Origin of the sequence: Bacillus pinisoli, from assembly GCF_023036475.1 — a bacterium.
Lineage (GTDB): Bacteria > Bacillota > Bacilli > Bacillales > SA4 > Bacillus_BS > Bacillus_BS pinisoli.
Window position 1 is genome coordinate 115,344 of record NZ_JAJQKI010000004.1, and the last position, 57,671, is coordinate 173,014.

63 protein-coding genes and 1 pseudogene (2 of these 64 cut by a window edge) are annotated in these 57,671 nt (G+C 36.7%); 16 read left to right on the forward strand and 48 right to left on the reverse strand.

Translation table 11 applies throughout. The features are described 5' to 3' along the window. From LT143_RS07360 to LT143_RS07400, 9 genes are all read right to left on the reverse strand, one after another. Positions 1-220 carry the 5' portion of a hypothetical protein gene (locus LT143_RS07360; RefSeq protein ID WP_246941825.1) on the reverse strand. 29 nt of this gene lie to the left of the window's left edge, so the window shows 220 of its 249 coding nt (coding positions 1-220); its start codon is at positions 218-220; its stop codon lies beyond the left edge, outside the window. 84 nt (positions 221-304) lie between these two features. Next, the gene (locus LT143_RS07365; protein WP_418909810.1) at positions 305-1,579 is read right to left on the reverse strand and encodes a peptidase; all 1,275 of its coding nucleotides are present in this window, start codon (positions 1,577-1,579) and stop codon (positions 305-307) included. A 13-nt stretch (positions 1,580-1,592) separates the two neighbouring features. Then, positions 1,593-2,252, reverse strand: a complete 660-nt coding sequence (locus LT143_RS07370) for a 3-oxoacid CoA-transferase subunit B (RefSeq protein WP_246941830.1) — start codon at positions 2,250-2,252, stop codon at positions 1,593-1,595. Then, positions 2,237-2,917, reverse strand: coding sequence for a 3-oxoacid CoA-transferase subunit A (locus tag LT143_RS07375; RefSeq protein ID WP_246941832.1), 681 nt, complete (start codon positions 2,915-2,917; stop codon positions 2,237-2,239). Before LT143_RS07375 ends, LT143_RS07370 begins: the two co-directional genes overlap by 16 nt. 11 nt (positions 2,918-2,928) lie before the next feature. Next, positions 2,929-4,278, reverse strand: a complete 1,350-nt coding sequence (locus tag LT143_RS07380) for an aspartate aminotransferase family protein (protein ID WP_246941834.1) — start codon at positions 4,276-4,278, stop codon at positions 2,929-2,931. Between the two features lie 290 nt (positions 4,279-4,568). Then, entirely contained in the window at positions 4,569-5,474 is a 906-nt protein-coding gene (locus tag LT143_RS07385) for an NAD(P)/FAD-dependent oxidoreductase (protein WP_246941837.1), read from the reverse strand. A gap of 84 nt (positions 5,475-5,558) precedes the next feature. Continuing rightward, a complete protein-coding gene (locus tag LT143_RS07390; RefSeq protein WP_246941839.1) occupies positions 5,559-6,563 on the reverse strand; it encodes an SDR family oxidoreductase in 1,005 nt (334 codons plus the stop codon). A gap of 271 nt (positions 6,564-6,834) precedes the next feature. Further along, positions 6,835-6,963 (reverse strand): YjcZ family sporulation protein, encoded by a 129-nt coding sequence (locus LT143_RS07395; RefSeq protein WP_246941841.1) that lies wholly within the window; start codon positions 6,961-6,963, stop codon positions 6,835-6,837. A gap of 127 nt (positions 6,964-7,090) precedes the next feature. Next, positions 7,091-7,870, reverse strand: a complete 780-nt coding sequence (locus LT143_RS07400; RefSeq protein ID WP_246941843.1) for an undecaprenyl-diphosphate phosphatase — start codon at positions 7,868-7,870, stop codon at positions 7,091-7,093. A 198-nt stretch (positions 7,871-8,068) separates the two neighbouring features. Here LT143_RS07400 and LT143_RS07405 point away from each other — a divergent pair, with 198 nt between their 5' ends. From LT143_RS07405 to LT143_RS20720, 6 genes and pseudogenes are all read left to right on the forward strand, one after another. Next, a complete protein-coding gene (locus LT143_RS07405; protein WP_246941844.1) occupies positions 8,069-9,106 on the forward strand; it encodes a DmpA family aminopeptidase in 1,038 nt (345 codons plus the stop codon). Positions 9,107-9,134: 28 nt separating this feature from the next. Next, entirely contained in the window at positions 9,135-9,962 is an 828-nt protein-coding gene (dat, locus tag LT143_RS07410) for a D-amino-acid transaminase (protein WP_246941846.1), read from the forward strand. A gap of 438 nt (positions 9,963-10,400) precedes the next feature. Continuing rightward, positions 10,401-11,521 (forward strand): annotated as a pseudogene (locus tag LT143_RS07415) (IS110 family RNA-guided transposase); the annotation flags it as partial. A 471-nt stretch (positions 11,522-11,992) separates the two neighbouring features. Continuing rightward, positions 11,993-12,781, forward strand: coding sequence for a hypothetical protein (locus tag LT143_RS07420; RefSeq protein ID WP_246941848.1), 789 nt, complete (start codon positions 11,993-11,995; stop codon positions 12,779-12,781). A gap of 68 nt (positions 12,782-12,849) precedes the next feature. Continuing rightward, positions 12,850-13,173, forward strand: coding sequence for a hypothetical protein (locus LT143_RS07425; protein ID WP_246941850.1), 324 nt, complete (start codon positions 12,850-12,852; stop codon positions 13,171-13,173). Between the two features lie 138 nt (positions 13,174-13,311). Beyond that, positions 13,312-13,479: a hypothetical protein gene (locus LT143_RS20720; protein WP_418909811.1), complete on the forward strand. Its 168-nt coding sequence runs from the start codon at positions 13,312-13,314 to the stop codon at positions 13,477-13,479. A 218-nt stretch (positions 13,480-13,697) separates the two neighbouring features. On the opposite strand, the gene LT143_RS07435 is transcribed toward LT143_RS20720, so the two are convergent. From LT143_RS07435 to LT143_RS07455, 5 genes are all read right to left on the reverse strand, one after another. Beyond that, entirely contained in the window at positions 13,698-14,279 is a 582-nt protein-coding gene (locus tag LT143_RS07435) for a helix-turn-helix domain-containing protein (protein ID WP_246941853.1), read from the reverse strand. Positions 14,280-14,433: 154 nt separating this feature from the next. Continuing rightward, positions 14,434-16,179, reverse strand: coding sequence for an EAL domain-containing protein (locus tag LT143_RS07440; protein WP_246941855.1), 1,746 nt, complete (start codon positions 16,177-16,179; stop codon positions 14,434-14,436). Positions 16,180-16,296: 117 nt separating this feature from the next. Beyond that, a complete protein-coding gene (locus LT143_RS07445; RefSeq protein WP_246941857.1) occupies positions 16,297-17,133 on the reverse strand; it encodes a GDSL-type esterase/lipase family protein in 837 nt (278 codons plus the stop codon). Between the two features lie 163 nt (positions 17,134-17,296). Continuing rightward, entirely contained in the window at positions 17,297-17,875 is a 579-nt protein-coding gene (locus LT143_RS07450; protein ID WP_418909812.1) for an SCO family protein, read from the reverse strand. A 147-nt stretch (positions 17,876-18,022) separates the two neighbouring features. Then, on the reverse strand, positions 18,023-18,274 hold the full coding sequence (locus LT143_RS07455; RefSeq protein WP_246942475.1) for a DUF2535 family protein: 252 nt from the start codon (positions 18,272-18,274) through the stop codon (positions 18,023-18,025). 222 nt (positions 18,275-18,496) lie between these two features. Here LT143_RS07455 and LT143_RS20390 point away from each other — a divergent pair, with 222 nt between their 5' ends. Further along, positions 18,497-18,628 carry a hypothetical protein gene (locus tag LT143_RS20390; protein ID WP_272495722.1) on the forward strand — a complete coding sequence of 44 codons (132 nt, stop codon included), beginning with the start codon at positions 18,497-18,499 and terminating at the stop codon, positions 18,626-18,628. A gap of 68 nt (positions 18,629-18,696) precedes the next feature. Beyond that, positions 18,697-19,341 (forward strand): PAQR family membrane homeostasis protein TrhA, encoded by a 645-nt coding sequence (trhA, locus tag LT143_RS07460; RefSeq protein WP_246941859.1) that lies wholly within the window; start codon positions 18,697-18,699, stop codon positions 19,339-19,341. A gap of 26 nt (positions 19,342-19,367) precedes the next feature. On the opposite strand, the gene LT143_RS07465 is transcribed toward trhA, so the two are convergent. The 9 genes from LT143_RS07465 to LT143_RS07505 all read right to left on the reverse strand — a co-directional run bounded on the left by LT143_RS07465 (position 19,368) and on the right by LT143_RS07505 (position 25,795). Next, positions 19,368-19,856 carry a dihydrofolate reductase gene (locus tag LT143_RS07465; RefSeq protein WP_246941861.1) on the reverse strand — a complete coding sequence of 163 codons (489 nt, stop codon included), beginning with the start codon at positions 19,854-19,856 and terminating at the stop codon, positions 19,368-19,370. A gap of 34 nt (positions 19,857-19,890) precedes the next feature. Next, positions 19,891-20,151, reverse strand: coding sequence for a phosphorylase family protein (locus LT143_RS07470; RefSeq protein WP_246941863.1), 261 nt, complete (start codon positions 20,149-20,151; stop codon positions 19,891-19,893). Between the two features lie 56 nt (positions 20,152-20,207). Continuing rightward, the gene (thyA, locus tag LT143_RS07475; protein ID WP_246941866.1) at positions 20,208-21,002 is read right to left on the reverse strand and encodes a thymidylate synthase; all 795 of its coding nucleotides are present in this window, start codon (positions 21,000-21,002) and stop codon (positions 20,208-20,210) included. Positions 21,003-21,360: 358 nt separating this feature from the next. Beyond that, on the reverse strand, positions 21,361-22,104 hold the full coding sequence (locus tag LT143_RS07480) for an anthrax toxin lethal factor-related metalloendopeptidase (RefSeq protein ID WP_246941868.1): 744 nt from the start codon (positions 22,102-22,104) through the stop codon (positions 21,361-21,363). Positions 22,105-22,237: 133 nt separating this feature from the next. Continuing rightward, positions 22,238-22,831 (reverse strand): YpjP family protein, encoded by a 594-nt coding sequence (locus LT143_RS07485; protein WP_246941870.1) that lies wholly within the window; start codon positions 22,829-22,831, stop codon positions 22,238-22,240. Between the two features lie 327 nt (positions 22,832-23,158). After that, a complete protein-coding gene (locus LT143_RS07490; protein WP_246941873.1) occupies positions 23,159-23,290 on the reverse strand; it encodes a YuzL family protein in 132 nt (43 codons plus the stop codon). Between the two features lie 58 nt (positions 23,291-23,348). Further along, positions 23,349-24,125 carry a class I SAM-dependent methyltransferase gene (locus LT143_RS07495; RefSeq protein ID WP_246941875.1) on the reverse strand — a complete coding sequence of 259 codons (777 nt, stop codon included), beginning with the start codon at positions 24,123-24,125 and terminating at the stop codon, positions 23,349-23,351. Positions 24,126-24,170: 45 nt separating this feature from the next. Then, the gene (locus LT143_RS07500) at positions 24,171-24,608 is read right to left on the reverse strand and encodes a BrxA/BrxB family bacilliredoxin (RefSeq protein ID WP_246941876.1); all 438 of its coding nucleotides are present in this window, start codon (positions 24,606-24,608) and stop codon (positions 24,171-24,173) included. Between the two features lie 65 nt (positions 24,609-24,673). After that, a complete protein-coding gene (locus LT143_RS07505) occupies positions 24,674-25,795 on the reverse strand; it encodes a conserved virulence factor C family protein (protein WP_246941878.1) in 1,122 nt (373 codons plus the stop codon). A gap of 201 nt (positions 25,796-25,996) precedes the next feature. Here LT143_RS07505 and LT143_RS07510 point away from each other — a divergent pair, with 201 nt between their 5' ends. Then, complete coding sequence (locus LT143_RS07510) at positions 25,997-27,031, forward strand: C40 family peptidase (RefSeq protein ID WP_246941880.1); 1,035 nt, start codon at positions 25,997-25,999, stop codon at positions 27,029-27,031. A 138-nt stretch (positions 27,032-27,169) separates the two neighbouring features. Here the strand turns inward: LT143_RS07510 and mobA are convergent, their stop codons facing one another. From mobA to LT143_RS07525, 3 genes are all read right to left on the reverse strand, one after another. Continuing rightward, entirely contained in the window at positions 27,170-27,775 is a 606-nt protein-coding gene (gene mobA / locus LT143_RS07515) for a molybdenum cofactor guanylyltransferase (RefSeq protein ID WP_246941882.1), read from the reverse strand. A gap of 101 nt (positions 27,776-27,876) precedes the next feature. After that, positions 27,877-29,775 (reverse strand): ABC-F family ATP-binding cassette domain-containing protein, encoded by a 1,899-nt coding sequence (locus LT143_RS07520; protein ID WP_246941885.1) that lies wholly within the window; start codon positions 29,773-29,775, stop codon positions 27,877-27,879. Continuing rightward, the gene (locus tag LT143_RS07525) at positions 29,772-30,413 is read right to left on the reverse strand and encodes an HD domain-containing protein (RefSeq protein ID WP_246941887.1); all 642 of its coding nucleotides are present in this window, start codon (positions 30,411-30,413) and stop codon (positions 29,772-29,774) included. The genes LT143_RS07520 and LT143_RS07525 overlap by 4 nt, the downstream gene beginning before the upstream one ends. A 135-nt stretch (positions 30,414-30,548) precedes the next feature. On the opposite strand from LT143_RS07525, the gene LT143_RS07530 reads away from it, so the two are divergent. Next, complete coding sequence (locus LT143_RS07530; RefSeq protein ID WP_246941889.1) at positions 30,549-30,782, forward strand: hypothetical protein; 234 nt, start codon at positions 30,549-30,551, stop codon at positions 30,780-30,782. Between the two features lie 7 nt (positions 30,783-30,789). On the opposite strand, the gene LT143_RS07535 is transcribed toward LT143_RS07530, so the two are convergent. The 6 genes from LT143_RS07535 to LT143_RS07560 all read right to left on the reverse strand — a co-directional run bounded on the left by LT143_RS07535 (position 30,790) and on the right by LT143_RS07560 (position 39,696). Further along, positions 30,790-31,629, reverse strand: coding sequence for a DegV family protein (locus LT143_RS07535; protein WP_246941891.1), 840 nt, complete (start codon positions 31,627-31,629; stop codon positions 30,790-30,792). A 104-nt stretch (positions 31,630-31,733) separates the two neighbouring features. Further along, positions 31,734-32,066: a hypothetical protein gene (locus tag LT143_RS07540; protein ID WP_246941893.1), complete on the reverse strand. Its 333-nt coding sequence runs from the start codon at positions 32,064-32,066 to the stop codon at positions 31,734-31,736. Between the two features lie 12 nt (positions 32,067-32,078). Next, on the reverse strand, positions 32,079-33,344 hold the full coding sequence (locus tag LT143_RS07545; RefSeq protein ID WP_246941895.1) for a helix-turn-helix domain-containing protein: 1,266 nt from the start codon (positions 33,342-33,344) through the stop codon (positions 32,079-32,081). A 191-nt stretch (positions 33,345-33,535) separates the two neighbouring features. Continuing rightward, entirely contained in the window at positions 33,536-35,446 is a 1,911-nt protein-coding gene (locus tag LT143_RS07550) for a S8 family serine peptidase (protein ID WP_246941897.1), read from the reverse strand. Positions 35,447-35,759: 313 nt separating this feature from the next. Then, complete coding sequence (locus tag LT143_RS07555; RefSeq protein ID WP_246941899.1) at positions 35,760-36,614, reverse strand: amidohydrolase family protein; 855 nt, start codon at positions 36,612-36,614, stop codon at positions 35,760-35,762. Between the two features lies 1 nt (position 36,615). Further along, complete coding sequence (locus tag LT143_RS07560; RefSeq protein WP_246941901.1) at positions 36,616-39,696, reverse strand: GNAT family N-acetyltransferase; 3,081 nt, start codon at positions 39,694-39,696, stop codon at positions 36,616-36,618. Positions 39,697-39,951: 255 nt separating this feature from the next. On the opposite strand from LT143_RS07560, the gene LT143_RS07565 reads away from it, so the two are divergent. Further along, positions 39,952-40,500, forward strand: a complete 549-nt coding sequence (locus tag LT143_RS07565) for a GNAT family N-acetyltransferase (RefSeq protein WP_272495724.1) — start codon at positions 39,952-39,954, stop codon at positions 40,498-40,500. Between the two features lie 471 nt (positions 40,501-40,971). Here LT143_RS07565 and LT143_RS07570 read toward each other — a convergent pair whose 3' ends face one another. The 7 genes from LT143_RS07570 to LT143_RS07600 all read right to left on the reverse strand — a co-directional run bounded on the left by LT143_RS07570 (position 40,972) and on the right by LT143_RS07600 (position 48,463). Continuing rightward, complete coding sequence (locus LT143_RS07570) at positions 40,972-41,304, reverse strand: late competence development ComFB family protein (RefSeq protein ID WP_246941903.1); 333 nt, start codon at positions 41,302-41,304, stop codon at positions 40,972-40,974. A 124-nt stretch (positions 41,305-41,428) separates the two neighbouring features. After that, positions 41,429-43,102 carry a hypothetical protein gene (locus tag LT143_RS07575; protein WP_246941905.1) on the reverse strand — a complete coding sequence of 558 codons (1,674 nt, stop codon included), beginning with the start codon at positions 43,100-43,102 and terminating at the stop codon, positions 41,429-41,431. Positions 43,103-43,322: 220 nt separating this feature from the next. Beyond that, complete coding sequence (locus tag LT143_RS07580; RefSeq protein WP_246941907.1) at positions 43,323-44,531, reverse strand: DEAD/DEAH box helicase; 1,209 nt, start codon at positions 44,529-44,531, stop codon at positions 43,323-43,325. Positions 44,532-44,550: 19 nt separating this feature from the next. Then, complete coding sequence (locus LT143_RS07585; protein ID WP_246941909.1) at positions 44,551-45,063, reverse strand: hypothetical protein; 513 nt, start codon at positions 45,061-45,063, stop codon at positions 44,551-44,553. 61 nt (positions 45,064-45,124) lie between these two features. After that, the gene (locus tag LT143_RS07590) at positions 45,125-46,807 is read right to left on the reverse strand and encodes a formate--tetrahydrofolate ligase (RefSeq protein WP_246941911.1); all 1,683 of its coding nucleotides are present in this window, start codon (positions 46,805-46,807) and stop codon (positions 45,125-45,127) included. 469 nt (positions 46,808-47,276) lie between these two features. After that, entirely contained in the window at positions 47,277-47,957 is a 681-nt protein-coding gene (locus LT143_RS07595) for a class I SAM-dependent methyltransferase (protein ID WP_246941913.1), read from the reverse strand. Continuing rightward, positions 47,957-48,463, reverse strand: a complete 507-nt coding sequence (locus LT143_RS07600; protein ID WP_246941915.1) for a GNAT family N-acetyltransferase — start codon at positions 48,461-48,463, stop codon at positions 47,957-47,959. Before LT143_RS07600 ends, LT143_RS07595 begins: the two co-directional genes overlap by 1 nt. Before the next feature lie 275 nt (positions 48,464-48,738). Between LT143_RS07600 and LT143_RS07605 the strand changes: the two genes are divergently transcribed. Next, positions 48,739-48,909: a hypothetical protein gene (locus tag LT143_RS07605; protein ID WP_246941917.1), complete on the forward strand. Its 171-nt coding sequence runs from the start codon at positions 48,739-48,741 to the stop codon at positions 48,907-48,909. Positions 48,910-49,443: 534 nt separating this feature from the next. Here the strand turns inward: LT143_RS07605 and LT143_RS07610 are convergent. The 4 genes from LT143_RS07610 to LT143_RS07625 all read right to left on the reverse strand — a co-directional run bounded on the left by LT143_RS07610 (position 49,444) and on the right by LT143_RS07625 (position 52,537). Then, entirely contained in the window at positions 49,444-49,638 is a 195-nt protein-coding gene (locus tag LT143_RS07610; RefSeq protein ID WP_246941919.1) for a hypothetical protein, read from the reverse strand. A gap of 140 nt (positions 49,639-49,778) precedes the next feature. Continuing rightward, positions 49,779-49,952, reverse strand: coding sequence for a hypothetical protein (locus tag LT143_RS07615; protein ID WP_246941921.1), 174 nt, complete (start codon positions 49,950-49,952; stop codon positions 49,779-49,781). Positions 49,953-51,025: 1,073 nt separating this feature from the next. After that, a complete protein-coding gene (locus LT143_RS07620; protein ID WP_246941923.1) occupies positions 51,026-51,883 on the reverse strand; it encodes a metallophosphoesterase in 858 nt (285 codons plus the stop codon). 81 nt (positions 51,884-51,964) lie between these two features. Continuing rightward, the gene (locus LT143_RS07625; protein WP_246941925.1) at positions 51,965-52,537 is read right to left on the reverse strand and encodes a YkoP family protein; all 573 of its coding nucleotides are present in this window, start codon (positions 52,535-52,537) and stop codon (positions 51,965-51,967) included. A 146-nt stretch (positions 52,538-52,683) separates the two neighbouring features. Between LT143_RS07625 and LT143_RS07630 the strand changes: the two genes are divergently transcribed. Continuing rightward, positions 52,684-53,787, forward strand: coding sequence for an MGDG synthase family glycosyltransferase (locus LT143_RS07630; protein ID WP_246941927.1), 1,104 nt, complete (start codon positions 52,684-52,686; stop codon positions 53,785-53,787). On the opposite strand, the gene LT143_RS07635 is transcribed toward LT143_RS07630, so the two are convergent. Beyond that, a complete protein-coding gene (locus tag LT143_RS07635; RefSeq protein WP_246941929.1) occupies positions 53,779-54,033 on the reverse strand; it encodes a hypothetical protein in 255 nt (84 codons plus the stop codon). The two genes, LT143_RS07630 and LT143_RS07635, sit on opposite strands and share 9 nt — an antisense overlap. A 133-nt stretch (positions 54,034-54,166) precedes the next feature. Between LT143_RS07635 and LT143_RS07640 the strand changes: the two genes are divergently transcribed. Continuing rightward, complete coding sequence (locus LT143_RS07640) at positions 54,167-54,415, forward strand: DUF2564 family protein (RefSeq protein ID WP_246941931.1); 249 nt, start codon at positions 54,167-54,169, stop codon at positions 54,413-54,415. Between the two features lie 67 nt (positions 54,416-54,482). Here the strand turns inward: LT143_RS07640 and LT143_RS07645 are convergent, their stop codons facing one another. Next, a complete protein-coding gene (locus LT143_RS07645) occupies positions 54,483-54,659 on the reverse strand; it encodes a zinc-finger domain-containing protein (RefSeq protein WP_246941933.1) in 177 nt (58 codons plus the stop codon). A 16-nt stretch (positions 54,660-54,675) separates the two neighbouring features. Then, positions 54,676-55,335 carry a ribonuclease H family protein gene (locus LT143_RS07650; protein ID WP_246941935.1) on the reverse strand — a complete coding sequence of 220 codons (660 nt, stop codon included), beginning with the start codon at positions 55,333-55,335 and terminating at the stop codon, positions 54,676-54,678. 153 nt (positions 55,336-55,488) lie between these two features. Between LT143_RS07650 and LT143_RS07655 the strand changes: the two genes are divergently transcribed. Further along, on the forward strand, positions 55,489-55,878 hold the full coding sequence (locus LT143_RS07655; RefSeq protein ID WP_246941937.1) for a reverse transcriptase-like protein: 390 nt from the start codon (positions 55,489-55,491) through the stop codon (positions 55,876-55,878). 25 nt (positions 55,879-55,903) lie between these two features. After that, positions 55,904-56,821, forward strand: a complete 918-nt coding sequence (locus tag LT143_RS07660) for a DMT family transporter (protein ID WP_246941939.1) — start codon at positions 55,904-55,906, stop codon at positions 56,819-56,821. Positions 56,822-56,988: 167 nt separating this feature from the next. Here the strand turns inward: LT143_RS07660 and LT143_RS07665 are convergent, their stop codons facing one another. Further along, positions 56,989-57,138 (reverse strand): hypothetical protein, encoded by a 150-nt coding sequence (locus LT143_RS07665; protein ID WP_246941941.1) that lies wholly within the window; start codon positions 57,136-57,138, stop codon positions 56,989-56,991. Positions 57,139-57,261: 123 nt separating this feature from the next. Further along, a protein-coding gene (locus LT143_RS07670; protein ID WP_246941943.1) for a DUF4275 family protein crosses the window boundary here: on the reverse strand, positions 57,262-57,671 show its 3' portion. The gene runs 112 nt beyond the window's last position; only the last 410 of its 522 coding nucleotides appear in the window; the start codon falls outside the window, past its right edge — the gene reads right to left on this strand; the stop codon is at positions 57,262-57,264.

Genomic DNA, 57,671 nt, shown 5'->3' on the forward strand with positions numbered 1-57,671 from the left:
AGGATGACTGTTTATATTTATGGTGTCGATAATCAACGATTCCAGCATATATGAAACCCGCTATTAATGCGCACATAGCGATACTTTCTCTTGTTGCACTTTCAGGAAAAATGATATATAGAAAAGCTTCTTGTAGAGGTTCTTGATAATAAATAGAATCAATAGAAGAAAGTAAAAAAACAGATAAACCGAAAAAAATAACCATAGAAATGGTAACCATAACCCCTCCAACATTTATACTGGCTTTCCTTTACTATTTTCACCAAACACTAGGTTTTTATGTAAGAAATGGAAAAGGCAAAAGCTATACGCTTTTGCCTTCTGTATTGCACCAATCCACCATCATGTTTGCCAGTATTTCAGCAGCCTCCATCATATGGTCCAAAATAATATATTCGTTTGGATAATGAGCAACCTCGGTTGTACCAGGTCCAAAAATAATGGTTGGTATTCCTCCTACTTTTGTAAACAATCCACCGTCTGTCCCCCATGGAGAGGCTTCAATCACTGGACTTTGCTTTCTAATCTTTGAGTAGTGAGTTTCAAGTAATTTCATCGCTTCATGTTCAAGATCAATAGTTCCAGGTACCCATCTTGCCCCAAACCAGGTTACTTGAACTGGATGTGTTGTAAACCACTGATCATCTTGTTCTAATTTCTTCATATATTCAATAAACTCCTGTTTCACATCCTCCATTTCTTCATCAGGTGCTACCCCAATTCTTCCTTCAAGTACGACCTGATCTGGAACAGAAGACGGCCAGTTGCCTCCACTTACTTTTCCTATGTTAATAGGGACGGGTATGGGAACTGTTTGATAGAGAGGATCATTGATTTTATCATTTCTTTTTTTCTCTAGCTCTTGTATCTTTGTCATGACAAGCATACTTTTTTCAAGAGCACTTACTCCTTCATATCTTGTTCCACCATGTGCAGATTTACCATTGACGGTTAAACGAAACCACATAGATCCTTGTTGTTTAGGAAATATTTTCATACTTGTCGGCTCAGGAATGATAGCCACATCAGCTTTGTAGCCTCTTTCAATCGCAGCTAACGTACCTGCTCCACCACTTTCTTCTTCTATTACACTTTGAAAAATAATATCTCCCTTTATAGGAAGTTCTAGCTCGTGAATGGCTTCAATAGCTAGTAACAACGAAACTGTACCACCCTTCATATCTGTGGTACCTCTACCATACATTTTCCCGTTAATCGTTTCACCGCTATATGGGTCAAATTCCCACTGATTCATATCCCCTTCAGGAACGACATCAATATGACCATTTAAGATGATTGACTTCCCACCGCCACTGCCTTTTTTTACGCCTACAACATTGGAGCTACCAGTGAATTGACTGCGTGGTGAGACAAAATAAGGATGATGTTGAAGTTTTGAAAAGTTCGGCTCCCAGATATCAATCTCCAAACCTAGTTCTCTTAGTTTTTCAATAATAATAGCTTGGGCAGAACTTTCATGACCTGAAATACTTCTTTCTTGAACAAGTCTTTTAAGAAGTTTTATTCCTTTTTCTTTATTGTTGGTCAACCACTCATGAATCTTCCCCTGAACATCCACTAGTCTCTCTCCTTTATTCAATATATTTAAGTTCTTTTATTTGAAATTCAGCTTCCGTATAGGCTTTAACATCCGCTAAAGTGTATGGCTTCATTATTTCAATTAACCATAAGCCATTCTCCCTTATTTCAAAGACAGCCATATCCGTAATGATCATATTTACACATTCATTAGCAGTGAGAGGAAGCGTACATTCTTTTAATATTTTGGGGCTACCATCTCTATTAATATGATTCATGACCACAATGACCCTTTTTGCCTTTTGTGCGAGATCAATCGCTCCTCCCATTCCAGGAACTCGCTTCCCTGGCACAATCCAGTTTGCCAAATCCCCCTTTTCGCTAACCTGCAAGGCACCTAGAATCGTAAGATCAATTAAACCACGTCGAATAACTGCAAAAGCAATAGAGCTATCAAAGTAGGAACCACCTGGTAAAAGCGTGACTGGAAAACCGCCAGCATTGCAAAGATTTTCATCCTCCAAACCTTGTTCTGGACTTGGTCCCATCCCTAAAATTCCATTTTCAGCATGAAACATAACATTTATATCATTTGATAGGTGATTGGGTACAAGCGAAGGGATTCCTATTCCCAAATTAACAACACTATTAGGATGAACTTCTTGAGCAGCTCTTTTGGCGATATTATTTCTGATATCTATTCCCATGCCCATTTCCAGTTCACCCCTTCACTCTTGATTATTCCATGAATAAAACAGCCTGGAGTAATAATTTCTTCTGGAGATAAGCTTCCAACCGGAACAAGCTCTTCTACTTCTGCAAAAGTAACGGCACCAGCCATCGCGACAAGTGGGTTCGTATTCCGCGCACTCTTGTCGTACAATAAATTTCCATAATAATCACCCTTTTTTGCAAAAACGATAGATATATCGGCTCTTAATGCTGATTCAATAAGATACTTGTTACCATCAAGTTCAATTATTTGTTTGTTGTTCTCGACGATGGTGCCGACCCCTACATCTACTAGAATCCCACCTAGTCCAACCCCACCTGCTCTCATACGTTCTACAAGAGTGCCTTGTGGACAAAACTCTACCTCTAGTTCCCCTTCTGTCATCAATTTTCCGGCGACTGGATTTGAACCGATATGAGACGTTATGATCTTTTTTACTTGTTTATTGACAATTAATGGCCCTATTCCTATTGTGGGAAAACCAGTATCGTTCCCAATCAAAGTAAGGTCCTTTACACCTTTTTCAACCATTTTAGAAACAATAGTCGGTGGCGTACCAATTCCACCAAATCCTCCGAACATGATGGTACTGCCATCTACAATGTGGTCTAGCACTTCATCTAATGTAAGTTGTTTATTCGTCATAGCCTCTCTCCTTACGCTATGATATCTGGCTGTGTGTTTTCTAAATGAATGTCATTGAAGGTACAATCTAAAAGCTTTATTAACTTATCAATCTCCTGAACTGTAATCGTCAGTGGTGGTGCAATGAGTATTCCATCACCATGGACTCCTTCTTCTCCTGATGCAGCAGGGTACACCAATAAACCATGGTGCTTTGCTTTTGAGATTATTTTAGTGGTTAGATCAGGTGTAGAGACAAAACGAGCTTTACTCGAATCCTGGACGAATTCCATCCCTATAAGGAGACCCTTCCCTCGTACATCTCCAATCCATGAATATTTGAATTGAAGACCTTTTAATTGTTGCAGTAAATAAAGACCATTGACCTCTACATTTCGAAGTACATCATGCTTTTCAATATAATCTAACACCGCTAGACCAACAGCAGCTGATTGTGGATTGCCACTAAAGGTATGGCCACTCATGATGAGCCTCGAACCTTTTCGAATAGGTTCCATAATCTTACTTTCAACAAGTGTGGCCGCAATTGGCGTGTATCCAGCACTTAAACCTTTACCAAGAGTGACAATATCTGCAATTGTATTCCAATGCTCTAAGGCAAGCATCTTTCCCGTTCTACCAATCCCCGTCATCACTTCGTCTGCGATGAGTAAAATATTGTATTGATTACATATTTCTCGGATTTTCTCGTAATATCCCGGAGGAGGGGTCATCGCTGCACCAGCAGCTCCCACAATAGGTTCTATAATAAATGCAGCAATATGTTCTTCGCCTATTCTGACAATCTCTCGTTCTAGCTCTGTAGCACATTTTAAGTTACAAGTTGGGTACGTATCATGATATGGACATCGATAGCAATAAGGTGGGGACACTGTCGGATAATCTTCTAAGAGTGGGGTAAAACGTGAACGTCTTGCGCGGTAGCCAGACATGGATAATGCACCCAAGGTGATTCCATGGTAACTCATCCAGCGGGAAATTATACGATACTTTGCTGGATACCCCTTTTCTTGCCAATACTGTATGGCAATTTTAAGCGCTGTCTCTGTCGCTTCAGATCCACTATTTACTAAGAAGCTCCAATAATCAGCACCAGGCATTATAGAAGATAGCTTATCAGCTAGCTGTTCAGCAGGGACGCTTGTAAACTGAGAGCGGTAAACAAAGGAAACTTCAGATGCCTGTTTATGCATCGCATCAATTATTTCTTGAACCCCATGACCAATCCCTGCCGTAATAGCACCAGATGAGCCATCGAGGTATTCCTTCCCATCGGCATCGTATAAATAAATTCCCTTTCCATGACTTATAACTGGATAAACTTCATCTAGAATTGGCTTAATTAGGCGAGAATGCACCATTTTTTATTCCCCCTATTACCACAAATGTTTAGCTTGGCTGGATCAATAATTTATTTACTTTATTGGTTGACGATACTAACTTGGGTGATCTTGTATTCTTCACTATTGTATAAACCTTCTCTAGAAGTTTATTCCCCGCCATTACCTTTCATGAAATAAATAGGCTCTAAAAATCCCATAAGCCAAATTTCAACATGCAACCACAATTAATTTCACTTCTGATATATGAAGGTAACAAGCAACTAAGTCTTAAAAAAGAGCCCATAAAAAAAGACGGACATGTTGTTCCGTCATTGACCTAGTATTCGTTTGTGCATCCAAATTGCTGCTTGCGCTCCTTCTCCCATAGCAATCGTTAATTGTTCTGAGTGAGCGACAATATCACCTGCTACCCATACATTTCTAATATTGGTTTCTTTTGAACGAGGGTCAGCAGCGATATGGTGATTTTCTAATCGTTCAACACCTAGTTGCTTCAAAAGGTCTGTTTGTATAATACTTCCTCCAAATGCAATAAACCCTCTTTCTCCGTGAAGTACTCTTCCTGAACTTAGTGTAACTCCTGAGAAGGCGGAAGTGGCATTTAGGTTCACTTTCTCTACCGATTCGTTTATAATCTCGATTCCTTTATCTTTAAGTTCTTGTTGTTTGGCTTCTACAATCTCAGCCTTCTCATGATTAACAAACGTTACTTCTTTTGTAAAATAGGTTAAAGTGAGTGCCATATTTGCACCTGATTCACCAGAACCTATGACGATCGTCTTTTTATTTTTCACTTCATATCCATCACAATCAGGACAAATGTAAATGGAAATGCCGAGACACTCTTTCAAGTTAGGGATGGATAAAGGAAGACGGTCTTTAATCCCAGTTGCCACTAATAAGTACTGACATTTAAACCTATCGTTTGTTATTGTTTGTAAATCAAACCCACGTTTTGTTTTTTGTGCATGTGTAACTTCAGCTTTAATGAAATGAACCCCATACTTCTCAGCATGTTCTTTTCCCAGTCTTCTTAAATGCTCCCCTTCAATACCATCCGGATAGCCCAGTACATTATGATAACATTTGCATAGCGTGGAACGTCCTTCACCTTTATCAAAAACAGCGACTTGATGACCATATCTCCCAAGCATTATGGCTGCTTGTAGTCCTGCAATTCCACCCCCAACAATAATACATGTAAAGGATTTCATCCTATCTCCTCCTGGTCTATATTTGGACAGAACAAAGCTCCTACTTTTATAAGATAGGAGCTAGTTTTTCCTTAGAAAGGAACTCTATTCATTATTAGTTTCAGTTTGCCATGTAGTGAGCAGCTCGTTTTCTTTTGTCCGGGATATGCCTGCCTGCATTACATAATCTCGTTCACGTGTTTTTGCCCATTCATATGTGTCGTGAATGGTCTCTGAAAAAGGTCGGATTGACAAGCCTGCCACTCTAGATTTCTCAAGATTTACAGTGGAAAACCCATCCATTCCAAGTCCTAAAGGAATATATAAAGGCATATCTGTCCATATCTTAACGTCATGCTCATCCAAAAAGCTTTTACTTACCCATATAAGTTCAGCTTGAGGGTTGAGTACTTTCTGACATTCTTGTAAGAATTCCCCCATTGTCAATGGCTGCATGGGTCCGGTAACGTGATAAGTTCCAATTGATTTATTTTCTAATTGTTGAATAATGAAGGATGCTAAGTCTCGTACGTCAATAAACTGAACAGGGGTGTTTGGTTCCCCCGGCGCTAACACAGAACCACCTTCTCCTATTCTTGATGGCCAATACGTAAACCGATCAGTCGGGTCATGAGGCCCTACTATTAAACCTGGACGAATAATCAAATGTCGATCCGGAAACACCTTCTTCACTTCTTCCTCACATAATGCTTTTAAAGCACCATACGTGGCTCCTGTTACTTCTTCTACTAATTCATCTTCAAGCTTTAACAGATCAGCTTCCTCTGTTACCCCAGGATTGGAAACATCCTCATACACTGAAATGGAAGAGACAAAGGTATAAACATTACATGCAGATGCTAAAATGTCCGCTGATTGTCTAACAATTCTTGGCACATATCCACTTGTATCAATTACAGCATCCCACTTTCTCCCAATCAAAGCAGATACATCTCCATCTCGATCACCAGTAAGCTTCTCAACCTCTGGGAAAAGATCATGGTTTGTCTTTCCTCTAGTGAATATGGTGACTTCATGACCTCGACTTAGTGATTCTTGAACCAGATGTCTTCCTAAAAACTTTGTTCCGCCCAGTATAAGGATGTTCATACCATTCTCTCCTTTTTAACTCTCTTATATCAGATTTTGTCCCGACAAAACTAGTAATGTATATTCCTAGTTTGTCCCTAACATGTATGAAAGAAAGACTTGTAAACATTATGTAAAAAATGAGCTATGTAAAGAATATAATGGATTTTTAACTTAAGTTCTATAAAAACATTGGAAGAGCTTGTCTAATTCATACCTAAACACACTAAAAACCACGCCAAAAGACGTGGTTTTTAGTAAGTGCTAGGTGCTTTCTATCTCTAACACCTTTTTATTTTACATAAGATGCGCCAATGATAATTAACAAGATAAATAATACAACAATTAGCGCAAAATTATTTCTGTAAGGTACTCCATAACCATATCCGTGAAAGCAATCATGACCGTAACCGTAATGCATAGTGTTTCACTCCTTTAATTATTAAGCTTACACTGATAACATATGTTGGGTGGGTCAATGACGTATGTGCGAATGCCTATTTTTGGGTAAATACCTTATATGAATTTATGTTTTGCATTTTACAATTTTAAAAAACTCCTGTCCATTGAAGGCAGATAACTAGTACACCTAACCCCCAAACATAAACAGCAAATACCTTTAATGAATGCTTTTTCAAGTAAGCAATCATCCATTTTACAGCTATATAGCCAAATACGGCTGATGAAGCTAATGCTACACCTAAAGCAGATAAACTAACATTTTCAACTGAACCGTTAAATAAATCTACAGACTGAAGTAATAGTGCACCTGCAATGGCCGGTGTCGAAAGTAAGAATGAAAAATAAGCTGCCGTTTCACGATCGAGTTTCCTGATTAGAGCAGCAACAATGGTTAATCCTGATCTGGATATGGCCGGAAGGATGGCAGCTGCTTGAAAGGTTCCAATAAAAAACGCATCTGTGTATGTAATATCATCCATTTTTTTATAGCCATTTTTAATGTTATCAGCAAACCATAAAAACATCCCTGTCACCAAGAACTCCCAACCAATCGTCACACCTGTATCAGATATCTCTTCAAAAAAATCTTTAAAAGCTAACCCAATGACAACAGCAGGAATCGTTCCTACAATTAATAAAAAGGTACGCTTACTTATAGGATTTTTAAGGATATAGATAAACTCATGCTTATACACAACTAAAATAGCTAAAAGTGTTCCCACATGTAGCATTGTATCTAAGAACAATCCAGCTTCATTTAATCCAAATAAATTTCTCCCTAAAAATAAATGACCTGTACTACTAATCGGTAAAAATTCCGTAAAACCTTGGATAATCCCTAGAATAAATGCTTCAATTTTTGTCATTCTACATTACCCCTTCAATGTTGTGATAGTTTATCCTATTCTTGAAGTAGGACAAACAACACTATAAATTTAGAAGTATTGATAGGCTATTATGTATGAAAGGAACTTGCTTATGAGAGTTACTCTTTACTGAGTGGGAAAAGCAAGTTATAGAATGTGACTATAGACATAAGCAATATAATAAGGAGGAATGCTTCTGTGAAAGCAATTGATCTAACAATTGGCTCTCTGAAGAAAGGAAAAACGAACACCATTACAGATGTAGAAGGTGTTAAAGTGGGACATACGACTATCCGTCAAAATGAAGTGCAAACAGGGGTGACGGCTGTCCTTCCTCATTCACAGAATCTTTTTCAAAATAAGGTTGCCGGTGCCATTTATACAATCAATGGTTTTGGCAAGACAGCAGGATCTATTCAGCTTGAGGAATTGGGGACGATTGAAACCCCCATCGTACTTACCAACACTCTTGCTGTAGGTGCCGGTTTACAAGGAATTATAGAATACACTTTATCTCAAAATCCAGATATTGGACGAACAACTGGAACGGTCAATGCGATAGTGGGTGAATGTAATGATATGCTGATTAATGATATCCGTTCAATATCTGTAACAAAGGAACACGTCATAAATGCCATTGAATCTGCCAGTTATCAATTTGAACAAGGTGCGGTTGGAGCCGGGACCGGTATGGTTTGTTTCGGTTTAAAAGGTGGAATTGGCTCCTCCTCCCGTATCATCACACTAGGGAATAGAAACTTTACAATTGGTACACTAGTTCTAACTAATTTCGGTAGGTTGGAACATTTAACCATTGCCGGAAAAAATGTCGGCTATCAATTAAAGGAAAAGCTGCAAAATCCACCGGTGCATGAGGATGATAAAGGCTCAATCATAATCATTGTTGCAACAGACCTTCCTCTTAATGAGCGACAACTTAAACGGGTGTTGAAAAGGACTAGTGTTGGTTTAGCGAAGACGGGTTCTTATATTGGCCATGGAAGTGGCGATATTGCGCTCGGGTTTACAACTGCTCATAAGATTGCTCATGAAGATCCAGCGATTTTCTCCTCACAGGAGACACTACAAGACCATGCTTTAGATCTTGTATTTGAGGCAACCGCTGATGCAACGGAAGAAGCAATTCTTCAATCAATGCTAGCAGCAGACACAACGAACAGTCGAAACAACCAAAAAATATATTCTTTACGAAGCTTCATACATGATATATTGTAGGAATAAATAGGACAGGAGGATTTTTTACATGGAGATTGCTTATTACAAAGATCAATTTCTTACAGATGTTAATGAAGGAGTCGTTCCCATTCAAGAGCGTGGGCATCAGTTTGGTGACGGTATATATGAAGTAGTCAGAGTCTACAACAAAAAGCCGTTTATGTTAGAAGAGCATTTAGATAGATTTGAACAGAGTGCAGAGGCAATTGCGCTAAAGCTACCTTATTCACGTGATGAGCTAAAAGAAATTATTATGGAAGGGATTGAGCGGTCAGAGGAACAAAACGTAGACGTCTATTTTCAATTAACTCGCGGCATTGCGCCAAGACTTCACTTTTATCCTGATACTCAAGCCGTTTTATCGTTAGTTGTAAAGCCTTCCAAACCTTTAGCTGAGGATAAGAAACGAGACGGAGTAGCAGTTCATGTAATGGATGACGAACGGTGGTCAAACTGCTATATTAAATCTCTTAATCTACTTCCTAATGTAATGGCAAAACAGGCTGCTTTTGAAAAAGGGTGCGACGAAGCCATTCTCATTCGCGATGAATTCGTTACAGAAGGTTCTAGTAGCAACCTATTTGTTGTCAAAGACGGGACATTGTATACGACTCCCGCTACTAGACATATCTTACACGGAATTACAAGAAAAGCAGTCTTTATTTTAGCTGAAAGGCTTCAGATCCCAATGAAGGAAGAGCATTTTACCCTTGAATTCTTAAAAGATGCCGATGAGGCGTTTATTACAAGTACTACATCAGAAGTCTTACCAATTAAAAAAGTAGATGACGTGAATCTTCCTACACATTTGACCATTACCCATCGCCTGCAGAAGGAATTTAAGACATTATATTAGGATTTGCAAACACCGCTTAAACTAAAAAACGTCGGTTTTCACCTAAACCGTTCCACTTCTGGGTGCATATCATATAATTGACAATGAAAATGGCGCGCAAACTGACAACAGTTTTGACACGCCATTTTCTAATTTATGGATTTTTAGTCCTGGAAATATAAAGGAGCTTATGGTGCTAAAGCACCCGTTCGTAATATAAGGTTAGCCAGAATTTTCTGGTTGACCTATTTTTATATGGTCTTATGATAACGGTAGTCGGGGTTGAACGTCGCACCCGTGGGAATCAATCCCGTTAGCTAAACTTTTCACCCCCTACTTGTATAAACATGTTTCAGGCTGGTTGGGACATTGTGATCCCGTTTAACAAGCGAACCAATGACATTACAAGAAGCTTTAGGGGTTACCGAAAAATGAAGTATTTCTAGGAGGAGATATTGTATGAATCCAGTCATTGGTCTGGATGTATCAAAAGGAGAAAGTCGGGTTCAAGCATTTTTAGATAAAGGCCAACCTTATCGTAAGAGCTTTAGTATTAAACACATTACTGAAGGATTAGGTAGTTTATTAGAGTTCCTTAAAGAGGTTGAAAATTCAGCTGGTGGTAATCAACTGGGCACTACCATATTCCTGTTATTCAGTTTCTAGAGGAGCAAAATTATGTTTAATTGTCGTCAATCCTCTTATCTCACATAGAGCAAAGAGTTCAAGTCTACGCAAGGTAAAGACAGATGCAGTAGATGCCTATCACCTTTGTGGATTGTATTATAAAGAAGAGTTAGAGCTTTATAAAAAGCGAGGTATTCAACTCCTAAACCTTCGTAATCTTACTAGACAGCAAGAGAGTATCGCTGAAGTATCAACAAAAACTAAATTACAACTTCATTCATTATTAGATCAGGTCTTCCCTGAGTATAGAGGTGTTTTTGGTAGTTTATACTCAAAGGTTTCGTTGCTTACATTACTAGCCTTCCCAACCTCTAAAGCTGTATTAAGTGTAAGTGAAAGAGAGCTGACCGAAAAGATTGGTTCATTATGTATAAGTCGCTCTGATGCCTGGGCAAAAGAAAGGGCAGAGAAATTAAGAAATGCAGCCCTTCGTAACCCATTTCAGAACAACCTATACCAGAGTCATATCTTTAATCTTGAGCTATTAGTTAGTATGGTTCTTCAATATCAAGAGCATCTATCTAAGATTGCGACTGAAATAGATACCCTCGCTAAAGAAATTGAAGAGTATCATATACTTCAGTCTATCCCTGGAATCGAAGAGAAAATTGCCGCCACGATTTTATCCGAAAGTTGGAGAAATAGATCGGTTGAGTGATGCCAAAAAGCTCGTTGCATTCGCTGGAGTAGATCCTAGTGTTTACTCTTCAGGTAAGTTTACTGCATCAGTCAATCGAATTACCCAAAGCGGTTCTTATAGGCTTCGTCATGCCTTGTATATGGCTGTTCAAAATGGTATTCGTGATTCACGCAAGAAGCAAACGACTGATGAGATAATAGCACGTAATAAAAGATTAAGAGAGTTTTACGATAAGAAACGTGAAGAAGGAAAGCCCAAGGCGTAAATCCAATTCCAATGTAAGAGTTTGTTTACACAGGCTATAACTGCTACTCTGCGATAATCTTCGTCTTTTGCATACTCCTTTGTGTAATAACCATGTATTCCGTGAATATCCTTTCTTGTTCAGACAAAGTTTGCCCTAGCACTTCCCCGATGCTTCCTTACTTATTAGCTTTCATAGGGCATTGAACTTTTACCTATCGTTACCCGGATCGAGGTCATTATACGCGATATCCATTTTAAAGATAAACGTAACGCCCATATGATTCCTCCATTCTTACCCAAAACATAGAAATGTATATGAATCTTTAATTCGATTAGGATAGTATTTCTTCCTTCTAACAGAAATAAGCATATTAAAATATACATAATTCACCTTTAATTACAATTAAATACAATTTATTATTTACATATAACTAAAATATATGGAATAAATAATAATAGCTTAATAGGAGGAAATTCTATGAAAAATGGTATTGCATTAGTATTATCATTAACAATGACTTTATCACTCTTAGCTCCGGGGGCTTACATCGCTAAGGCCGAAGAACCAACCACAACAGTCACAAATCCAGTCACCGGAGAGCAAATGGATGTGTTGGTGAACACTGACAATCTGGTTACTTATCAACAAGAGGAAGAAGGTAAACTATACGAATACCAAGAGAAGTCTATTGTAAACGGAGAAACCACCGAAATTACAATTACAAAATACTTAATCGAAAACGGAACAAAAACTCAAGTCGACCAATACACTCAAACAGTGGTCGACAATTCTGATGATACCCTAGTTGTGACTAATGAAGAAACCGGAGTAGAAACAGTAATTGAGATTCCACAAGAAACTACAGTGGAACCAGAAAAGATGGATGATACTATTCCTTCTCAATTGCCAACTATGAAAAATACACAGTACACATATTCATCATATTCATCAGGAGGCTCTTACATAGCTGCAGTTCGTTATATCACATATTCCGATGGCGATGCTACAGCCATTTATGGAAGCTCCTATAAATATACTAGGTCCACAGATGGGGATTTTAAGGTATTTAAGGTATATGCTAACGATTTACGTCAAAAAGAGGCTGAGATGACTTATATCGGAGGTGCAATCGCAATAGCCGATGCTGTTGTTGAAGCTGTTAGAGGCGGACAGCTATTGTCATTTACTTTAATTAAAACTGTTGCCAAGAAACTTGGAAAGCTGTACCTGTATTTGGAACAGTCTACGCAATTTACAGTTATGTAAAAACTTTCTTAGATGCACGGGCCGCTTTTCGCAGGATATAATGTATAATACGGAAGGAGGGGATTTATATGGATGCAGCAATACAAATTTCTTTACTGGTGTTTTTCCTGTTGTATGTGTTTTTTTGGACAAAAATTGTTCCATCACTGCTTTTTAATTACAAAGGGATCCCGGTTGAGTTTGGATTCCTTCCTTCCACCATATTCGTCGGAATCCCATCTTATTTAATCTACAAATATGGGGAACCATATGGTGCTTTGGTGGCCATGGGCTTTGGAGGAGCAATATTTAGCGTTATATTGATGCTACTGTTCCCCATTTTTCTTTATCTACGTAAAAACAAACAAGTTAAATACGAGGATTTCGTCGATAAATATTTAAATAAGCTTTAATTAAAAAGAGATGTACCATTGGTATAATACACGGTTCCAAAGAGACCTTTACGATAAGATAAGTAGTGAAGGTAAGCTTTTTAAAGTAGCTGTAATTGATGTGCAAATAAACTTTTACATTGGATAATCTATCGATTAATGGGGATCGCAAATTTACGCTCGGTTATTCGATTAAAGAAGAAACAATCATACAAACGCTCTTCCCCTCAACATGTGGCAGAAAATGTCCTAAATTGCGAGTTTTCATCGGAAAAACCTAATGAAAAATGGGGAACGGATGTCACTGAACTTAAATATGAGACATAGAAGGCTTATTTAGCGCCATTCGCAATCTAAACGATGGATTGATTATTAGCTATGTACTTGGGCATTCCAATAATAATAACCTTGTATTCAATACGCTTGACCAAGAAACAGCGCTTTTGAATGGAGATCGCCCCCTTATTCATAGTGACCGTAGATTTCAATACACCTCTAGGGGATTCAATCGAAAAATTGATGCAGCAAAAATGAAGCAAAGTATGTCACGAGTTGGTAGATGTATAGATAACAGACCAATGGAATCTTTTTGGGGAACCCTCAAATGTGAGAATTATTATAGGCGTAAATATAAGAACCCATTGATATACCTGCTGGTACGAGACATTATAGACTTCAGCTGCCCTCTGATAATCTTTTTGATTTTTAATACAATAATTCGCTATTTCAATTCTCTCTTCTACAGTTGTTTTTCTACCTTTGGTCATAGACTGGTTTCTCCCCTTCGAAGTTCCCTTTAACTCTCTATGACCATTATAAAGCTTAATCCAACCTTGCTGTAAAGAGTGACTTGATATTTCGTACTTATGAGTTAACTCAATAAGAGAATACTCTCCAGACAAAGCATCTCTTACAGCAGCTAGCTTTAATTCTTCTGAATTATGCTTCCACCCATTAGATCGATCAAGCCCAGCCAAACCATATTGCTTGTACTTCTCTCTCCAAGTATAAAGAGTTCTCTCAGAAATTTGATGTCTTTGGAGAAACTCCCTTAAAGTTAATTCTCCCTTTTCATAAGCTTTTAAAATTTCATACTTTTCTTCTATAGAAAATTTACTTTTAGCCATACAAAAATACTCCCCCAAAGATATACAGATTTTTTTATTTCTTCTGTCTACCTATAGGGGAGCATATCAGATTCCTGTGCCAATTAGTTTGTCATTTAATTAAGATGCACCTCAAAACGGAACGGTTTAGTTTTTACCGACGTTTATTAGTTCTTTAGTTTGCTTCCTTTAACAATTGATCAAACCGGAGTGGCACTTCTTGTGCAGGGAATGGCTTGCTATATAAGTAGCCTTGTGCTTGGTGACAACCTAATTCTGATAAAAGCAACACTTGTTCTTTCAATTCGACACCCTCAGAAATAACATCAACCTGTATATTTTGAGCTAATCCGATAATTGTTCTTACAATGGCCCTCTTTTTATCTGATTCAAGAAGATCCATGATGAAGAAACGGTCAATTTTTATTCGGTCAATGGAGAAATCGGCAATATACTTTAATGAGCTATACCCCATACCAAAGTCGTCAACAGCTAATTGAACACCGATTTCTTTCAATTGACTAAGTTTGTTCATCGTTTCCACTGGATTTTGCATGACCATGGTTTCTGTAATCTCTATTTCAATTAGAGATGGTGGAATTTTGGTCTCTTTTATAATCTCTGAAACATGCTCAACCAAATGATCTTGAAAATGCTGAGCCGATATATTTATGGCGACACGAAATGGTTCATTTCCAGCGTCCAACCAATCTCTTAATTGCAAACAGGCTTGTCTAATGACCCATTTTTCAATCGAAATAATGAGTCCGATCTCCTCAGCAAGTGGAATAAATGATGCTGGAGATACAATTCCTAACATTGGATGGTTCCAGCGTATAAGAGCCTCCACGCCAAGTATTCTGCCTTGTCTAACGTCGACTTGTGGTTGGTAATATAATTCAAATTCTTGAAACAACAACGCTTTTCTTAAGTATTTCTCAAGCTCCAATAAATGACTAGAATCATTCATGGTAGACTCATAAACACTTATATTCTTTTTTTCTTTCTTTGCATGATACATCGCAATATCGGCAGCTTTCATTAATAAATTAGAAGATGTACCCCCATCAGGATAATCTACAATTCCTATGCTACAGTCTAACATAAGTTCCTTGTCTAATAGAAACAAAGGTGACTGTACTTCCTCTAATAGCTCCTGAGCAAAAATGTTTACATATTCGAGGGATTGATCTTCAATTAATAGAAAAAATTCATCCCCTCCCATCCTAGCTAGGAGGTGACCTTTTGCCTTTTTCTTCAATCGATTCCCTAACTCTCTAATAACCATGTCTCCATTAGAATGGCCAAGAGAGTCATTAATCATTTTAAAATGATTGAGGTCAATTGAAAGTAACGCTAGTTTTTTCTTTTGCTCTTTAGCGCGTTTAATGGCTTTAGACAGGTAATTTTCAAATGATTGTCTATTTGGCAAACCCGTTAGAACATCATGATAGGCCATCTGGTGAATAAGTTCATGAGCTTTACTTTGTTCTGTCATATCCTTAACAATAAATATGATATCTTGTAGTTTCTGATTTATTACCGTTGGAATTCCTGTAACCTCAATATCTAGATCTCTACCGTCTTTAAGTGAGAGACGTTTTGAAAATTGAACGGTATTTCCTTCTAATAGTTTTTCTTTCAATTCAAAGTACTCTTCTTTATTTAGAAAATCCCGAACGGTTACTGTTGATTCTTCCGAAACTTCATCAAGTAGTTGTACAGCCAAGTCATTAGAAGCTACTATCTGTCCGTTTCTGTCCAACTCAAAAATGGCATCAGGATGATTCGTGAATAACACTTCAAACTTTCTGCGATGCTCCATTGCTTTCTTTAAACGACTTCTGTTTTGAAATAATATCACGAACATACTTATGATGATGAGAATAATGATGAAGTGCAGGAGGTATTCCGTGTTCATGCTAGCCGCTCCTATACTGTAAAACTTTGATAAAGTCTCACAGTTAAATGTTTATCTATATTCATCATAATCATCCTTCGACATTTATTGCAATAACTTTTTGTTTTTTCTCACCTATTAATAGTCTTTTTCGTCCAATTCGGCTACTACATAGGTGGTGGATGGATCATAATGAGAGACATAAGTTAATATACGGTTAGCCATGTGCTTATAGCCCAATTCATTTGGGTGGATAAAATCTACATACAAAAATTCTTCCTCTTTTCCCTTAAAAACGTCCGCAATCGGAATAAAATACGTATTTTCATAGCTTGATAACACCAGTTCTGTCGTTTGATTCCAACCATCTATCACTTGTTCAATTTCAGGCACACCAGCAAATAAGGCCGCAAATGGATTATAAATTCCTACAAAAAATAGCTTGGCATTCGGATTACTTTCCTGAATTTTCGTGATGATTAAATTTAGATTGTAGAGGTACTCCTGATTCCCCTTTTCAAAAGGGGCACTTGTTAAATCTAGAATATGCTCTTGAGCAACCTTCATGACGTCATTGCCACCAATAGTAACAATGACGTAATCTGCTTTTTGAATAGAGTATTTTATGGTGGATCTATTTAGTTCCTCAAGCAATTGTTCAGAGCGAAGTCCACCAATTCCAAAGTTTTTAACACTAGCTTGGTTAACTCCTCTTTGATTTTGTAACATACTTTCTAAGATGGTACTATATCCAGTTCTCCCTGATTGATCTCCAAAGCCAGACGTTAAAGAATCACCTAAAGCAACTATATTGAGATCTCGAGGAAAGAAGGAGTCGTCTACGGATTTAAATGCAAGATTCTCTCTTTCTATTAAACTATGCGTTGTTCCAGCTTGTTTTGGCTTATGATAGGTTGAGTTAAACACAACCAAGAGCATGACAGTAACAAAAAGTAAGATAACTAGTCTAAACAATGTTGTCCCTCCTTGACGTGTCCCATATTATATTGTATCGCTCACATCCCTATTCCATTACTTAAACCTGTCTAATAAGAAAAGCTCTTTTCTAAAACTTAATAATGAACTCAATAACTGTCTATAGAAATAAAAAACCCCCTTGTGGAGGGAGTTCAACCGATTACTGAAGCTTTTCAATGTCTGAGAGCATTTCTTCATAAGAAGGATTTTCCAATCCATTATAGCTACTAATGACTATGCCATCCTTATTTACAATATAGAATCTCAAACCGTGTATAACTTGATCTGTAGAGTCTGGCTTTTGAACATGTGCTCCAAAACTTTTTGGTGCAAAACTTTCAATTTCATCCTGTGTATAACCCGTTAAGAAATGCCAAGATTCAAAGTCTGCCCCAAACTGCTCTCCATAAGCAAGCATTCCTTCTGGAGTATCATTTTCTGGGTCTACACTAAATGATACAAACTCAACATCAAGACCTTTATCTTTAGCCATTTGTTGGAGCTTGGACATATTTGCTGTAAGAGGTGGACAAACCGTTTCACAATTTGTAAAGATAAAATCAGCTACCCATACCTTATCTTTCAATTGTCCTAATCCAAATGCTTCACCGTTTTGTTTTGTATACGTAAAATCTTGGACCGTTGTTGCATCAGAAGGTATATCTCCCCCATTCCCACTGCAGCCCGTCACAATCAAGAAAATTGCTATTGTAAGTATAGTTATTATTTTTCGTTTCACCGTTCTCACCTGATCTTCCTATATGAATTACATTGTTTTAATCATAGCAAAAAAACTTCAATAATAAAATTATCTATAGGTAAGGTCACAAATTTGTTAGAATCATTGCGTTGCGTAAAAAAATAAAGACCTTATTAGAAAGGTCTCTTAAGCATTGTTCTGTAAGATATCGATTTTGTAGATTTCTGTATACTCATGCCATTTTAATGTTTTCTTTAGGTGTTCCCTAAATGAGTATACTTTTCTTGGATTTGAGTCTGTACTGATCTTCGTTATGAATGTCTGAAGTCTAAACTTAATCTTTAGTGTAAAAAGATTATCTTCCTCCCATACTGGAATTTCTGTGACTTTGACCTTCTGACCACTTTGATGAGTAAATTCAAGACTCTTAAGTAGCAAAATACCAACCTTCTTTTTAACCGTTTCTTTTATTATACTGTAAAAACGCCACGAAGTCTGTCTTTTCATGTAAATAATATATATTTTTTTCTTATTATATCAACAATGAAAGCGAATTCATAAAATTGTTGTATACTTATAAAGTAGGCGTAAGAAATGGTATTTTTAGATAGTGAGATATAGCAAAAAATCTCGTTAATCAGCAATTTGGGAGTCTATATCATGAAAGATTCCAATATATCAGGAATTACAGCCCATATATCAGGAAAAATCCAACTATATCATGAATTCCACCTTGTAAATCAGGAATTAGCTATTTTGACAGCTGCTACAGATCAAGTCACAGATAAATAAATTGTATTCTCATCCTAAATCTATTAGTATTGTAAAATAAGAATAGCAAAGCGAAAGGACTGAACGAAATGGCGACAACGCATACTTTCTCAAAGGGAGAAGAAATAGCGAACTCCATCACTCACGGTATTGGTGGCTTATTAAGTATTGCTGCCTTGGTGATCTTGATTGTCTTTTCTTCACTATATGGAACGGCATGGCACGTAGTCAGTTTTACCCTTTTCGGTACGACGATGGTTCTCTTATATACCGCTTCCACTCTGGTACACAGTTTTCCTAAAGGAAAAGTTAAAGATTTTTTTGAGATACTGGATCATTCATCCATTTACTTTTTCATTGCAGGCACGTACACGCCGTTTTTGTTTATCGCAGTAAAGGGCTGGTTAGGCTGGACATTATTTGGAATCGTCTGGGGATTAGCTATCGCAGGAACGGTCTTTAAATCATTCTTTGTAAAAAAATATTTACACACTTCCACAGCATTATACGTCGTTTTAGGATGGTTAATTGTATTTGCATGGGATTCCCTTGTTGAAAACCTCCCTGCTAACGGTCTTACCTTATTAGTTGTGGGTGGCGTTCTATATACGGTCGGAGCCATCTTCTATGTATGGCGTGGTTTTAAGTACCACCATGCAATCTGGCACCTATTTGTCATTGCAGGTACTGCTACTCATTTCTTTGCGGTATTACTATACTTGTTACCCGCTTAAAAAATAACCTCTCCAGCGCGGAGAGGTTATTTTTTTCTTTCATATACAACAAATTCGTAGTCATAAGGATTCTTTTCATCCTTGATGCCTGTCTCCTTGTCAACGACCTTCCACTCGTTCCAGTCAATTGTTGGAAAATAGGTATCTCCTTCAAAAGAATGATGAATATGTGTTATATAGAGACGGTCAGTCATAGGAAGTAATTCTTTAAATAGCTCTGCTCCCCCAATGACAAAAAGCTCCTCATTTGCCTCTTCTGCCAATGATTTTAGATCATCAAGCTGATGGACAACTTTACATCCTTCTGAGTGATAATTGGCATTGCGCGTAACAATAATATTTTCTCGACCAGGAAGAGCTCGTCCAATTGACTCATGCGTCTTTCTCCCCATGATTATTGGCTTTCCCATCGTTACTTTCTTGAAATAAGCAAGATCAGCAGGCAAATGCCAAGGTAATTCATTATTTTTACCGATTACTTGGTTGTCATCCATTGCAACAATATAAGAGATCATATTTAAAGCCCCCTTTGGTAGAGTATAGGTTGTACTATGTAGCAATTTTCATCATTTCAATAATAATGGAAGATGAAAGTTCCCCAGCCTTATCTTCAAAGTCATCATAGGTATGGGTAGAATTCTCATCTGCATGATCGGATATACACCTGATGACGACAAAAGGTGTTTTGTTTATGAAGGCTACATGCCCTACTGAAGAGCCTTCCATTTCAACAGAAGTGATAACATTATACTTGAAAGCAACAATATATGCGAAAAGAGCCTCAAAATACGCTTGGTATATATAGCACACCAAGCGTAGTTACTAAGATGTAAAATTTAGGAAACAAATCCAAGCTAATACCGTTGTTAAATAGCAACCTCTGCTTTAATATGTGGATGTGGATTATAGTTTACAATTTCGAAATCTTCATACTTATAGTCAAAGATACTTTCCGGTTTTCTCTTAATCATCAGTTGAGGAAGTTCTCTCCACTCACGAGTTAACTGAAGTTTCGCCTGTTCAATATGATTTAGGTATAAATGAACGTCTCCCCCTGTGAAAATTAACTCACCGACTTCAAGGTCACATTGCTCAGCAACCATGTGAAGTAAAAAGGCATAACTTGCAATGTTAAATGGTAATCCAAGGAACGTATCAACCGATCGTTGCTGCCACATTAATGACAATTTCCCTTCTGCTACATAAAACTGAAAGGCATAATGACATGGTGGTAGTTTCATGTTCGCTAATTCTCCTACATTCCAAGCACTTACGAGTAAACGACGAGAATTAGGGTTATTTTTAATATCATGAACGACACCTTGAATTTGATCAACAAACTGACCATTTTTAGCTTCCCATTTCCTCCATTGAGAGCCGTATATAGGTCCTAGTTCACCATTTTCATCTGCCCATTCATCCCAGATGGAGACTCCATTTTCTTTAAGATATTGAATATTGGTTTCACCATTTAGGAACCATAATAGTTCATGCAAAATAGAACGGGTGTGAAGCTTTTTTGTTGTAATTAATGGGAAGCCTTCTTGTAAATTAAAGCGAAGTTGTCTTCCAAATACTGAGATGGTACCTGTTCCCGTTCTATCATCTTTTTTTACTCCATTTTCTAGTATATCGTTTAGTAGATCGTGATATTGTTTCATCTTTACATTTCCCCCGTCTTTCAAAATCGGCATTATTTATGGCTGTTTTCTAAAATTTGAAGTTAAGCTTATTATTAATTATTAACAATAAAATGCCGTATTTATCGTTTAGAAAAGAGCAACTCTATATATATAACTGGACATTGTACTACCGAGTAAAAATCCTGCATTTGGTAAGCATTAATCTTTACAAGAACAACCTTATTTATATAATTGTTAACCATATTCGACAAAAAATCAATGAAAAAAGGCTGTTTTCGTATAGATTGTTGCTCTCTTGAATGTCAGATAGGCTTACATCCAAATAAATGTTCGAGAGTAACAAACTGTAAGAAAAAAGCCTTAGAAAAAGCAAAGCTTATCGAAATGTAAATGCTCGTTGAAGGTCCGTGTCTTCTCTATTTGGCAATTCTTTAAGGTATAGATAGGTTTTAGGTGCTTTATTGAAAAGTTCCAGTTGGGTATGTTCTTCGAAGTAAAACATTGCAAATACTTCTGCAAAGTACTCTTCAGGATTTTCTATAAAATAAGGGTTGCTCGGAAAAAGTAAGACCGCTTCTTCCTTCCATATTTCTAAAAAATCATGGTCGTTACGTAACGAATGAAATACATGCAAGTCAATAGAGTGAGCAAACTCATGCAACTCTAAATTTACAGACCCATGAGACTTCCCTTTTTCACTGTACCCAATTTTGGCAAGCGCTAATTTGGAACCACCAGCTCCAGGTATGTCATCCCAGGTTAACTGCTCGTGTCCTCTCGGTTTCACACCCTTTAGATGTGTAAATCCGGTTTGACTGGTCAAGGGGCCTTGGAAGAATTTAAGTTTTAGGTCCTGATTTACCGCTTTTTCTAAGATAGATGAATGGATATGAGATATTTGGCGAATCATTAATAATACCTCAGTCTCATTAAATTCCTCCGAAGGTAGAACAACAATTTCTTTTACATGTTCTATATTAGGAATGTGTGTGGCTACTTCCATTATACTCTCATGATTTCGTAATAAAACTCCACCACTACTTGGTTCCAATCGTTGGAATCCGAACATTGGAAGAAAAACAAAAGTTAGTAATATCATCATGAGTACTGTTTTTTTCATAGTTGTCGTCCCTTCTACTCACGAATTTACAAATATTCAGATAATTATATTGTACCATAGGATAGATTAATAGAATAATAGAAATTGTTGGGAAATGTTGGGCAAAAAAAAGAAAAACACCTAAAGTGTTTCTCTATGACTGCCAGTTTGGAGGCGTATTCTTTGACCAATATATGGTCCCTAATTCATGATGAGTTTGGAAGGAATCTTCAAATGTATGGTAATGAAAATTAAAATAGTATCCATCTAATGGCGGATGATCTCGTCTAACATGAAAGCGAATGATATCCTGTCCTGATTTCGCACTATAAATATGAAATATTTTTTCGCTTACTCCACCTGTAGGATGCTTGGAAATGACTAAGTGTTGTAGCTGATCCTCATCAAGTCTAGAGGAAAGGGTCATAATAACTTCTTCAATTTTAGGTAAGATGACTGATCTAAATTCATCGCCAATGGACTCCTCAATAACGGGCCCGAACTTCATTATGGATTGCTGCTCTGCCTGTCTAACTGCGTAATCAAAAAAGGAATTTGATTTATCTAAGTATTCATGTAAGTAGGGATTTATCTGCTCATCAGCAGATTGATTCATTCCTTCTATATGATTAGATTTGGCGGCATCACTTTCTCTTGTATCCGCAATAATAATTTGTGGTGGTGTAACAAGTCCAAATGTTAGGATCGTAAAAATAACAACTAATGATTTTCTAATCCACGGTGGCAAACGTTTTCACCTCATCTTTAGCTCAATCGTTTAACGTCTTTAGCATAAATTTATTATACAATATTTTAATCTATAAGCCTATAAATATTGCTCGCTAATTATTTAGGAATAAGATTTTATAAAATCTTGAAAACGTGGTAAAATGATAAGAGTACATATAAAACTGTGGAGGATAATACATGAATATTCAACTAATATTATCTATTTTAAGCTATGCTACATTAGCTTTCTTTATTTATTCAGCAGCAACTGACCATGATTGATCTTATACAAAAATTGTAAAAAACCAAAGGGAGCAACCTTTGGTTTTTCTTTTTAATACAATTATTAACTTTGTTTCGTTTTCTTTCTTGCAGAATCACGTGAGACTGTTCCTGTCTCGGTTGTTGTTGTACCTTGTCCTTCCACATTCGGAGAGTTTAATTGCCCTTTTGAAGGGTCAGCTTTACGTTTAGGCATATGGTTCACCTCCATCACCTTTTAACGTATCCATCCATGCACTTTATTATCCTTTCGCTTAGGATAAATCAATAATGCCATAATGGAAATTGGCACTTCTCCTTTTTATTTGAGTAAACCCTAGTTTCTCAAACCTGGTGCTTCTCCAATGATCTTTCAGGACAATCCTCTTTCTTGCCACCCTTATAGCTTCTTTTATTGATTCTTCCGTTAAATCTTCGTAGAGAGCAAGCTTCTTTACTCCTAATAAACCGACCGATTCCTCAATGGACTTCTCAAACATTGGATCAAAATAAATAGTATCAATTGAAGAATCGTCACAACTGGATAGGAATTCCTGATAAGATGTTATAACAACTTCAATGTTTCTCATGGCTTGGTCCATATCAGGTATTCCGCTTTCCCATGTAGTCAATCCCGTTTTAACTAAGTTGGCTAAAATCTTATTTCCTTCTATGCTTGTTACTTGACCAGAACCTCCTACACAATAGCTTGCGACAATTGAATCAGAGCCAAGCCCAAGTGTACAATCTAACACACTCATCCCTTCTAACAATCCACAAGCTTGTACAAAGGGATCGTTTCCACCATTAATGAGTCTTTTTATCCGAAACATAGCAGAGTTTGGATGAAAGAAAACAGGCTGAACTTCCCCTGGAATAAACAGTTCAATTCGTTCCTTTCCTACTACTAAGACTTCTTCGTTATATCTCCTTTGAAGGTCTTGAATGGAATCTCTACCTCTTTGGTGAAATCTCTCTCCCCACTCTTCTGCTAGTTGGTTAGCTTTCTCAACTATTATGCGATTTGGTCTTGAAGAAGTTGTTATAATCATGCTTTTCTCCTATGAAAAAAGGATGCCAACGAAGGCACCCAAGTATTATTCACAATGTCTTTCAAATGCGCTTGTTAGGTTTTTCATGATATCTTCCATTGCATAACTTTCTATTTCATGTCTTGGAATAAAATGAACAACCTCTTTCCCTTTAAGTAACGCCATTGACGGTGATGAAGGTTCATAACCATCAAAATACTCTCTCATCGTAGCTGTAGCTTCTTTATCCTGACCAGCAAACACTGTTACAAGATTGTCTGGCTTTTTATCAGACTGAAGAATTGATTGAGTTGCAGCAGGTCGTGCTAATCCAGCAGCACACCCACAAACAGAGTTGACCACGACTAACGTAGTACCCTTTACATCTTTTAAGAAATCATGAACATCTTCACTTGTCGTCAGTTCTTGAAACCCTGCATTTACTAATTCAGCACGCATTGGCTTCACAACTTGCTTCATATATTCATCATACGCCATTGACACTGTCAACACTCCCTTACATTCCATACTTATTAAAGAATACTATAAGCTCTAAAGTGGGGCAACCATTAAGATCCTTTGCGACTTTCCGTCATTTGTTTCCAAACAGATCCCTTTGCTTCTTCTCCACCTTCAATTCGTTCAATTGCGATTCTTACTTGCATGCTAACCTCAAACTCAGGATCATCTTGAGCTTCCTTGAGTGCAGGTAAGGCTGTTTCATCACCTTCTTCAAATAGAAACATCGCAGCACGCCATCTAACTAGTTTATTTTTGTCTTTCAAAGCTTCTGTCATAGGACCAATAGCCTTCTTGTTTCCAATGTCAGACAAGCAATCCCCAGCTGTTCTTCTAACCGTTACAGATGAGTCTTTTAGTGCCTTAAATAATAGCGGTAATACCTCTTCACTTTCTATCATTCCTAAATATACAGTTGCTAATCTTCTAATTGAAGCTTTTTCATCTTCTAATGCTTTTTCTAATACAGGAAGGTCCTCTTCAGTTGGGTCTACCATTTGTTCCAAGTGTGCATACCGAGAAGACCAATCCTCGTTATCAAGCATCTCAAGTGTTACTTTATAGCTTTTACGTTGCGTCACTTTAGTCTGGTCAGTGTGGGCCATTGTGATTAATCGGTTGATGCGTTCTTCAGAATAAGCAGCTGAGATTTCCTCTGCTACTTCAGCACCGATTTCATCCATTTCACCATATCTTATACCTTGTTCCTTCCACTCTCGTTCCATAACAAGATTCGCAGAAGATGATTCAGCTTCCATTGCCGCTTTCTTAAAACGATCCGGTAAGCCTACTCGTTTTTCAGTCATTCCATCAGTCAATTTTATTTGCATGGGAATACCACGGAACATTTGGAAGAATACCTTTACTTCTCCGAATGTATCGTTTACTTTTTTCGTATCTGACTCTATTTTGTCCTCTTCTCCAAAGACGTGCCGTACTTCTGCTAATATATCCTGCCAGTCAAACTTGGAATTACGTTCTAGGGCTAGAAAATCTGCTACATGGTAGACTCCTTTTACACCTTCAATCTCTAATATTTGCTTTATAATGTCTGGAGCCCCGTCAAGATTTTTCTTCGTGTAATTGTTTCGTTCATGACTTTTTAATTCTTGATCAAGAATAACTTTCATCGTATTCGGACTAGGAGTTGGTTCAATAGATTTTATCTTCATCAATTTTTTCCTCCACTTTTGTTCTTATAAAAATAGTAACACAACGATTTTTCATAATCCATTCATAGGTATTTAAGCATTTTTTCGACGGACAAGACTTAAAAACTAAAAATTCTGTCATAATCTTTTTTCTTTCACAATATCGATTAAATAGCCAGTAATTACAAAACACAACAAGAAGCAACATCTAGGAGGTTAACCATGAACAAGCGTAATGGGGTTGGAGGAGCACTTGTACTCTCAACAATGGCTGCAGCTGGTTTCGTCTTATTAGGACCTGAAAAAGCAAGCGCAGCAGAAGGCCCACCTTTACTTTCAAACAATGAAGTAGAAAAAACAAATCAAACACTCAGGTATGGTCATAAAGGCTTGTCAGTAAAAGCACTGCAGTTAGAATTAAAAGCACTGCAATTTTATACAGATAAAGTAGATGGTATTTATGGACCTGCTACACAAGCGGCTATTAAAGAGTTTCAATTTGTTCATCATATTAAGGTAGATGGTGTTGCTGGTCCAACTACACTAAGAAGGCTTTATTTTTCAAAAGAAGCGAAAACCTATCAACAATTCACAGCAAGTAAATTATTAGAAGGTGATCAAGGCACCCAGGTTATTCAAGTTCAGGAAAAGCTTAAAAAACTAGGTTATTACGCCTATACGGTTGATGGGGTATTTGGACCGCTAACAAAAGATGCCATCACTCGTTATCAACAAAAAAACGGTTTTAAGACAGATGGAGTGGCAGGCCCAGATACATTAAAACATTTATTTGCCAATCAAAATGTACTGGGTAAAACGATTGTTTCAAAGAAGTTGAAAGTTGAAGGCAAGAAGATCGTCACCAAAAAAGTAAAAAATGAAACGGCTCATTCTGTCGATGCATCAATCATGGGGATGGCCACACAATTAGTGGGAACTCCTTACAAATGGGGTGGAACGTCTCCAAATGGGTTTGATTGTAGTGGCTTTTTACAATATGTATTTGCCAAAAAAGGAGTCAATATTCCAAGAACCGTTAGTGACATTTGGAATTTTGCAGTGACGGTTGGTAAACCAAGTGTAGGTGATGTTGTCTTTTTCCAGACTTATAAAAAGGGGCCTTCTCATGCTGGAATTTACTTAGGTGATGGTAAATTCATACACTCAGGATCAAAAGGGGTCACCATCAGTAAGATGAGTTCTTCTTACTGGGCACAAAGATATTTAGGGTCAAAGAGAGTTGTTCAATACAATTAGTCAACATATACATTTAAAAATACTTAAGGTAAAGATTTAATAAAACGGAAGAAAACAGTAGCGCTCAGATTTAACACTGAGCGCTTTTTTATGTAATTTCCTATTCTGTTCACAGCCTTTAGTTTAAAACCCTATCCATTAATCAAGATGAGTATCATTTACTAGTTCTTGATAAGCCTCTAGATCATTCACATTTTGAAAGTAGGTGGGATCAATTTGCAACTCTTTTTCTGTCACGTATAAAGTCTCCACTGTGTCAAGTAACGAGGTCACTCGAAATTGATTATTTAATAGTAAACTCTCAATGACTGGAAACACCGTACTATGATATAGTGCCACTAACGGTTGATATCTCTCGTTTATAACCGGTACTACCGCTTGTATAGAATATGCCCTATATGTCATTATTTTAGCAATTACCTCCTCAGTTATTGCTGGAATATCACATGATACGACGATGTACCAATCCGCATTTAATGATTTCATTCCTGAATAGATCCCAGCCATCGGTCCTTTACCGCGAACCGTCGGATCATCAAGAATGATTGGTAATTCCGTCTCTTTTTTAAAGCGTTCAACTAATGCTTCATGACTTACAATGAGTTGAGAGTCTGTTACATTTCTTAATGAATGATATGAATACTTCCAAAACGAATTCCCTTTGTAGTCTGCAAATGCCTTTGGTGTCCCAAATCGTCTAGATTCACCACCAGATAAAATAATTCCGGCTACGTTCTCGGTCAAATGCTTTCCCTCCTTATCAAAAAAGGAGTTCCAGTTAAACTAGAACCCCCCTTTTAAATTTGTGTGTTTGTGTAGGCAATCGCCTTTTCTTAGAAAAGGATTTATTGATTATTTATTTCCTCTACCAGTTCTGATAAGTACGTCCAGCGATCCATCGCTTGATCGAGTTCTTCTTTTAGATTACGTTCTTCTTCCATTAGTGAAGAAATTTTACCATAATCTGAACCGGCCTGTTCTATTTGCTTTGTTATCGTCGAGAGTTTCTCTTCTAACCTAATTATTCTGTCCTCAATGGTATCCCAATCCTTCTGTTCTTGGTATGAGAGCTTGAGTTTTTTTGGTTTTTCTACCTTAACTTCGACATTATCTACTTTCTTTTCTTTTTCAGATGCCATCTTTTCTTCAAGCTTCTTCATATCTAAATAATCACTGTACGATCCATAGTAACTGGATACATTACCTTGCCCCTCTACAACTAATAATTGATCCACCACTTTATCTAGATAGTACCTATCATGCGATACAGAAAGGACAACCCCTGGATATTCGTCAATATAATCTTCTAATACAGTAAGAGTCTCTGTATCAAGATCATTTGTCGGTTCATCCAATAAGAGGACGTTTGGTTCTCCCATTAATATCTTTAATAGATAGAGCCTTCTTCGCTCACCACCAGATAACTTACTAATCGGTGTTCCATGAGTTGATGGAGGAAACAAAAAGCGTTCTAGCATTTGTGAAGCTGATATCGTAGATCCGTCTTTTGTATGAATAACTGATGCAGTTTCTCTAACATAGTCAATCATTCTTAGACTAATATCCATATCTTTATTTTCCTGCGTATAATAACCAATCTTGACAGTGGAACCTTGTTCAATTTCCCCTAGATCCGGCTCAAACACTCCAGCAACCATATTTAGCAGGGTCGATTTTCCTGTACCATTACGTCCAATAATCCCGATACGATCATTTGGCTTTATGATGAAGCTAAAATCGTTTATTAATAATTTGTCCTCAAAAGCCTTTGAGACATGTTTAAATTCTATGACCTTTTTTCCTAAACGATTGGTTGACAAGCTTACGTCTATTTTTCCTGTTTGGGCAGGACCTTCCACTTGCTCCAGTTGTTCGAATCGCTGAATTCTTGCTTTTTGCTTGGTCGTCCTTGCTTTTGCCCCTTTACGCATCCATTCAAGCTCTTGCTTAAAGAGTTGGCGATGTTTGTGCCAAGACTTTTGTTCTTCTTCAGTCCGAATCGCTTTTGCTTCTAAAAAGGCTGTATAGTTCCCTTGATAGCTGTATAATTTCCCTTGATCTAACTCAATAATTCGATTTGACACACGATCCAAAAAGTAGCGATCATGGGTGACAAATAATAAGGAACCCTGGTATTTACTTAACCACTCCTCGAGCCATTCAATAGATTCCGCATCAAGATGGTTCGTCGGTTCATCTAAGATTAATAAATCTGGCATTTCAACAAGACATTGAGCAAGGGCTACGCGCTTCTTTTGTCCACCCGATAGCTCCGCAACCATTTGATGAAAATCGGTAATTCCTAACTTCGTTAAGAAGGCCTTTGCATTTGAATTGGCATCCCAAGCTTGCAGAGTATCCATCTCTTGTTGAACACTAAAAAGCTTATTAAGTAGATTTTCATCATTTGGGTTACGCTCTAGTTCTGTAATAATTTTTTCGTATTCTCGCACTAACTTATTTGTTGGAGTATCTTTATGAAAAAGCTGTTCAATGACCGTCAAATCATCCACAAGCTCTGGCTGTTGTGAAAGAAAGGTAATCGTATAGTCCTTTGAAGAAGTAATGGAGCCTTCATCAGCAACTTCTACACCTGCAATAATCTTTAATAAGGTAGATTTACCAGTTCCATTAATCCCAATAATCCCAATTCTTTCATTATCAGTAATGGTAAAGGAAATATCTTGAAATAATGTTTTTTCTACATAGCTTTTTGATATCTGTTCTACTGTTAACAATTTCATGCCTGTCCATTCCATTCCTTCATAAACTGATTTAAAAACTCTTCCATATACTCATGCCTTTGTGCGGCGACTTTCTTAGCACTCTCTGTATTCATTAAGTCTTTCAATTTTAGTAGTTTTTCATAAAAATGATTGATAGGAGTGGATTTACCTGTTCGATACTCCTCTTTTGTCATGTTTACTCTTACTGGTAGATGAGGATCATGGAGAATATCACCTTTTGTTCCTGCATAAGCAAATGTTCTAGCAATACCAATCGCTCCAATTGCATCTAACCGGTCCGCATCTTGTACTATTTGACCTTCAATGGTTGTAAGAGGGCTTTGATTGCCCCCCTTAAACGACATATTCTTAATAATATATAAGATTTGTTGTGTAACCTCAGGTTCTAACTCACATTTCTCTAACCAGTCAGACACAATTTGCAATCCTATTTCTTCAGATTCATTAAGCTTTTCATCGGCAATATCGTGTAATAGTGCTGCCATTTCAACGATAAACAAGTCCGCATCTTCTGATTTTGCCAGCTCTTTAGCAGTATTGAAGACTCGAACTATATGCCACCAGTCATGACCACTTGAATCCTTCTCTAATTTATTCTTAACAAATTCTTTTGTTTGGATAATAATTTCGTTCATTTTGTACTCCTTTGCTCTTAGCATGTTACTTATTTTAACACTAAAAAGAAAAAAGGAGGAAAATTATAATGGACATTCTCTAATAAACCCATCATTTCATATCTTATAAGAAATTACATGGTAGGAGGGATTAACATGACTGGATATCGTGAAATTGGGACAGCTTGGTATGGTAGGCATGTAGTCATAATAAGATGTATACCCTTACAAAATCAGTTTATTGGCATCCACACTAGTCTCCATGCCCCAACAGAACCACCTTCACCAAATTGTACAGAAACAATAGCGCAGTTTCTAAGTATTGGTTATACACTACTATCTACTTATAGTGTTTCACCATACGAGGTTCATTACTTATTAATGAAATAATGAATGTCTAGTTATACCAACTAATGCCAAAAGTATTTGCACCTGCATGTACTCCGATTACAGCCCCTAAAGGACATAGCTGAATACGTAAGTCAGGATAATCTGCTTGCAATTTTTCTCTCCACTCACTCGCTAGATCAGGTGTTCTTCCGTAAAAAAGCGAAATAGACGAAATGGAAGGGTTTTCAGTTTTAGCTTTCACAAACAAATCAATCATCTTTTGATGAGCCTTTCGTTCCGTACGCACTTTTTCAACGGACTCTAATTTTCCGTCAATCACAGCAAGAATCGGCTTTATTTTTAACGCTGAACCGATTAAGAACTGAGCGGCATTCATTCGTCCACCTCGATGAAGCTGTTCTAGACTTCCGACGGTTACATATGTTTCGTGTTGATCTGCTAATCTCGTTAACTCCTCGACAATTTCACCATACTCGACACCTTGATTCTGCAATTCCATTCCACGTGAAATCAACTTTCCCATAGGAAGTGAGAGAATCTTTGAATCAATTACACTTATTTGAGCGTCTACTAATTGAGCCGCTTGGAAACTGGAAGAATAAGTTCCACTAAGCTTACTAGATAAATGTACAGAGATAATTGCATCATATTGATCTTTAAGAGATTCATAAGTTTCAGCAAATGTTCCAACTGATGGTTGTGACGATGTCGGTAACTGTGGAGATTGAGCCAACATATCAAAAAACTCGTCTACTGTAAAATCTATTCCATCCTTGTATTCTTTCTTATCAAACAAGATTAATAAAGGGACAATATATACATCAGGATGCCCCTTTAATTCCTCATCCAGATGAACGGTACTATCTGTTACCCACGCAATTTTCATATAAACAACCCCCTTTACTTCAAAGTATAAACAATTCTTTCAAAATATTCATTTATTTCTTGTGAATGAATAGAAAAAGCTACCTTAAATGGTAGCCTTCATCGTTACGATACGCTATAACTGCTTGCAGTTGGGTCTGGGTGTTGGTCGATTGCAGCTACTTGAATAACTGATGTCGGATCTGGATGCTGGTCTATGGCCGCTACTTGAATGACTGATGCTGTCGGATCTGGATGCTGGTCGATTGCTGCTACTTGAATGACTGATGCTGTCGGATCTGGGTGTTGGTCAATTGCTGCTACTTGAATAACTGATGCTGTCGGATCTGGGTGTTGGTCGATTGCCGCTATAAACGAAAGTTCATTAGACTGTAATCCGAAAAATGTGGCTGAAAGCAAAGGTACAGCAACTACAGTTTTTAAAAGTAATTTTCTCATATGAATCACTCCTCATATATTACTGATTTTTTTCAAGGCTTTATTTGAAATCCTCAAGTAATAACTTGCTTGTTTATATTTATATTTTGATTCAAAATAACATGCTAGAATCTCAGCGTATTCAGCTACAAATTTAAAGTTATGTTGAGCTTCAAAATAAGGTATCACATCTTCTTTTAAGAAGTCCTCAAACTCATCCGTTTGTTCAGTTAATAAATAATCATATGTCTTGAAATGATAAAAGAATTCTTTAAGCTCTTCGCCCTTTTCGATTAACTCTAATCCACGCCTCACCCATTTTATACCATTTACAGCATCATTCTTATTGTAAAGCTCTACGATTATTGAAAAGATGGAAGGTAAGATCTGCTTGTTATTGTCATCTAGCAGTGTTTGTACTTCTATACTCTTTTCAAAATGCTTAATGGCAAGATCTACTTTCTCCTGTGTCGAATACAAATAACCTAGATTATGATGAATAAACCCTTTTAAATTAGCGTTATTAAGGGTTGTCGCAATCTTATTCGCTAACAAGTAGCTTTCTTCTGCTTTTTTAAATTCGTTACTTCTTCTATATGTAATTCCTAATAAGATCTGACATTCCGCACTTCGTTTATAATTGTAATGAGCTTGATAAATAGCAAGGGCTTGATTTGTATAGTTCACACATAAAGACGATTTCCAAAGCTGGCTAGTTGTTAGTCCAAGAGAGTAATAGAGATCAGCTTCTTCCCATTTTTCAAATACATTTCTAATGAGGATACTCTCTGCTTTCTTATATAAGTCATAGGCTTCACTGTATTTCTCTTCTAAATAAAGACTTAGTCCAGTAAATTTACTAAGGTAATAGTTCAATTCTTCTGTGAAAATATCTGATATTTCATTTAGCTTGTTCAATAGTTTCTTGGCTACTTGGTACTGTCTTTTGTGTAGGAAATACCTTAGTTCAAATAGCATATAATAAACAAGCGAGGTTGAGTCTCTCGTTGTACTTGCTTTATCTAGTAATATTGGATAAAGGCGTTCTAATTCTGCTTTATCCCCGTCAATCATTGTTTTATACCAATTGTTCAACTCCTCGAGAAGTGTTGGTTCCTCATCATCAATAAAGCGAATCCCTAACCTTTCGCATAACATATCAACCACTTCAAGGCTTGGCAGACTCTGATTATTTTCTATTTTAGATAAATATGAGACAGAGATGACTCCATTAGCTAGTTCTTCTTGTGTTTTGTTTTGTTGAATTCTAAAGAATCGTATGCGGTCCCCTATTTTCATCCTGATCAACTCCGTATGTAATCGTATATAAAATATATCACATAATCAGTTTTAAAGATTTATTTTTCTGAAAATTAGGAGGTTGGGAAAGTAGCGGTCAAAAAAATGGAATCATCCTTATTTTTCAACCCTAACTTTCCCAACTAGTTCACACAGTTCATATTCAACTTAATGCAAGACTATAAAACTACCTAGTTTAACACAGCTACTGAGAAATCTTGACTACCAGAAGGTACATTATAAGCGTTAATTTCTATGGTGTATGTACCATTCTCAGAAATTGGAATAAATACGTTTTCTACATTGTTTTTGTAGTCCCAGTTGTTATTATATGGACTCGTGAAGTCATTTCCAACATACACCTTACCACTTGGAGATGTAATAATTAGATCTAAGTCATTTACTAGAGTCGTAGATGCAGATGTACTGCCTGGGTAATCGGTCCAAACAAGAGAGATCTTTAACTCATCCACCCCATCAGCAGTATATGAGTACTTTGCTGTTTCTCCTGTTCTCAATGCCCGATCTTCATTTATATAACCAATATTAAGCGAGCGGTCTAATGATACTCTTCCCCAGCCTTGATTATTACTTGGATAACTTAAGCCCATATCAACGGCACCTGCAATTAATGCTGCCTTTAACAAGGATGGCTTTGGCGTTACACCACGATTATCCATGAAATGCTCTCTTAGTAAAGCCACACTTCCTGCAACTATAGGTGTAGCCATTGACGTTCCGCCCATGTAGGCATACTTGCTGTTATAATTAGCCCAAAATGAAGAATCTGGGGCAAGTGAAGATCTTGCTGAAAGAATGTATGTGCCCGGTGCCATTACATCTGGTTTAATACGACCATCAGTTGTTGGTCCTCTAGACGAGAAGGTTGCCACATGATTTGTATTGTCCGCATAGCTTCCAAAGCTTGGTCTATAGTTTTCTGAAGCTCCAACTGTAATGGCATTTTTCGCTGTACCTGGAGCACTAATGGTCCTGCTACCTGAACCTTCATTACCAGCTGCAAATAATAACGTCATATCTGTATTCCAAACATATTCATCAACTTGTCTTGAATCAGTGGTATAAGCTCCGTTCACAGGTGCTCCCCATGAATTCGTATGAATACGAGCGCCTGCATTGTAGGCTTGAGAAAATAACGTATTTAAATCACTAGGTAATCCTCCTAGGCCACCTGTACTATCCATAATTGATTGAAAGACAAGATTTGCTTTAGGTGCCATCCCTTTTGACATGGAACCGTTTCCAAGAACTGAACCAGCAACATGTGTACCATGACCATTAGGATCACTTGCATTATTCGTTCTACCCCATGCGTAAATGCTTGTAATATTTCCTTTAAATGCTTCATGCATCGTGCTGTCATTCTTCCCAGTATCAAGACCTGTATCTGCAACAGCCACAGTCTGACCAAACCCATCTAAGCCATGGGAACTTTGTACACTATTTACCTTAATTATCTTGGCTGCTTCATCATTTAATACTTTATATTGATAATCCTGTGAGATAAATACAACATCATTTCTAACAGCATACTGAATTAATGAGTCCAATCCTTTTGCATGAATCTTCTCTTTTTTACCTTTCATTGTTTGGATTGTAGCTTTTACTAATTCTGATGCACCTTGTTGGAAAATCTGAGGATCAAATTTATATAGTGGAAGTAGTGGCTCAACTGATTCTACATTTTGAATAGATTTGATTTTAGATAAGTTAGAAGAAGAACTATTAATAATAAAAGCATAGTCAGGAATATAATCGCCCACTTCTGCTCCTGATTCAACTAGAGCTTGCTTCTCATCCTCTGTAATTGGTCCGTTGAATTGAACAACGTAAAGTGTATTATTTGAAGGAATTTCTTTTAGTTTCTTTTCAATCCCTTTTGGAATCTTAACCCCACTTTGCTCAATAAGGAAAGACGCTTTTCCAGTAGTTGGTTTCAATCTCTCATGATTGGATTCCTTTACTCCTAGAAAGGTAAGCTCACCATTAGAGGCAGAAGACGAACCTACTCCGGTAAATCCAAAAGATGTCATAAGAGCTGCAGTCGTTAATGTTGCAATAATAGCATTTCTTTTTTTCAAATAACTCACTCTCCTTTTCTCTGTTGTTTCTAAGTTTAACAATCATTCATCCTGTAAAAATCTTTATTAATTATTCACTAAAAAGAGTAACTCACTTGAACATTAATTCCATGTTTGAAGACACCATGTTTCTTTAACCTTCCTCCTTCCTATTAAACACTGTATCAAACATTGAATATTTTGAGTATTGGTAAAATAGGCATAAAAAAATGCGAATTATTCGCTGTTTTAACCCCTCATTTTCCCAATACAACAGTGCTTGAAAATTTGGTACAATAAAGATTTACATAAAAAAGAGCCTCTTAATAGAGACTCATTTTAGAATGGGGTTAATTTTAGGAAAAACTGTACATGCTGTTTCATAAAATACAGCTTGATGATACTCTTTTGGGATAATGTCTTGAATAAATTCTATATACGGCTTAATCGGCGTTAATGGCCAATCTGTACCGAACAAGAACTTTTCATAGTTATTTGTAAACGTCAATGCATGTAAGAGATGATCAAAAAACCTCGTGTCTTGAAGCTTTTTTATATCTCCGTCCGCTCCCACAACAAGACCAGACAAGTCTGCATAAACATTACGGTTTTTATACACAACCTCTGCTCCGTCAAGAACCCATGGATCTCCGAAGTGAGCCATCATAATGGTCATGTCACGATGTTTCACAGCTACTTCATCAATCGTTAAAGGGTGAGAGTACCTCAACCTACCTCTTTCAGAGTAGGTATCACCAGTGTGATAAACAACTGGGACCTTATATTCCTTAGCTATTTTATATACAGGTTCATATACTTCATCATAAGCAAAAAATGGATAGTAACCCAAGTAGATCTTAATACCTACACAATTAGGTTTTTCTAAATCCCTTTTTAAGTTTTCTAGTGCTTCATGATCTAGTTTAAATGGATTGATTCCCGCACAGTATACAACGTTAGATGGAATCTCAGGCGCTAAGTCAATTCCCATTGGTGAGGATGAAGCGGAGTCGGGAAACCCTTCTCCGTTCGTCTCAGTCACCCCCATCGCAATACCGAGCACTACATTATTGTCCTTAAATTCTTTTTGTAATCCTTCATTAGAATAGTTAACTTTAGATATTTGCTGCGCAGTTTCATGAAAACTGCCTATTTTTGAAAAATGGATATGTGCATCAATAATTTTCATACTAAACCTCTCTTAATTGAATCCTTTGCAGTTGCTTTACTTCGTCCTTTGTAAGAACAGTATCTTTTGCAAGATAGAAAGAAGGTGCTGATAACCATTCTTGCCCATGTGGCAGGTTTAGATAATGCCATACTGCAAATGATTGAACCTCTTTGTTCATATAAGTTTCAATGCCTTCGTTCTCACGGTCTGCAACGAATTGTAGGATATGTGGGTGCTTAGATGAACCAATTAAAACATGATTACTTAATGTTGAAGCTATTTCTGTTCCACCAGCTAAATAAGTAGCTTCCTCTTCACCACTACCTTTTATCCAACCATCTTCGAGTTGTTCACCTGGTTTTAAACAAGTTTCCGTAAACCATTTTTTCTGATGAAAATAAGTACCTGTCTGTTGAACAAACTTGGTAAGATGCGCGACTATTGACTCACCAGGTAACATGACATAATATTGATGAATTTCAAGCCCATTATACTCTTCATTTTGTTGAAAAACCGTAGAGATGCGTAGTCCCTTCCACTCCATATTATTGGAGTCAAGTAAGCTTGCTTCTGCAATGGTTGATTCCTCTTTTGCAAAAGACTTATGAGTGACTCGTAATAAAGATGAACGTATACCGCCACTCCATGGATTCCACCATGCTCTTGGTTCTAAGTTTGGAAATGAAGAGTCAAGCCACTCTTTATCATGGGCAACCAATGAGAATACTCCTGGATAAAAAGTCGCAGAAGCTGAAATCGTTAGGTAGTCATTTGTAACTACCATCACTTCATGGCCATCTCTACTCTCTTTTGAGACTATTACATTTCCTTTTGAATTTAGTGCTAATGCAGTTTTATTAGCTTTTACTCCATTTAATAAAAATCTTGCATTAATATTTGTAAGAGACTCCTCTGACATCGGGAAAACTTGTTTAAGACTTCGTTTTTCCTCTTCTAAAGAGAATGAATGATTGCTATTACAATCGTTGTATTCAATTTTTATCAACCCTTGAAAATGGCTTTCCTTTTGATCAATCAAACTGATTTCTAATTCTTCCTTTGAATTTTTCTTAGTAGTTACAACGATGTCCTCAACAGGCGTCACTTTTTCTTGCGTTTTTCTTGTAGCGAAATCTCTAAATTCTTCCCATGATTGGTAAGCCCCAAATGAAAGATAAATAGGTTTGGTTTCGACTTCAGAATTCGCTGCGATTTTCCCTACACTTTGTTCTACATAGAAATACCAGCTCTCAAAATTAACTTTTGCTTCTCTTGGCCAACATATACCATGTGAATAAGGAGTATGTCTTGAAAACAACCATGATTCTGTTAAACTTGTACTGTTCCACAAACCATAATCAGCATATGCTTGTTCATCGATCTCCACAATTTGGTGATTCAGTGGTAAAACTGGTTTATATAGGCTGTGGTAAATGGGATGATAGACCCATACATCATTTTCAGTCGAAGTCTCTTGAAGATTTCGCACTTTAAATGATTGTTCTAATAATCCTTCAGCATACAATTTGGATACACTCACTAGTTCAAGGCCAGGAAAATCGGTAGAAGTGTATGTGGCGTATACGCTCATTGCCCCAGACTCGTGCTTATATTCGACTTTGTTAGGTCTTCGTTTTGAAAACTCACTTGAATAGGGCTTTCCTAGCTTTGGAAACATGCTGAATGTAACCTGCATATCAGTTGTAACTCTTCCTGGAATAATCTCATTGTCAAACTTACTTACGTAAAGATGATACAAGCCATTATACACATGCCAGAACTGATCACATTCACCACTAAATTTTGCGCCTAGTCCTTTAAAACCGATGCCTAGAGCCTTACTAAATTGTGTGGAAAGTCCAGATTTTGTTTGAACTTCGATCCTTAGAGTAGGTGCATAAAATCCGAATTGTTTTAGCTTATATGGAATAGAGAGAGACTCTTTCCCTTTTTCCCCCATTCGTATAGTAAAGGTGTCCCTTTCTAATTCAAGCATATCCATTTTGGGAATATGGATGGTAAAAGTAGCCGTTTCTTTGTAATTATTTTCAAGGTCTAGATAAAACACTCCCGGCTCGTTTAGGTAGCATTGTGAACCCGGTACAGTTCCCTTTATTTTGGCTGGTTGCTTGGGAAGGATCCCCATCTGAAATTTTGCCTTTTTACCATTAATTTTCACATTTGTAATGACGGATGGATGTGTTCTCCAATTACTCTGTTCCTCATCAGGTTTACGTAAATAGAAAGAACCTTCAATTGTCGTTTCATCACTTACAATCACGTCCTGAGCAAAAGAAAAGTCTATAAGTTTATGATTCTCTCCTTGTAATTCGACTTGAAGAGGAGTACTAGTCTTATTTAGGATACGATAGGAAACCTTATAGCTTGCATCAGAGACCAGCTTAAAGTCTTCAACTTCACAAGAGATAAGATATTCATCCGTCTCTATTAATCGTAATCCTCTACCTGTCCGCTCAAATTCCATTCTTAAAGATTGATGTTGCCCTTCCCATTTATACTCATAGTAAGTAAAGTCATTTTCTTTTCGTCCATCAGGAGTTGTTAAAATCTCTCTTGTACTGGTCTCGTACCAGCTATTATTTGCAAAGAAGTCCGCCACTGCTTCTGTTTTCAATACAGTTGGCATGAAATTCATTAAATGTGTGGTATCATCACGATCCTCCCAAAAGAATCCACATCTTTTGTAAAGAGGAACAGCCTTTGTATTTCCTGGCCAAGTATATAAATCTAATCTAGGCCATTCCAGCTCTACCGTCCGTTCCAAAGCCTTTAGGACCAATTGTTTACCGATCTTTTTGCCATGATAATCTGTTCTTACATTTAATAGTGGAATATAAAGGGCACCTTCATCTTCACGGTATTCGGATAGCCCGCAATAACCAACCACCTTATCATTCTCCATTGCTAAATAGAGATTTAGATTGCTGGAGTTTGCTTCCTGAGTCTTCACCTTTTCTTCCGTTGTTACATGTGAATCCCCACCCCATCCTTCACGGCTATGATTCCACATATCTGCTACTTCAGCAGCAAGGCTTTCCTGATAATCGACTACATTAACTTTTTGCTTGATCTTCTCCACGATGTGTCCCCCGATTCTATTTTTCTACGTGTCTATTTCCCTATTCCCATCAAAACCTTTACGATCTTTCTCTAAATCTACTTTAATCATGTTTCTCTCCTCCTTCTTTAATATTAGGAAAATTTTGGTTTTAATAAACCATATTACTACTATATAGGAGGCTGTTTCATCATGTAAAGGGATTTTCTGTAAATATTTTATTGACGGACTATTAAGCTACTTCTATAATTATCCTAAACTTTCAAGGAGGACTCCATGATTCCTACACTTTATTCTGATCGATTATTACTTCGTCCATTCACACTATCTGATTCTCCAACAGTAGAAAAACTAGCCGGTGATCCATTGATTGCAGAGACTACTTTACATATTCCACATCCTTATCCAAAAGGTGGTGCCGATGCTTGGATTGAAAGCCATGAAGCTCAAGCTGAAGCAAATAAGTCCTTTACTTTTGCCATTGTGATTAAGGAGACTGATCAATTAATAGGTGCAATGGCAATGGCCATAGGTAGTGATGGGAAGGCTGAACTAGCCTATTGGATTGGTGTTCCTTACTGGGGACATGGCTACGCTACAGAGGCTGCAAACCTTTTACTACACTTCGGATTTAAAGAAAAACATGTAAATAAAATATGGGCGGCTGCTTTTACAAGAAATCCAGCCTCAACAAAAGTTATGGAAAAGATAGGAATGACCTATGAAGGAACGTTCCGTCAACATGTTATGAAGAATGGGAAGTATGAGGATTTATCATATTGCGCGATTTTAAAGGACGATTATTTTAAAAGGCTCTTTTCGTAAAGATTGTTGCTTTCGAACACCTTTCTTATAAGGATAGTGGAATGGAGCGGAAGACACTTGACTCCTGCGAAAGTAGAGGAAAGGTCGAGACCCCGGAGGCGAAGCCGGTGTCTAGCTGCAGTGCCCAACTCCGAAGAGTCAAATAACCCTACATTAAGCAAAGGGAAAGACCACCCTTTTCTTAATGCAGGAACATTTGCTTGTCGGAGTTAACCAGGGCACTTCCGCTTTTCAATGAGGAGGCTCGACTTCCTCCCCGCGGAAAGCAAGTGTCTGGAGCACAATGGAACGACAAGTTTTTTACATTAAACTCACTAAGATCAACAAATAATGCGAAAAGTGCCTTTTAAGCATCAAAATCCCTGCTACACAACGTAGTACAGATAATAAAAAAACATTAGTCAACTAGACTAATGCAGCGTTATAAATTTAATTAAGATGATCACAAAATATGTTCCTTGTGTTTTTATGCTAATGCTTTGGATACTTACCGACCAGGTAGATGGAACTAACAATTCTTTTGTTAATCCATCTTCTGTTTTCTTCGTTATTTAGCTGTTCAAATACAGTTTGTCTACCTTCTTCAGTTGTAACATAGTGAGTTGGTAAAGCATTTAAACTTAGAGCAATGATATCCATCCGACATTTTTCACATCTACAAAACACCTGAAAATCAGGACCAAGAGTGTGAACAGTTACTAAGGATTCAACAATTTCTTCCATTACATTTTTGTATTTATTTAACAATTCAATGTCTCCATCCTGACTAATTCTAATATTATTAGGATTATCGACAATAATCATAGTTATTCCATGCACCTATATAACTATTTTTCCACGTTTTAAAAAACAGACTTTAGAATTATCTTTTTCCCAATATTAAGTATATAAGAACCATTCAACAAATGATGTTGAATGGTTCTTATATTTAGTTTAACCCTTTAATAGTTAATTCTTTTACTGGTAAAAATGATTCACCTGTATCTAAGTAAGAGAAATCAACCTGATCTCCTTCTTTTAGATAAATTACAAGAGGAGCATTCTCTGAAGACACGATAAAATTTTGACGGTTATCTAACAAGAAGGAAACCATTGTATAATCGCCAACTCTTTCCTTGTACACCCTATCAATGGTTCCGCTAATCTGCTTTTCCTCCGAACTCGAGCTACCATCTACTGTACTTCCACCTCTTTGAAGCGCTGTTTTATACTTTCGTAATGCTTCATTAGGTGAGTTCCCAAAGACTGAGATTTCCGGATTTGCAGCTGATACAATGAAGTAGTTTTGTAAGAAACCATTCGTATCTAAGACCGGCGCGAGCCAGCTTGCTTCTCCGTAAAAGTTATAAAGAATTGGCATAGCTCCATACCACTTTTTTTCGATAAACTTCTTCTCAATAATTTGTAGGGCCCCTTCAGAATCCATATAGGATTTTGCTAAGTTTCCTGAATAGTAGGTCGCAGTTCCAGTTCTTGCATTTGTTAGTGAGTATCCTAACATGGAGTCGACACCTTCTTTTGGACTAGTAAAGTCCGTGAAATAATACATTTCTCCTTCTTCATCAAAAATAGGACTAACGTTAGCTTCCGTTCCCTCATCAGAAGGTAGTTTCACATCCGATTTTCCAAAAATACTATTCCAAAAACCATGAACATATTTTCCAAAATAACTATTTTGCAAACTCACTGCTTCTGGAGAAACAGCTCCATCAATAAATGATGGCACCCCTGATAAAGGATATGACTCCGTTGCTCCACTATTAGGGTTAACAACGACAACACCCTTTGCTACGAAGCCATTTCTTGCCGTTACAAATTCTCCGAAGGTCCTAATGTAATAAGGTGTTCCTTCATCATCTACTTCTAATTGTGGATCTCCATAGAATATGTTAGTTGGATATTCCATACGAATCTTTCGTTCTATATTTTTATGAAAGTAGGCAGACGGTGCGAAATTCATTTCGGCTTTAATAAAAGTTGGATTTGCAGAAGAATCGGTGGCACTTAACCTAAAGTATCCTGGTATTGTATCTCCGTTTAACCACTTAAAGAATCCAGAAAACTCAACTGGCGCAATATACACATATTCTCCATTCACCTTTTGTATTTGTAGATTTCCTAGTTCATAGTAACTTGTATTGGGTACCTGACCAAATGCTTTTTTCATTTTATTTCGGGCAAATTGCGGTGGAACACTTGCAGGAGTCTTAGATTCATCGAAAGCTTGAATCTCTGTTTCCTCCTCCATTTTAGATACCTCAAATTTCTCATTTGCATTAAATACGGCTGCTGTAAGCATATAAATACCTAAAAATAGTGATGCAACAAATAGTACGCCTTTAATCATTCGCTCTTTTCCAGAAGCTAAAAGAGCACCTGCTCCTGTCATAATGATTAAATAGATCCATAGTGAGGAAAGATTCCGATCTAAATTACTAATGTAATAGAATACGAACGATATTGGCGCGACAATCAGCAAGGTAGAAATAAAACCCTTTTGCAAAAATTTGCTTTTCTCTCTTTTTTTAGTAGTCGTGTAGGGAATTACTACGATTGCCGTAAATAATCCTATAATTAATGAAATTAACCATATATTTCCCATGAAGTAACTCCTCTCTAAGCTTATTCAATTAGTATTACGAATTACCTACATAAAAAGTTTCAATAAATCGTTCATTTTTAATTAAATTTAAAAAAGCTGTAGAGGGATGCTCTACAGCTATATAAAAAAACTAATTTTTGAATAGATCTTCTTTTAAACTTTAATTATCAAATAACTATTCCTAGTCGTAAACAGTCTTATTACGCTCTACCACTATACGTTATTTCCTATTTTTATCATTAACTTTCTTTTTAGGACGATTGGTGGGTTTGGTTACCTGTCTTTTCTCTGTCCGCTTAGGTGCGTTGTCTGTTAATTGACCGCGATACAGCTCTACCTTCTCCATTTCAAGTGAGAGTCTTTTACTGTAGTGAAGTAGGGTCTTTTCTTCCCCTGGTGTAACTATTGAAACAACGGTTCCTTTCGCACCCATTCTGCCCGTTCTTCCTGAACGATGAACAAATTGTTCAACTTCCTGTGGAAGATCTAAATGGACTACATGAGTAATCGCCTCTATATCAAGACCCCTTGCTGCTACATCCGTAGCTAGAAGCAATTGATATTTGCCTAATCTAAACTTCTTTATCGTAGCTTCCCGTTCTGCTTGAGTGGATTGGCTATATAAAACCCCAGCCTGAATTTTCTTATATTTCATCTTTTCAGCTAAAGCTTCCAAATGAAACGAATCATTGATAAATGCGATTGCTTTCATGTCAGGTTCTGTATGAAGTAGCTTACGTAAATTATCAAGTTTATCTCGACGTTCACTCACTATATAGCGGTATTGAATTTTTTCCTTTCTATCAAGTGAAGCATTTATTGTTATTTTTTCTGGATTGTTCATTCTCTTCCCTAACTGTTCCATTGTCAGTTGAGGTAAGGTAGCTGAAAAAGCTACTAGTTGGCGATCCTTAAGTGTTGATTGAATAACACGGTCAATCTCTTTCGTTGCCCCTGAACTCAATAGCTGATCTGCCTCATCGAGAACAATTGTTTTAACTTCATGCATTTTAAGTTTTCTCATTTCAATTAATTCCACTAAGCGGTGAGGAGTCCCGATAATAATTTGAGGGTGCTTCTTTAGTTTTTCTAATTGCCTCTTTAGGTCTGCTCCTCCAATAAAAGATGCAGATGAAAACGGGCTATCCTTTAAGAACTTCTGAGCTTCCTCATGAATTTGCATGACTAGCTCTCTTGTAGGTGCCACAATTACTCCTTGGGGGCTTTTCACTTCTTCTTTTAACCCCTCAAATATTGGTAATAAATACGCTAACGTTTTCCCAGTTCCTGGTGGTGATTCGACCATCATATCTTTTCTTTGAAGCATCGTTGGAATGGCACGTGCTTGTACATCTGTAAAGCTAGAAAAGCCAGCCTTCCCCCATGCGTTTACAAGATATGATTGAAATTGGTTTATTGACAGTTCCATTTTGCATTCTCCTAGTTTGTTAATAACCATTTTCCTGAAGTAGTAATAATGTTTCTTCCATGTAACTAAACATATGTAGTAAATCATCAATGTCTTCTTCATGAATAGTTCTATTAAATAATAAGGTAATCTCCACAATCGTTTCCTCTGTTTCAGGGTAAGTAGAGATAACCTTTATCTTCATTTCTCGATCTTCCCAAATCTCTGAAATCAAGGATTGTACATGTTGTAATTTTTGAGTAATCTTATGATGTTCTATTGTAAAAGTAAGCTTCGTCGAACATCCAGTCAATTCCTTATGAGCCAATAAAAGCTCACTTGAGAGTTGTCTAACGGATGATGACAATTCCCAAGAGCAATGAGTGTTTGACTGACCCGGTAGCTTAAACGTTATAAGATATTGCCTTGACATTGTGGCAAGATCAACAATGTCCCTTCTGTTTATAACGGCGAGCTCTCCCTCTAGATCCTTGTCATAGACGGCACCTTCTATCACTACTTTTAAATTATCAAAAATAGTCGGATCAAACAAAATATTCACTTCCTTATTATTATATCAGTGATTTCACTCATCATACTTATAGATCATCCACTTAGAAAAGACCTACCATATTCCCTTCATCATCTACATCCATCTTTAAAGCAGCTGGTTGTTTTGGTAATCCTGGCATAGTCATTACATCTCCAGTTAATGCTACAATGAAACCCGCTCCGATGGAAGCCTTTAGTTCTCTGATTGTTATAGTAAAGTTAGAAGGACGCCCTAGCTTCGTTGGGTCATCCGATAAAGAATATTGCGTTTTCGCCATGCAGATTGGTAAATCTCCCCAGCCTTCTTTTTCAAATTGAGTTAACTGTTTTCTAGCAGCAGATGTGAAGTCGACATGTTCTGCACCATATACCTTTTTAGCAATGGCATTAATTTTTTGCTCGATTGATTCACTCGTATCATATAAATATTTAAAATTATTCTCATCGTCTTGGATGGCAGCCATGACTTCATTTCCTAAGTCAATTCCACCGTCTCCACCTTTTTCCCATACTTCTGTTAAAGCTACTCTAATCTTATGTTCTTTACACCAATTTAGTAGCCAAGTAATCTCCTCGTCTGAATCTGTAATAAAACGGTTAATGGCGACTACAAAAGGTAATCCAAAAGCCTTCACTGTCTCAATATGTTTTTCCAGGTTTAAAATTCCATTTTTCAAGGCTTCTACATTCGCTTCTTTTAACTGATCTTTCATTTGTCCACCATGCATTTTTAATGCTCTAATTGTCGCTACAATGACAACAGCACTCGGCTTTATATTTGATGTACGACATTTAATATGAAGGAATTTCTCAGCACCTAAATCCGCCCCAAAACCAGCTTCTGTAATAACAAAGTCACCTAATTTCGCAGCAAGTTTCGTGGCAATTACACTGTTGCATCCATGGGCAATGTTAGCAAATGGACCGCCGTGAATAATAGCAGGAGTATTCTCTAACGTTTGAACCAAATTAGGTTTCAATGCATCTCTTAAAATCATCGTTAAGGCACCTTCATAACCTAGATCCTTTACAGTTACTGGCTCACGGTTGTAATTGTAGGCTACCACGATTTTTCCTAATCTCGTCTTTAAATCCGAAAGATCTGTTGCTAAACAGAAAACGGCCATGATCTCGGAAGCAACAGTAATGTCAAATCCATCTTCACGAGGAACACCTTGAACAGGCCCACCGAGTCCTACTATGACTTTCCTTAGAGCACGATCATTTAAGTCAACTACCCGCTTCCAAACGACTCTTCTTGCGTCAATCTGAAGTTGGTTTCCTTGATGAATGTGATTATCAATAAATGCTGATAACGCATTATTTGCCGTTGTAATGGCATGTAGATCCCCAGTAAAATGCAGGTTAATATCCTCCATCGGAACAACTTGAGAGTAACCTCCACCTGTAGCTCCACCTTTTATCCCCATTGTCGGTCCGAGAGAGGGCTCCCTCATCGCAATAACTGCTTTTTTCCCTAATTTATGTAAGGCTTGTCCCAGGCCAACCGTAACAGTTGACTTCCCCTCGCCTGCTGGTGTTGGATTTATAGCGGTGACCAAGACAACATGGCCTTCCTTCTTATTTTTAAGTCGACTTAAAAGTGACAAGTTTAATTTACCTTTGTAATGACCATAGGGTTCAAGCTCTTCTCGCTCAATCTCTAAATTCTCTGCAATCGTATAAATTTGTTCTAAATGAGCCTTCTGTGCAATCTCGATATCCGATAATACCTTATTTCCCATTTCTATACCCCTCGCTCGTCTAATTTTCCTGGTTCCGGTAAATAACCTATGTAATCCTATATAAATTATAACGCTTTACTACTATAAAGTTTAATATTCTTTTTGAAAATATCATAACATGTTATTAGACAGGCTCTTTTTTAACACTTTGTTGTTTTTCAGCCTAATTTTCATATAAATTAACCTTCTAATGCTATTAATCCGAAGTGATAATTGTTAGAAAAGAGCAACTGTCTCTATTTAAAGCACTGACCACTGTACTATCTAGTAAAAATCCGGCTTTTGGGATTTTTACGAAAGCAACAATATATACGAAATGAGCCTATTAGAAAAAGGTTGTTCAATATTATTATTAACGGAAGATTACGGAGACTGCAGTTCGTTAAGGTAAGTTTTAATATTAGTTATTTGCTTCTAGTTCCCCTTACCGGAACAAGAAAAAATGCTCGGAATCTTAACCGAGCATTTTTTACGAAATGCTTTCCTTTTGAAAAATAAAGACCCACATAAAAGAAAGTGCCTGGCGGAGATCATCTGACAAGCCTTTAATTGTGACTTCTGTAACACCCCTTTTATAAACACCATGACCATTCACTAATTTAAAGCCGTTCTCAGTTGCTAATTTCTCTAACTCCCAGGGCATCATTGTATTACAAATGACATCCTCACCGTATAAACGGACATAACTGTTATGTCTCGGTGCTGCTGTAGGGCCAAGAAGTCCTATACAAGCATATCCTGATTCGGTTAATACTCTGCTGAATTCCTTTAAAACCATTAAGGGATCATTTACCCACTCGAATGAGTTAATAGCCATTACAGCATCAAATGTGTCGTTTGGAAAAGGCATTTTCGCTATATCAGCTTCCATAAATTGTACGTTTTCGTTTGTATCTTGGAGTTTCGCTTTCTCTACCATTTTACCCGACAGGTCAATGCCTGTTACTTGATATCCCTCTTTATGTAAAAGAAGTGATCCATAGCCATCACCACAGCCTGCATCTAATACATTCCCTGCCGGTATATGTTCTTTGATAAATGGAATAATTGTACTGCGACTTCCGTGTTCCCACATATCTTTACTACTCTGATTCCAAAAATCGGCTTTTTCATCCCATTTCTTAGCTGCCTCATTATGCCAGTTAAACATTAAACGTCCCCCATAATCAAAGAGTAATAATACTCGTCTATCCATTTACCGTCCACACGTAATGATGCCCGCTTTATTCCCTCTTTCGAGAAGCCCATTTTTTCATATAGAGCAATGCCTTTTTCATTATGCACCATGACCGTTAACTCCAATCTATATATCCCTTTTTCCTTTGCCCACGGGAATAATGTCTTAAATAAGGTGGAGCCAATTCCCCTACTTTGATATTCCTGTAGAATTCCAATGACAAGGTAAGCGGAATGCTTGTTTCTCTGATTTCCGCCCCCAATTACGGCTAGAAACCCAACAATTTGTTGATGTTCCTCTGCAACAAAAATCATAGAATTTTCTTGGCTCCTCATTCTCTTTATTGCTTCTCTTTGCTGTTCAACCGTTAATTTTCTTTCATCAGGTTCATATAACATAAAAGATGTTTCTTGATCTAACTTCTTTGATAATCGTAACAATGAAGCGGCATCATCCACCTGGATCTCACGTATAACCATGGAAAATATCTCCATTCCTTTTTTCACTATCATAACATATAGCTACATTTATGAGGCTCTTTTCCAACACTTTATTGCTTTTTATAATAAGTTCAGCTATTTAAAGCGATATATTTATCATAATAAAAAAGCAGCTTTCTAGATGAAAAGTAGAACACATTATACTATACCGAAAGCAATAATTTTTACGAAAAAAGCTATTTGCAAACATACTTAACGAGTAAATTCGAGATAATAAGAAAGTCAAATTCACGATGTATAGGAGGATTAAATTTATGACAAGAATCCCAAACAAAGGTAGCGCTAATCAGAACTCACCTAAAAATGGAAACCAATTTGAAGAGTTCTCATCTGAGATTGTCCCTGGAGATAATAATAAAGGTAATAAAAGAAGTAAAGGTAAGAAAGATAAAACCAATCCTCAGGGAGAACGAGATAATCTGTAGAAAAGAAAGAGAGCTTGCCTCTCTTTTTTTCGTTTGTAGCTAAAATAGGTTCTCTGACAGGTGTTTATCGACGAAGAGTTTCAATATATCAGCGAAATTTGTATTTTATATAACAAAACCTAGGTACTATCTATCAAATTTAGTTATTTATCAACCACGTGAGCTTGTCCCGTGGAGTCAGTCAGATAGCAGGAAGTTCGCATTCTAACGATAATTTATAGTTGTTTGAGTCTGATTTGCCCTTAGGAGAAAAGTCCAGTTTTGTATAAAACTTTTCCGATTGCTTAACAACTGCTTATTCATATTGCTGATTTTCCATTTATTCTTCATATAGGATCATTTCTCCTTTATAGTTGGGTAGATACTCAGTTGAAGGGAATGCTGTTAAATTAATAAAATGAATGGAATTCGTATGTTAATAAAAGACTCATTCATGCTTGTAATAAAAAACAGTCGTATATTTCAACGACTGTTTTTAGTTAACGATATAATAAGTATGATTCAACGCTACCTAAGAGGCCATTTTTGGGAACATCAAAATGATTCATAAAGACCCCAACAGTCGCCACAGAAGCTACTAATAGAAGAGCTAGCATTTATAGTTAACTTCGACACTAGCTCTTTATGAGTTGAAGACCTTGGTGGTAACCCTTCAGCATATGCTGGTCCAGCCCCTATAATGCTGTTTCCTGTAAATCCTACCACATTAAAAACAAGAGTTGATGCCATAATAGCTTCCTTATAATGATAGATTTGATAAGTCTATCATTATATTAAATTACCAAAAATGTAAATATGTGTTATGTAAAACAGTTCCAAAGCACGACTTCTAAACATATAAAAAAACCTACGAGATCGTAGGCTTTACTTTATTTTTTTTCTAATATTTCTAAGCGATTTTTTAAATCTCGTATTTCATTTTCGAGATAAACTTCTCTTTTCTTATTTGTATTTCCCTTTAAAAGACCCAAACGAACTAAAGACCAATACGCAACTAGAATACATATAACAAACAATAAAACAAACAAAGAACCAGCAACCATCATAAACACCTCTCGATAGGTATGTATAAAGCTATTATACGCGTTTATTACTATTTGTGTAAAATTAGATTTCAATACGAGTAAATATCCCCAAAACTAGTATTTCGTTAAATACTTGAAAAATTTACAAAAATAAAAAAGATGGATATTTTGTTTGTTAAAGAATTGGATTTAAATATATTTAAAGTAAGTAATTTATAATAGATTAAAACCTATGAATAATAGGGAATAAGAGCTTTATAAAAAAACGAACCTTATGGTTCGTTTTTCCTACATAAACAATTTTTAAAAACAAACCTTATCCTGAAACATTATCAACGAAAAGATAGAGATGCAAGCTATTTTTTCGTTGATATATGATACTTAGTATGATAGACCAGAATTAAGAAAATCTATATGGCAAGTTTTGAATTCACTACATATAGATTATTCGTCATGATACTTCAAGGAAATTATCATCTAGATCTTTAAATGATGGATACACAATTTTGAGAAGTGATTTCAGAAACAGATACCATTTCACCTTCTAACGCATATGATTTCTTCATAATTAAATATTAAAATCTAATAGACGCCAGCGCCAGTAAAATAAAGGATAAACTCACCATTATATTATTATATGGATCTTGTACTGCAAAAATAAGAAACAATGGAGAGTAGGAGCTAAAACATAGAATTAGTTTGACGTAGAGTCTCATTCATAACAACAGTCCCTTCAGTGGTATTTATAAGCGTATATATTAAAACGTATACCAAAAATAGGGATAAAAAACTACATTAATTTATTTAAATATCCTCTTTTTGTAAAGATAATTGTACTGAATAAGGAAAAAATATCAATGAATGGTGTTTTGTTTCTTTTATTCATGAGGGGGCGTGCGCTTTTATTAGCACACATAAATTATAATACGCAAATTAGACAATGAATGAAAGTCAATCAAATCATATGACTAATAAGCTGATTCGTCCCAATGCAGTTATGCGCAGGAGGTAAGGGGTACTTATTTGTAAGGGGATTCTATAACACTAAAAAACCACAGCGCTCAAACAGCTGTGGTCATCTAGTTATATATTTATGATGTCATTTCTAAAGAGTCAGCACTCGATATATCCACTTGGTGGAAGGTAATTTCCGGACGACTTCCTACTCTAATGTTCAACCCTGTCTGACCTAACCCTTCACTAATATAGAACGGTTTACCATCAAAAAAATGAAGGCCTTTTACCATGTTAAGACGTACGAGCTTCCCCATCTTCACTAAGTGATATGGTTTTGGCCAGCAAATTTGTCCGCCATGGAAATGACCAGATAATAAATAGTCAAAGTGATAGTCTTTCATATGCATAACAATATTAGGGTCATGTGTTAAGACTAAATTATATCCGTTTTCAACGTTTTCATATGATTCTTTCAGATCACTTCTCTTTGTACTAAAGTCATCAATCCCGATAATGTTAAGAGTACCATCCTTCGTTTGAATGGTAACTGTTTCGTTACGTAACGTTTGGCAGTCATAGTCCTGTAATAGACGTTCTAGTTGTTGGAACGGCTCTTTTCTTAGAACATAGTCATGATTTCCAAAAACCGCAAATGTTCCATACGTCGGTGACAACTTTTGAAAGACTTCTAAATATGGTATAAGTTTTGGAATGGTTCGCTTACGATCTAGGAAATCACCTGTTAACGCAATCACATCGATAGGATGATCTTTTACCTTTTCATAAAGCTCAGCAGGGGAGATTGAGATGTTTTCTAAATGCAGATCAGAAAGATGTAGGACAGATAGTTTGGAAGATTTAGAGTTTGAAGGTTTAGTGGATACAGGTGCTAGATGTTGGATGGATATATCTTTTGTGTTTTCGTTGCCTTTTTTATAACCATAGATAATAAATCCAAGCAATAAGAAAGAGATCATGAACATAACTACCATAACATCGCCTCCTTGGTTATGAGTATAACAAACGATAGGAGCAAATGGTATGGTAGTTCTTGTTAAGTTCTTCTAAAGTCGTTAATCTGTACGATATCTCCTACACAAATCATTCGTTGACATAAACAGGTATTTTGGCTGGTGCTTTTGTAACGACTCTTTTGAGAAAGTATTGGCGGACAATACATATATAAGACAAAATGTTACCTTTTTAAATAAATGATAAAGTTTGCTTTTTATATCATAAGTTTCAAATCCAAGCCTTTTGCAACCTCGGTGCAGCGTCGTGATCCCAATGACAGCCTTTAACTGTTCCCTCTCAGGGTGCTCTTCAATAAACGTAGCCAGTGCAGGCATAGCCGTTAAGACAGACTGAAAAATATGCCTACCTCTTTTCACTTCACATGTAACATGTTGTAGATCCTTTAAAAGTCTTGCATTATGCAGATGTATTTTTAATAATGTATCATTCTTTTTAATAACTGTCCCATCCGATAGCACGACTTCTCTTCCCTTATACTTTGTAACCCTTACACGAAATATATGGTTCTGATTGGACTGATCTTGTACATATGTAAGCCTCGTAAATGAATAATAAATGGGATCAAGAAAATACCATATGGAAAGTAACCAGCCTTTCATGACATTACTCATGACACACTTCCCCTTCTTTCAATGTGTTGCTATCATTTTCACCAATCTGCCTACCATTTATTTTGGGAATTAAAGGGAGTCGTCTACATAAAAAGCTGAATTCATCCAATACTATGAGTAACTAACAATCATCCGAGGAGAACATTATGCCTAAGGTTTTATTTTTTCCATTATTACGAATACCTTCTGGTCATCATCAGGTTATTTCCACTATTTCTGAGCAATTTAACTCAAGTGAAACTCCGATACAATATGAGATTGTTGAACTCCTAAGCTCAACCAACCACCAGATGGAATCCATGATTTCTACAATTTATTTAAATTGGATTAAGCTTTTCCCTAATTTATATCACTATATTTATAAGACATCTGTATACCGTTCCCTTCATAAGAAAAAACGATACATTCATTATGAGTGGCTATTCCTCTCTACGATGCAAAAATTAATCGACGATCACCAGCCTGACTATATTATATGTTCTCACGCTCTTCCATCTTATTTAGCCTCTAAGTTAAGAGAAAAAGGTAAGTGCACAGCATCCATCATTAATATTTATACTGATTTTTTTATCCATCATATATGGGGTACAAAAGAAGTTTCTGCGCATTTCATCTCACTACCGACCATGAGAGAATTCTTGCTTAATAAAGGGGTTGCTGAAGAGACGATCTTTCAAACTGGAATACCGATTCACCCGGAGTTTTCAAAGACGTACGTAAAGGAAGAACGTGATACCGGCTATAAAGTGCTAGTTTCTGGAGGGAGTTTAGGGGTCGGCAAGATTGAGCGTCTGCTATCCAATCTTCCATCAAAAGGGGATATTCACTATTACGTTTTATGTGGAAGAAATGAAAAACTTTATACCAAACTAATTAACAAGAATCATCCACGTGTTACTCCTTTTCCCTATATCCATTCAAAGGAAAAAATGAATATCATCTATCAATCCGTCGATGCCGTTTTAACGAAGCCAGGAGGAGTTACGATTAGTGAATGTCTCTCAAAACGATTGCCGATTTTTGTCTATGACCACTTACCTGGTCAAGAGAAAATAAATGTTGAAGTATTAGTGAAGGAAGGACTACTTTACTCTTTACCGTTAACAGCAAGTACGGTCTCATATGAAGAAAAACTATTGCATCTTTTGAGTTCAGAAGCTTTCTTACATGCCCATCATAAAAGGTTGAACGAGTATCATCAGGAATTAGAACACATTTCCGTCTTAAGCTATCTTACTCGATCAATGTAAAATGTTTTCTTTTAAAATAACTTGTTGAATTTGTATATCTAGTACTTCTCCAGATTGAATATATACAATAATTAAGTTTCCATCCAAACTCTTAATGGCAAACGAATCATTAATATATGAAAAAAGCTTAACGCCTAAATCTAGAACAGTTTGAATGATTTGTTGTTCATTGATCTCTTCTTTCTGTTGACATGATAATGTAAATCGAACAACGACTTGTTGATTTTGTATCCACGTTCTATACATAATTGCCCACTCCTCCATAAGAGTTTTCTATCATCATATGATTGTCTTGGTAAAAGTAGTCGAGCGAATTATGAAGTATACTTTAGAGAAATTGGGCTACTCTAATCTTGATATAGTGAAAGGAGAGATATACATGTCAGAGCCATTCAATGATTTAAAACAAGTAGAAATGTCAGTGAAAGCTGCTCAAAAGATGGTCGGTACAGCCACTATGAGCATGGACCGCGAGCAGTTAGATGAAGCTACTCAAGCTATTCAGGATGCAAGAACTCAGTTATCTCACGCGAGAAATAATGGTACTGGTGTCGATGAAGAGTTTTTACACTCTCAAGAAGTTTCGCTTACTCAATGTGAAGAACAATTAAACGAGGCCAAATCATAAATAAAAACTTCAGTAGGTAGGTTATTCACTTACCAACTGAAGTTTTTTCATTTCACTGTTAGAAAATTTAGGATAGCATTTTTCCGTATTCTTTTAATTTTAAACCAACTGTACATTCCTTAATACAGAACTTATGAGCCTTACACTTTCCTTGTTCTTTTTTTAGATAGGCATGGAGAAAGCAATCTTCACAAAACGTATCAAGCAGTTCACTTACTTCCATTATTGTTTTGCTTTGTCTCATCCTTCCCTACTCCTCTCTATTCCGAACGATTAAGATGACTAGATACCATTACTCCTTGAAGAGCTTGTGTAGCTAATTGGTCCGCTTCTCTATTTTCTTTTCTTGAAATGGCTGTATAAGTAGGTTTAATTCCTAATTCCTTTAGTTTATCTTCAATACGATCTAACCATCTGTTAAACTCATCTTCAAAACATGGCCACTCCCCAGATAATTGGTTTAATACAACTTGAGAATCACCTTTAAAGTGAACACCAATATTACGCACACCTAATTCTTCAAGACGAAGAACGGCTTGCCAAAGGGCAGCATATTCCGCTTCATTATTGTTATCCAATCCATCTAAGACACTGTTTTCTCGAATCCGATAGTCTTGGTTATTCTTTGTATAATAAATTGCAAGGCCAGCTCCCGCTTTTTTTAACTGTACATCGAATCCACCATCGAAGAATACTTCAATATGATGAGGTTCTTGTTCTACCTCTTTTAGGAGTTTTTCGAATTCCTTTTTGGTCCACATCGTATGTTGCTCATCATAGAAAACTATATCCTTGGTCCGACCTGTTTTAAGAAAATCTTCTGCAATCAATAGTGCTTTTTTAGCTGGTATTGTTTCTGTCGTTAATGTAATTTCTATGTTTTTTGCTGTTTTGTATTTCCATTCTATCCAGACATTCACCGTCGTTCATCCTCCAAAACCTTAGTATCTACATTTTCCCATACTTTTTCTTGCTTATTCATTATTCTAAAGATGAATTGTATATTCCTCTTCTATCTATGAAAAATCAGTGTTATAGTATGTTTCATGAATTATTTATAAGGAGGTTATCGCTTGATCGAAGTATATATTGATGGAGCAAGTGCTGGTAACCCTGGTCCTTCTGGAGCCGGTGTCTATATTAAAGGTAATGGTATACTTGAACATCATTCCATTCCTCTTGGCGTCATGTCCAATCACGAAGCCGAATACTATTCCTTGATTAGAGCATTGGAGATCTGTAAAGAAAAGCGTTTTTCCATCGTCTCCTTTCGAACAGATTCCCAATTAGTTGATCAAGCCATTGAAAAAGAGTATGTCAAAAACAAACAATATATCCCCCTACTTGAAAGAGCATTAGAATTGACGAAAGAATTTGATTTATTCTTTATGAAATGGATTCCTAGTAGCCAAAATGCCATTGCTGATGAGTTAGCGAGAAAAGCGATCCGTCATCAAAAATAGATACAAGAGAAAGGATCACTATAAAATGAAAAAACGATTACTTGCAGATAGTATATTACTATTTGTGGCTTTTGTTTGGGGGGCAACCTTTGTCCTTGTCCAACAAGCCATATCATTCTTAGAACCGTTTACTTTTAATGCCATTCGTTTCTCCATGGCAGCTGTCATTTTACTCATTTGGTTCCTTCTATTCAAACGAGAACAACTCCAAGCGGTTAACATAAAATTTCTAATTGCTGGTTTCTTAATAGGTATGAGCCTTTTCTTAGGTTATGCTCTTCAAACGATGGGATTATTATATACCACCTCATCAAAAGCAGGATTTATTACGGGGTTAAGTGTCGTATTAGTTCCCTTACTTTCTCTTGTCATCCTCAAGCAGAAACCTCGTACGATTGCTATTACGGGATCCATTATTGCGGCTTTAGGCTTATTTTTACTAACAGTAGGCGACTCATTCTCACTTAACATTGGAGATCTCTTAGTATTGGGTTGTGCCTTTGCCTTTGCCATGCATATTATTCTAACTGGTAAATATACAAATGAATTTCCTACTTTACTATTAACAATCGGTCAAATTATTGGTGTTGCCTTTTTTTCAACGATCGGAGCGCTCTTATTTGAAGATTGGCAAAAAGGATTAAATATCCAAACATTAGTGAAAAGTGAAGTAATTATTGCACTATTGGTCACGTCTATTCTGGCCACTGCTTTTGCCTTCTTCGCTCAAACAAAGTTACAACAATATACAACACCTACAAGGGTAGCCCTTATATTCGCTACGGAACCTGTTTTCGCAGCCATCACAGCATTTTTATGGGCCAATGAAAGATTAGGATCTATCGCCATTTTCGGCTGTGTGTTCATCTTTATTGGAATGATTTTATCGGAGTGGCCATCAAAGAAAAAGAAGATACAAACGATTGTTAGAAACGCATCTTAAAACGCTTGGATTTGATCCAAGCGTTTGTTTTGGCTGGATGCACTCGTTAATCCAATTAAACCTCTTTTCTAAAAGCATAGTTTTAAAATATTATCTATATAAGTAAAAAAAAACTTCAAATAAGAAAAACATAGGGTGATTTTAGTTTCCCTATGTTTTCATACAAATTATTTATCTGTTTGTTTTTGCTTCTTTTTCAAATACTCCGCACGTATTTTTTCAAGTTGCTGCTTTTTATCAAATTTGGCAGGCTTCTGCTTTTCGTGAAACTTTGTCACAGCTACCTGACCTTTGGTATCCAATTGATATTTTCCCACTTTGTTCACCTACTTTTCTGGTCTTTAAAGAGAATCTATTCAACAAATATAATATACCTTTTTTACTGAAGTAAACACTATTACTTTATTGAAGAATTGCCGATAGTTGAAGATAATATAGAATTATTTATTATTAATTTTATAATAATATGGTCCACACATTGATTCATGTGTAAGAACATATGTCCAAGAAAAGTTTTTGTCAAATATATATATATCTTGTTTAGAATCAAAGTCTTCGGCTTTTAATTCAGATGCATTTGAATAAAGAGATACAATTGGATTTCCTTGATACATGATGTAAAGTTCCTCTTTGGCGACAGCATTAAAAGCATTTCTGGCTTCTTCTTCCTTTAAGCACTCTTGTTTTTCATAGCTAAATATATGCCACTTGAATTGATCATAATAGATATCTCTTTTAACGCTTTCACTTATATTCTTAGCAAATGAATAATCCCACTTCTGAATTAGTTCCTCTGATTCTTCTAGATATGAAGTAATTACTCCTTTGTCCTGAAGGCTTTTATTATGTA

Bases quoted from the DNA above. Each gene is read 5' to 3' on its own strand.
- LT143_RS07370 (WP_246941830.1), bottom strand. From the start codon at position 2,252: ATGGGCATGGGAATAGATATCAGAAATAATATCGCCAAAAGAGCTGCT.
- LT143_RS07375 (WP_246941832.1), bottom strand. From the start codon at position 2,917: ATGACGAATAAACAACTTACATTAGATGAAGTGCTAGACCACATTGTA.
- LT143_RS07380 (WP_246941834.1), bottom strand. From the start codon at position 4,278: ATGGTGCATTCTCGCCTAATTAAGCCAATTCTAGATGAAGTTTATCCA.
- LT143_RS07385 (WP_246941837.1), bottom strand. From the start codon at position 5,474: ATGAAATCCTTTACATGTATTATTGTTGGGGGTGGAATTGCAGGACTA.
- LT143_RS07390 (WP_246941839.1), bottom strand. From the start codon at position 6,563: ATGAACATCCTTATACTGGGCGGAACAAAGTTTTTAGGAAGACATCTG.
- LT143_RS07395 (WP_246941841.1), bottom strand. From the start codon at position 6,963: ATGCATTACGGTTACGGTCATGATTGCTTTCACGGATATGGTTATGGA.
- LT143_RS07400 (WP_246941843.1), bottom strand. From the start codon at position 7,870: ATGACAAAAATTGAAGCATTTATTCTAGGGATTATCCAAGGTTTTACG.
- dat (WP_246941846.1), top strand. From the start codon at position 9,135: ATGGAGATTGCTTATTACAAAGATCAATTTCTTACAGATGTTAATGAA.
- LT143_RS07420 (WP_246941848.1), top strand. From the start codon at position 11,993: ATGAAAAATGGTATTGCATTAGTATTATCATTAACAATGACTTTATCA.
- LT143_RS07425 (WP_246941850.1), top strand. From the start codon at position 12,850: ATGGATGCAGCAATACAAATTTCTTTACTGGTGTTTTTCCTGTTGTAT.
- LT143_RS20720 (WP_418909811.1), top strand. From the start codon at position 13,312: ATGGGGATCGCAAATTTACGCTCGGTTATTCGATTAAAGAAGAAACAA.
- LT143_RS07435 (WP_246941853.1), bottom strand. From the start codon at position 14,279: ATGGCTAAAAGTAAATTTTCTATAGAAGAAAAGTATGAAATTTTAAAA.
- LT143_RS07440 (WP_246941855.1), bottom strand. From the start codon at position 16,179: ATGAACACGGAATACCTCCTGCACTTCATCATTATTCTCATCATCATA.
- LT143_RS20390 (WP_272495722.1), top strand. From the start codon at position 18,497: ATGAAAGATTCCAATATATCAGGAATTACAGCCCATATATCAGGAAAA.
- trhA (WP_246941859.1), top strand. From the start codon at position 18,697: ATGGCGACAACGCATACTTTCTCAAAGGGAGAAGAAATAGCGAACTCC.
- LT143_RS07465 (WP_246941861.1), bottom strand. From the start codon at position 19,856: ATGATCTCTTATATTGTTGCAATGGATGACAACCAAGTAATCGGTAAA.
- thyA (WP_246941866.1), bottom strand. From the start codon at position 21,002: ATGAAACAATATCACGATCTACTAAACGATATACTAGAAAATGGAGTA.
- LT143_RS07480 (WP_246941868.1), bottom strand. From the start codon at position 22,104: ATGAAAAAAACAGTACTCATGATGATATTACTAACTTTTGTTTTTCTT.
- LT143_RS07490 (WP_246941873.1), bottom strand. From the start codon at position 23,290: ATGCCTAAACGTAAAGCTGACCCTTCAAAAGGGCAATTAAACTCTCCG.
- LT143_RS07495 (WP_246941875.1), bottom strand. From the start codon at position 24,125: ATGATTATAACAACTTCTTCAAGACCAAATCGCATAATAGTTGAGAAA.
- LT143_RS07505 (WP_246941878.1), bottom strand. From the start codon at position 25,795: ATGAAGATAAAATCTATTGAACCAACTCCTAGTCCGAATACGATGAAA.
- LT143_RS07510 (WP_246941880.1), top strand. From the start codon at position 25,997: ATGAACAAGCGTAATGGGGTTGGAGGAGCACTTGTACTCTCAACAATG.
- LT143_RS07520 (WP_246941885.1), bottom strand. From the start codon at position 29,775: ATGAAATTGTTAACAGTAGAACAGATATCAAAAAGCTATGTAGAAAAA.
- LT143_RS07525 (WP_246941887.1), bottom strand. From the start codon at position 30,413: ATGAACGAAATTATTATCCAAACAAAAGAATTTGTTAAGAATAAATTA.
- LT143_RS07530 (WP_246941889.1), top strand. From the start codon at position 30,549: ATGACTGGATATCGTGAAATTGGGACAGCTTGGTATGGTAGGCATGTA.
- LT143_RS07535 (WP_246941891.1), bottom strand. From the start codon at position 31,629: ATGAAAATTGCGTGGGTAACAGATAGTACCGTTCATCTGGATGAGGAA.
- LT143_RS07540 (WP_246941893.1), bottom strand. From the start codon at position 32,066: ATGAGAAAATTACTTTTAAAAACTGTAGTTGCTGTACCTTTGCTTTCA.
- LT143_RS07545 (WP_246941895.1), bottom strand. From the start codon at position 33,344: ATGAAAATAGGGGACCGCATACGATTCTTTAGAATTCAACAAAACAAA.
- LT143_RS07555 (WP_246941899.1), bottom strand. From the start codon at position 36,614: ATGAAAATTATTGATGCACATATCCATTTTTCAAAAATAGGCAGTTTT.
- LT143_RS07565 (WP_272495724.1), top strand. From the start codon at position 39,952: ATGATTCCTACACTTTATTCTGATCGATTATTACTTCGTCCATTCACA.
- LT143_RS07570 (WP_246941903.1), bottom strand. From the start codon at position 41,304: ATGATTATTGTCGATAATCCTAATAATATTAGAATTAGTCAGGATGGA.
- LT143_RS07575 (WP_246941905.1), bottom strand. From the start codon at position 43,102: ATGGGAAATATATGGTTAATTTCATTAATTATAGGATTATTTACGGCA.
- LT143_RS07580 (WP_246941907.1), bottom strand. From the start codon at position 44,531: ATGGAACTGTCAATAAACCAATTTCAATCATATCTTGTAAACGCATGG.
- LT143_RS07590 (WP_246941911.1), bottom strand. From the start codon at position 46,807: ATGGGAAATAAGGTATTATCGGATATCGAGATTGCACAGAAGGCTCAT.
- LT143_RS07595 (WP_246941913.1), bottom strand. From the start codon at position 47,957: ATGTTTAACTGGCATAATGAGGCAGCTAAGAAATGGGATGAAAAAGCC.
- LT143_RS07600 (WP_246941915.1), bottom strand. From the start codon at position 48,463: ATGGTTATACGTGAGATCCAGGTGGATGATGCCGCTTCATTGTTACGA.
- LT143_RS07605 (WP_246941917.1), top strand. From the start codon at position 48,739: ATGACAAGAATCCCAAACAAAGGTAGCGCTAATCAGAACTCACCTAAA.
- LT143_RS07610 (WP_246941919.1), bottom strand. From the start codon at position 49,638: ATGGCATCAACTCTTGTTTTTAATGTGGTAGGATTTACAGGAAACAGC.
- LT143_RS07615 (WP_246941921.1), bottom strand. From the start codon at position 49,952: ATGGTTGCTGGTTCTTTGTTTGTTTTATTGTTTGTTATATGTATTCTA.
- LT143_RS07620 (WP_246941923.1), bottom strand. From the start codon at position 51,883: ATGGTAGTTATGTTCATGATCTCTTTCTTATTGCTTGGATTTATTATC.
- LT143_RS07625 (WP_246941925.1), bottom strand. From the start codon at position 52,537: ATGAGTAATGTCATGAAAGGCTGGTTACTTTCCATATGGTATTTTCTT.
- LT143_RS07630 (WP_246941927.1), top strand. From the start codon at position 52,684: ATGCCTAAGGTTTTATTTTTTCCATTATTACGAATACCTTCTGGTCAT.
- LT143_RS07635 (WP_246941929.1), bottom strand. From the start codon at position 54,033: ATGTATAGAACGTGGATACAAAATCAACAAGTCGTTGTTCGATTTACA.
- LT143_RS07640 (WP_246941931.1), top strand. From the start codon at position 54,167: ATGTCAGAGCCATTCAATGATTTAAAACAAGTAGAAATGTCAGTGAAA.
- LT143_RS07645 (WP_246941933.1), bottom strand. From the start codon at position 54,659: ATGAGACAAAGCAAAACAATAATGGAAGTAAGTGAACTGCTTGATACG.
- LT143_RS07660 (WP_246941939.1), top strand. From the start codon at position 55,904: ATGAAAAAACGATTACTTGCAGATAGTATATTACTATTTGTGGCTTTT.